Genomic DNA, 56156 nt, shown 5'->3' on the forward strand with positions numbered 1-56156 from the left:
TTGTCAGTCATGGCTTACAGCGATTCCACCTTCAATTTAACCGGACAGCAGTGACATTCAGTATTGGCACATTCTCGGCAGCCGGGATTGCCGTTGCCTTCATCCAGAAGGTCTATGAGGTTACAGCAGGGACTCCGGCAGATAAGTACTTGACCGCGCTGTCGGTTTGCCTTGGATTGTTTGTGATTGTTGTCAGCCTAATTGAATGGGGGGCAAGTGGCGCCGTGAAGGCTGAGGCGCTCTTTCAGAATGCTCAGAAGCTGAATGCCTTTCAGCGAAAGCTGGGGCAGCGTGTCGCTGAGGTTGCTGACGGAAAACCGTTTTCATCTGACGAGGCGACAGCGCTTCGCGAGGAGTATGAGCTAATAAAAATTGAGTGCACTCACAATCATGAGCCAGTCGATGATCAGCTCTTTCTTGCTCAGCGCCGACTTGACCCAGAATTCGCACGCCTCTTTCGGCGACCTAATCAAAGTTGGTTTGAGGCCAAGTGGGCATGGATAACGAGCCTGTTGAGCGTTGTTTGGTACTTTGGCTTTTTCTGGCTGGCGATTGGCGGGTTGATCTGGGCTATTCCTTGGAGCGGTAAATAGACCGAGCTATCGATGAAGTCTATCGAACCAGGTCTCTCGCCGGCTACTGAAACGGCGCGCCAGTCTGTGCGTGCCAAATCAGCGCCTAGTGCAAGCCGCTTTTTCGTCTGCGTTCCATGAGAGACAATAGCTTCATTGGAGGTGCCAAACCATGGCTATAGATCAGACAATTGAACTTGCCTCGTTACGCTTTGACGGTGAGCGCTTTGACGGACATGCGCTGGATGTGGAATGCACTCAGGAGCTGATCGCCTATCGCGACCTGGTGCTGGAATGCGCCAAATCACTTTGGCGCGGCAAGTATCCAGATCGGGCACGTCTGCCCAAGGGCTTCGGCGAGGGATTCCGACTCCAGTTCAATCGGCTCGAAGATGGCTCCGCCCTGGTGCCGCTGCAACGTGTCCGGGCGCCTCTCGAACAAGGCGAGTTGGAACTTAGCGACGAGTTCGATGAGGCTGTGGCCTTGATCGATCAGGCGATTGCCGCAGCCAATGCCGACGATCTGCTTCCCTCCGGGTTGCCATCGAACGTGATTCCACTCTTCCGCAACTTCGGCAAGACCTTGCGTGAAAGTGAAGTTCTATTTACCCGTGCCCGTGGCGCCGCCAACGAGGCGGCCTACACCGATAGAGCGCGGAAGCGGCTGGCGAATTGGGTGGAGGCCACCTACGAAGACGTTGTAGACGTGGTCGGCGAGGTGCGCATGGCCAATGTTGGTCCCGGCCGTTTTTCCGTTCAGGTGCAAAGCGGCGACGTGTCCGTACTGGTGGACGGAAAGTATTCCCCTGCCGACGAGGCAAAAGTTCTGGACGCCTTGCACGAACACCAGACTGCGCGTCTGAGGGTGCGTGGGGTCGGTGAGTTCTCCACTTCCGACCGAACGTTGAAACGATTCGCACGGGTGGACCATGTCGATCTGGCGCCCGCAGAAGAGCCGACCTATGACGAAACCGTTGCACCGATCTGGGAGCAATTGGGGGCCATCGGGCGTTCGGCGCCTGATGGAGCATGGGAAGCCGTGCCGAAAGACCTCTCGGTACGCATCGACGAAGTGGTCTACGGCAGTGCCGAGGGACGGCAATGAAGGTTGTCTTTGCCGACACCGGCTATTGGGTCGCCGTGCTGAATCCGAAGGATGACTGGAACGGCAGAGCGATCGATCTCTCTCGCGCCTTGGGCAAGTTCCGCATCGTGACTTCTGAAATGGTTCTCGATGAATTGCTGGCCGGATTGTCCAAACTTACGGTACGGGCTATGGCGATTCGCGGGGTCGAAGCCATTCGGGCCGACCCGAATATCGAGGTCGTGCCGCAGACATCGCTACAGTTTGGTGAAGCGTTCGGCATGTATCGACAGATGCTGGATAAGGAGTGGAGCCTGACGGACTGTGCATCTTTCGCGCTCATGAAGGAGCGCGGTATCGCCGATGCACTGGCTCATGACCGGCATTTCGAACAAGCTGGTTTCGTGGCGCTTCTGAGGTAATGAGTCATGGTCGTTCGAGTGGCCTGACGATGCTCCATGCCGCCAGATACGCGATTATTCGCTTCCTCCCGTATCCAGAGACGGAGGAGTTCGCCAATGTCGGTGTGGTGATGTTCGCGCCGACGGCGCGGTATTTCGATTTTCGCTTGTCCAACAAGTGGCGCCGGCTAGGCGCCTTCTTCGATACTCTGGACCGCCGGGTTTTTGTTCAAGGTGTGCGCGCTTTCAAGGAAGAGCTGGCGCGCACCCGCGACATGGCCGGCAAGCTGGCAGGCGGCGAGGAGCTTGGGCAAGCCTCCGCGCAGCGAATGTTCGAGGACCTGGCGCGGCCGCGCGAGGCGCTGTTCCGTTTTTCCACCGTTCGCGCGGTGATGACCGACGCTCCGGAAGCGAAGCTGGCGGCGTTGTTCGACTATTACGTCGAGCATGATTTCGCCACGCCTGAATATCACGAGGCGCTGATTGAGCGGGCGGTGCGCGGCGTTTTGCGCCGCGAGGGATTGGGCGAGCAATTTCGCCGCGCCAAGCTGGGCACCGGCGCACTGCAGTTTTCCGTGCCGTTCGCCGAAAAGGACGAAGCCGGTCACGTCCATCGCATCATCAAGCCGATGCACCTGGCCTACGACGATCCGGTGCGCATTCTCGATCACGGCAACCAGTGGTTGGGCCGCCTGCGTCACCTGGACCGGGTCAAGGCTCTGCCCGACGCCATGCTGCTGGCGGTCACCGAACCGCCAGCGGACACCGATCGGCATGCCGCATTCGACGAGGTTCGCCGCGACCTCGAGAACCTCGGCGCCACATTTGCAGCCTCCAACGACGAGCAAGCGGTGCTAGGGTTTGCGAAAGCCGCATAGCCGCCTATTGAGCTGCTCGCTGCCGGATATTGGTGGCGCAAGTGATCGAGTCACGGTGAAATAGGCCGATGGCACGCAGAAAACAAAGCACCGCCGAAGACCTGATCGACATCGTCGCCATGCTGCCCTGGTGGGCGGGGGTGGTTCTCGCGCTTGTGTCTTACGCGGGGTTGCACCAGTTCGCCGTGGCGCCAGCGCCAACTCCTGGGGCTGCGGGGCAGGTGGGAGCGTTTGCTGTCAGCCACTTCTACAAGGCCCTGGCGACGCTCGGCCAGTATCTCTTGCCCCTGATCTGCCTGATCGGTGCCGCGCTCTCGGCAATCGGCCGCGCCAAGCGCAGGCGACTTCTGGCGGGCGTAGCGCAGAACCCCACGGCAGGTGCGCTGAACCAGATGACCTGGAGCGAATTCGAGTTGCTGGTGGGCGAGGCCTTCCGCCGCCAGGGCTATGCAGTGATCGAGACCGGAGGCGGCGGAGCGGATGGTGGAGTCGATCTGGTGCTGACCAAGGACGGCGAGCGCCATTTCGTTCAATGCAAGCAGTGGAGGGCGTTCAAGGTCGGCGTCACCACAGTGCGCGAGCTGTATGGGGTGATGGCGGCGCACGGCGCAGCGGGCGGCTTTGTCGTCACTTCGGGTCAATTTACGGCCGCCGCGCAAGAATTTGCCGCCGGACGCAATATCAGCCTGATGGATGGCCCGGCCTTGCGCGCTTTGATCGACGAAGTGGAGGCAGCGCCGGCAATGAGGCAATCCGATATACCGGCCTGCCCGCAGTGCGGCAGCGCCATGGTTCGCCGTACCGCCAAACGCGGGGCGAACGCGGGCGGCAACTTCTGGTGTTGCTCGAAGTATCCGGCCTGTAGAGCTGTGTGGGAGATTTGAGGTCGAGGGCGAAGGAACAATCGCCGTCCCGCCAGCGCCAACTCTTGCGCCTCTGCATTGCAGGTTTAATACGAGTCACTTTTGCACACCTGATGTTTGCATATCCGGACAAAGATAAACTTGCCGAAGTTTGCATAGCCTGCTATTTTGCAAACGATGGGTCAACATAAATCATCGAAGATAAACCAACTCCAGGACTTGCTGGACGAAGGCCTGCTGGCGCCGACCTCCTGGCTGGAGGAGCAAGGCTATTCCCGCGCGCTATTGTCCAGGTACGTCGAGAGCGGGTGGCTGACCTCCCCGGCGCGCGGTGTTTATCGGCGGCCGGGGCCGCCGCTGAAGTGGCAGCATGTGGTGGCCAGCCTGCAGCTTCTGGCGGGCAGCTTCGCGCATGTCGGCGGCCGGACGGCGCTGGTCCACCGCGGCCTGGGCCACTACGTCCGCATGAGCGGGGCGGAAACGATCTTCCTCTATGGTCCCGACGTATTGCCGGCCTGGGTGAACAAGCTTGGATTGCAGGAGCACTATGTCGTTCGCAACGATGCCATGTTCGGCAACTTGCGCGCACGGCGCGACGAGCTGGGAAAGTTGGTCGATTTCCACGGCGAGCCGCTTCATTCCGGACAGCTGGCGGCTTTCGGCCTGCAGCAGATGACATGGGGCGCCTGGGATTGGGAACTGCTGTATGCCTCCGACGAACGCGCGATGTTCGAAGTGCTGCAGGATGTGCCGGCGAAAGAGTCTGTCTACGAGGCCGATGTGCTGATGCAGGGCATGGCACACCTGCGACCGGCCCGCGTGGCTGCACTACTTCAGGCTTGCGCCAGCGTAAAGGTGAAGCGGCTGTTTCTGGCGCTGGCGGAACGGCATCAACACCAGTGGCTGGCGCATCTGGACTTGAGGGAGGTGGACCTGGGCAAGGGCAAGCGCATGCTGGCGCCCGGCGGAAAACTGCATCCGAAGTATCTGATCACACTGCCGGCGGATCTCGATGATCATGCCCGCTAGCCCTTATTCCCAGCAAGTTCGCCTGCTGGTGAGCGTGTTGCCGATGGTGGGCAGGGAAACCTGTTTCGCGCTCAAGGGCGGAACGGCGATCAACCTGTTCATGCGCGACATGCCGCGCCTTTCGGTGGATATCGATCTCGCGTTTTTGCCGACGGGAGATCGCGCGGCAGCGCTGCAGGAGATCGATGCAGCCCTGGGCCGAATCTCGAATGGGCTGACGGGGCGCCCCTATGGCTATCGGGTGCGCGCCGGCAAGCACCAGGAGGGCCGGGCTTATGGCTTGCTGGTCTCGGATGGTGCCGCGGAGATCAAGATCGAAGTATCGCCGGTGTCGCGCGGTACGGTGTATCCGGAAGCCATGCGGCGCATTGTCGGCAGTGCGGAGGCAGAGTTTGGTTTTGCAGAAGTGCCTGTGGTTTCCTTTGCCGACCTCTACGGGGGAAAGATCGTCGCGGCCCTGGACCGTCAGCATCCGCGGGATTTGTTCGATGCGAAGTTGCTCCTGGCGAAGGAGGGGATAGACGATGAGTTGTTCCGTGCCTTTCTGGTGTATCTGATCAGTCACGACGGCTCCATCGCACGGGTGCTGAATCCGACGCTCAAACCCCTGAAAGACTTGTTCGAGCGTCAGTTTGTCGGGATGACCACGGAGCCTGTCACGCTTGAGGAACTGGAACAGGCTCGTGCCGAGCTGATTGGCGTTTTGCATGGCCGGCTGGGCGAGCGCGAAAGAGATTTTCTGGTTTCCTTCAAGCGGCGCGAACCGAAATGGGAACTGCTAGGCGTGGCGCATGCGCCCGATTTGCCGGCGATTCGCTGGAAGCTGCAAAACCTCGCACAGATGACGCCGGACAAGCATCGCGACGCGATCGGAAATCTGGAACGCGTATTGGAAGACATCTAGGAAAACATGAACGCGTCGGCGCACGATTTCGAGCATGACGAGGCGGATCGCCACATCACCGGGGAATGCCGCGCCAACTTTCGCAATTCGCGAAATGATAATTATCATATAAATATGTTGTTTTTCAATGCTGTAATCAGTATATTCGCCATTTGCAAATAGCGAATATGGTGTCGCCATGTACCGCTCCAAGTCGAATCCACAAGTCGTGCTCCGTCCCCAGGACCTGGTGGTTCTGATGCGGCTGTCGCTCGAACAGGGCCTGCCGCCGACCTATGCGGTGCTGGCCGGTGAACTTGGCTTGACGGCTTCCGAGGTGCATGCCGGTCTGGAGCGCGCCGCAATTGCCCAGCTAGCGCGCAAAGACAAAGCGGGCAAGGCGACGGTGGTGCGCGAGGCCTTGCGCATGTTCGTCCAGCACGGGGCGCGCTATTGCTTCCCCGCAACGCGGGGCGAAATGACGCGCGGCATGCCGACGAGTTATGCGGCGGCGCCGCTGAAGGACCTGATCATGCAGCCCAACGAACCGCCGCCGGTCTGGCCGCACAAGGCGGGCAGCGTGCGCGGCGCGGCTTTCTATCCCCTGTATCCGACGGTGCCGGACGCTGCGGCGCGCAATCCGGCGCTGTATGAACTGCTGGTGCTGTTCGATGCGGTGCGCGGCGGCAGTCCGCGCGAACGCGCCATCGCCCTGCAAGTGCTCGACGAACGCCTGGCGTCATGAACCCCAACGACCCCAATGTCGTGATGATGGAGCTGGTGGCCGAGCGGCTGGGCGACGGTTTGCGCGAAGAGCTGGTCTTCGTCGGCGGTGCTGTGACCGGTCTGCTGATCACCGATCCGGCGCAGCCGGCCATCCGCCCGACCGAGGATGTGGGCCTGATTGTCCAGGCGACAGTCTGCGCCGACTATGCGCATGTGGAAAAAGCCTTGCGCGCGCAGGGCTTCGTCAACGACATGAGCAAGGATGCGCCGATCTGTCGCTGGCGCGTCGGTGCGGTGACGGTCGATGTGATGCCGACCCTGAAGGAAATTCTGGGCTTTTCGAATCGCTGGTATCCCCTCGCGCTGGCGACCGCCCGCAAAACCCCCTTGCCGAGCGGCATGGTGATTCGGCTGATTACGGCGCCGGCGTTCGTTGCGACCAAATTCGAAGCTTTCGCCGACCGCGGAAATAACGACTATCTCTTCAGCCACGATCTGGGCGATCTGATATCCGTGATCGACGGGCGCGATGAACTCATGGCCGAGTGCCGTCAGCTTGATGATGGGCTGAAGAACTATCTGCGCGACTGGGTGGGCCGTCTGCTGGCGACCCCGGCATTTCTCGAAGCCCTGCCTAGACATTTGCCGGGCGACGCCGCCAGTCAGGCACGCCTGCCCGATCTTGAAGACAAACTGCGCCTGTTGGCAAACCTGAACTGACCATGAACGCTTCCACCCTCGTCCAGAAACTCTGGAACTACTGCAACGTGTTGCGCGACGAAGTGCTGGCCGACCTGCGGCTCGAGGCCTTTTAAGAGTTGGCGCTGGCGCTACGGCGGCTACCTGGCTTTCGAGGCCAGCTTGACGGTTTCGCCGGCAATCATGAAGGCGCCGCGGCCGCGATGGTGCAGGGTGCGCGGGTCCTTGCGGGCCGGGTCGAGCCAGGCTTTCTGCACCTCGAGCACGAAGAAGTTGTAGCGGTTCATGAAGCGCGTGTCGACCACCCGGCATTCGAGGTTGGCGTAGCACTCGGCGATCAGCGGCGCGGCGACGGTGGCCGCCGGCAGCGGCGTCAGGCCGAAGCGCTGGAACTTGTCGATGCGCGCGCCGGAGGTGTTGCCGCAGCCGACGACCGCGGCCTGCAGTTCCATGGTCGGGATGTTGAGCACGCATTGGCGCGTCGCGGTCAGCGCGACGAAACTGAAGTCGCGGCCGCTGACGACGCAGCCGACCAGCGGCGGCTCGAACTCCATCATGGTGTGCCAGGACATGGCCATGACATTCGATCGACCGCGATGGGCCGTGGTCAGCAGCAGCACCGGCCCCGGTTCGAGCAGACCGTAGACCTTCGACAGGGGATATGCGCGCTTGGCCATGCGCAGAGTTTAGCGGCATCGCCTGGCGCTTGCGCTAGTATCGAGCCCATTCCCTACGCCGAGACCCCTGACCATGACCGACTTGTTCAGCCCGCTCCAGCTTGGCGCGAGCACCGTGCCGAACCGCATATTCATGGCGCCGCTGACGCGCTGCCGGGCCGGCGCCGACCACCTGCCGAACGCCCTGATGGCCGAATACTATGCGCAGCGCGCGAGTGCCGGACTGATCATCGCCGAAGCCACCATGGCCATGGTGGGCAATTCGGCTTTCTGGCACGAGCCGGGCATCTACTCTGCCGCCCAGGTCGCCGCCTGGAAGCTGAGCACCGACGCCGTGCATGCCGCCGGAGGCCGCATCTTTCTGCAGCTCTGGCACGGCGGGCGCGCCTGCCATCCGCTGCTCAACGGCGGCGCGCAACCCGTGGCGCCCAGCGCGATCGCGATCACCGGCGACGAGGTGCACACGCCGCAGGGCAAGCAGCCCTATGTCATACCGCGCGAACTGCGCGACGATGAACTGCCGGCCATCGTCGCCGGCTTCGGGACGGCGGCCGAGAACGCCCTGGCCGCAGGCTTCGACGGGGTAGAGGTGCATGGCGCCAACGGCTATCTGCTCGACGAATTCCTGCGCGACGGCGCCAACCGGCGCGGCGGCCCTTACGGCGGCTCGCGCGAGAACCGGGCGCGGCTGATGTTCGAGGTGATCGAGGCCGTCAGCGCGGTCTGGGGCAGCGATCGGGTCGGCCTGCGCATTTCGCCGCTGAACAGCTACAACAGCATGATCGACAGCGACCCGATCGGGCTCGCGGCCTGGCTGGCCGGCCGCCTCAACGATTTCAAGCTGGCCTATGTGCACGCCATGCGCGGCGATTTCTTCGGCCAGCAACGCGGCGACGTGATGACGCCGATCCGGGCGAACTACCGCGGCGTGCTGGTGGCCAACATGGGCTACACGGCCGCCGAGGCAAGCCAGGCGGTCGCCGCGGGCAAGGTCGACGCGGTGGCCTTCGGCAGCGGCTTTCTCGCCAATCCCGACCTGCCGGCGCGGGTCCGGGCCGGCGCGGCGCAAAACAAGCCGATTGCGGCGAGCTTCTACAGCCCGGGGCCAGCCGGTTACACGGACTATCCGACCCTGGGCGCGGCGGAGCCATGCCATGAACATTGAACTGACGCTGCACGAAACCCGCGTCATCGGCTGCCTGATCGAGAAGGAGATCACCACGCCCGAGCAGTATCCGCTGTCGCTCAACGCGCTGACCAATGCCTGCAACCAGCGCAGCAATCGCGACCCGGTGCTCGACCTCGACGAGACCGAGGTGCAGCAGGTGGTCGACGGCCTGATCAGGAAGTTTTTCGTCAATGAGCAGGGCGGTTTCGGCAGCCGGGTACCGAAGTTCCAGCACCGCTTCTGCAATACCAATTACGGCACGCTGAAGTTCACGCCGCAGGAACTCGGCATCGTCTGCGAACTGTTCCTGCGCGGCCCGCAGACGCCGGGCGAACTGCGCAGCCACACGGCCCGGCTGTGCCGCTTCGGCGACGTGACGGAAGTCGAGGCGGTGCTGGACCAGCTCGCCCGACGCGAGGACGGCCCCTACGTGCAGCGCCTGGCGCGCGAACCGGGCAAGCGCGAATCGCGCTATGCCCACTTGTTCAGCGGCGAACTGCCTGAAGACATGGCGGGCGCCGAGGAGTCCGCGGCGCCCGGGTCGGCGGCGAGCGGCCGTTTCGGCCAGCTGGAACAGCGCGTCGCCGCACTCGAAGCCGAAGTGGCCGCGTTGCGGCAACTGATCGAGGACCTGACCGCGCCCTGAACCGAGGCCCGCCGTCGGCGATCAGCCGTCGCCGACGCGGCCGCGCAGGGCCTTCTGCTTGCCGCGCAGAACCTTGCTATCGACGCGGCGCCGCTGCGAACTGCGGGTCGGCTTGGTGGCGCGCCGCGGCGGCGGCACGAAGGCGGCGGCGGCGATCAGCTCGCGCAAGCGCGCCATGGCGGCGAAGCTGTTGCGCTCCAGGCTGCGGTACTGCTGCGCCTTGATCACCACCACGCCGTCGGCGCTGATGCGCTGATCCTTGAACTGCAGCAGGCGGGCCTTGATTTCCTCGGGCAGCGAGGAGGCGCGGATGTCGAAGCGCAGATGCACCGCGTTGGACACCTTGTTGACGTTCTGCCCGCCCGCACCCTGGGCGCGGATCGCGGTGATCTCGACCTCGTCCTCGCGCAGCGTGAATGCGGCATGCATGAGGGCAATTATGGCTTCGGCCTGGCCGCGGCGTCCACAGCCAGGGCGCGCCAGCCTTCGATCCCCAGCCTTTGCAGGGTTTCGATATTGCGCCGGTAGATGTCGGCGGCATCGGGAAAGGCCGCCGTGGCGCGGGCCAGGCTGGCTTCGCGAATCAGGTGCAGCGTCGGGTAGGGCGCGCGGTTGGTGTAGTTGGCAATGTCCTCGGCGGACGCGTCGGCAAAGACGTAGTCGGGATGAAAGCTGGCAATCTGCAGGGTGCCGGCCAGGCCCTGGTTACGCAGTACCACTTCGGCCAGATCGAGAAAATCGGTGAATGCCGCAAAATCGGTGAGGACGTCGGGCGTGATCAGCAAGCTCGTGTCGACGGCTTCCGGTGCCGCGCCAGCGAGAAAACTCAGCTCGCGTTCGAGATCGTCGAGCAGGGCCGTGTCCGTCTGCGCCGTGCTGACCACGTAACGCACCTGCCCCTTGACGTGCACCGCCTTGGCGAAGGGGCACAGATTGAGCCCGATGACCGCGCGCTCCAGCCAGTTGCGGGTGGCGGCGACGATCTCGGCCTGGCGATCGGCGGTACCGGTCATGACGTGAGGGCTCAGGAGTTGCCGCTGGCGCTACGGCGCTCAGGCGGCCTGCTGATACAGGCGCCGACGCTCTTCCGCCTGCAGCGCCAGCTTGACCTCTTCGAGCACGGCGTCGACGTCGGCGATGCGCTGCTCGACCTCGATGCGGCCCGTCAGTTCGCTATCCAGCGTCAGGCTGCCGGCTTCGTAGAGGCGCCAGATTTCCTTGCCGTATTGGCTGTCGAGCAGCTCGGGCGCGAAACGGCCGAAGTAGCCGGCGAGGTTGGCGACGTCGCGCTCCAGCATGGCGCCGGCATTGCTGTTGCCCGCGGCGTCGACGGCCTGCGGCAGGTCGATGATGACCGGGCCGTCGGCTCCGACCAGGATGTTGTATTCGGAGAGGTCGCCGTGGATGATCCCGGCGCAGAGCATGCGCACCACCTGGCCGAGCAGTCCGGCGTGGAATTCCAGCGCCTGCTCGACGGACAGTTCGATGTCATTGAGCCGCGGCGCCGGATGGCCGTCGGCATCGGTCACCAGGTCCATCAGCAGCACGCCCTCGTGGCAGAGGTAGGGCTGCGGGACCTTGACCCCGGCGGCGGCGAGGCGATACAGTGCATCGACCTCGGCGCTTTGCCAGGCTTCTTCCTGCATCTGGCGCCCGTAGCGCGAGCCCTTCGCCATGGCCCGCGCCTGGCGGCTGTTCTTGGTCTTGCGGCCCTCCTGGTAGGACACGCTCTTGCGAAAACTGCGCTGCTCGGCGTCCTTGTACACCTTGGCGCAGCGGATTTCCTCGCCGCAGCGTACGATATAGACGGTCGCCTCCTTGCCGCTCATCAACTGGCGCAGCACCTCGTCGACCAGGCCTTCGCTGACCAGCGGCAGGAGTCTTTTCGGGGTCTTCATGGCGGCGCGCTCAGTCCGCCCGATCCTGCAGCAGATGCACCTTGACCCGCTTGCCCTTGAGCGTGCCGGCCGACAGCTTGCGCACCGCCTCGCGCGCGACGCCGCGCGCGACGGCGACATAGGTGCTGGTATCGGTGACGTTGATCTTGCCGATCTGCTCCTTGCTGAAACCGGCTTCCCCGGTCAGGGCGCCCAGCACGTCGCCGGGGCGGATCTTTTCCTTGCGCCCGCCGAGGATCTGCAGGGTCGCCATCGGCGGCTGCAGCGGCTTGCCGGGCGCGGGCTGCAGCTCGCTCAGGGTATGCCATTCGATTTCGTGGCCGAGCGCTTTTTCGATATTGTCCACGCGCGCCATCTGGTTGCCGCTGACCAGGCTGAAGGCCCAGCCCGCCTGGTCCACGCGCCCGGTGCGGCCGATGCGATGGACATGCACCTCGGTGTCGGGCGTGACATCGACATTGATCACGGCTTCCAGTTGGTCGATGTCGAGGCCGCGCGCGGCGACGTCGGTGGCGACCAGCACCGAGCAGCTGCGGTTGGCAAACTGCACCAGCACCTGGTCGCGCTCGCGCTGCTCCAGTTCGCCGTGCAGGGCCAGGGCGACAAAGCCCTCGGCGCGCAGCACCTGCAGCAGTTCGCGGCACTGCTGGCGGGTATTGCAGAAAGCCAGGGTGCTGACCGGGCGGTAGTGCTTGAGCAGCAGACCGACGGCGGCCAACTTCTGCTCGGGCGCCACCTCGTAGAAGCGCTGGCGGATCTTGCCGGCCTCGTGCTGCTCGGTCAGCGTGATCTGCTGCGGCTGACGCAGGAACTGGCGGCTCAGGCTGGCGATGCCTTCGGGATAGGTGGCGGAGAATAACAGGGTCTGCCGCTCCTTGGGGCAGGCCTTGGCTACGGTGACGATGTCGTCGAAAAAGCCCATGTCGAGCATGCGATCGGCCTCGTCCAGCACCAGCGTGTCGAGCGCCGCGAGGTCGAGGCTGCCGCGCTGCAGGTGATCCATGATGCGCCCCGGCGTGCCGACCACGACGTGGGCGCCGTGCTCCAGGCTGGAGATCTGCGGCCGCATGGTGCTGCCGCCGCACAGGGTCAGGACCTTGATGTTGTCCTCGCCGCGCGCCAGGCGGCGGATTTCCTGGGTCACCTGGTCGGCCAGCTCGCGCGTCGGGCACAGCACCAGCGCCTGTACCGCGAATCGCCGCGGATTCAGCTTGGTCAGCAGGCAGAGGGCGAAAGCGGCGGTCTTGCCGCTGCCGGTCTTGGCCTGCGCGATCAGGTCCTGGCCGGCCAGGGCCAGGGGCAGGGCGGCGGCCTGGATCGGCGTCATGCGCAGATAACCCAGTTGCTGCAGGTTGAGCAGCGTGGCCGGGGCCAGCGGCAACTGGTCGAAGCCCAGCTTCGACGGCTGGGCTGCACCTTCAGGCGCGGACGTTGGGGAGAGGTTGGAGCTGGTTGGCAGGACTTGAGTCATGCGCGATTATAAAGGATGCGCCCACGACATCCTTGATCGCCGCGTCCGACCGACGGACCGGCGCTAGTTCAAATCACGCTGCATTTGCCTATGGCCAGGGCCGGTGTGTTGTCGCCCTCGCGGGATGGGCCGCCCTTGTCGCCGTCGCTCCAGTAGCCGATCGGATAGACATACAGGAAGCGCAGCTTGCGGCTGTTGAAGCGAAGATCGAATACGCCGCTGCAAAACAGGTTGCCGGCTTCATTGAAGTCCTGTTCGCAGGTCGCGCCGGGCCGGCTGTCGCCGACTTCCTTGACTTCCCAGGCATAGGGTTTCTGTTTGGCCTTGGCGACCACGAGTTTTTTTTCGGAGCGGAACATCGCGCTGCCCCATTTCTTCTTGGCGCTGTCGAAGGAAAAGCCGGTGGTGAGATCGGCGACGCAGAGGTAGGACTCACTTGCGCCGGCAGTGAGCGAAATCAGCGCACCGGTCAGAAACGATAGCAAAAAGCGGGTCATTGCGATTCTCCTCCGGTGCGTTCTGCCCAATAAGCTGAACCGATCAAATGATCGGTCAGCCATTATGGTGGCAGTCGATATTCCCGCGCAAGAGTCTGCCGCGAACGGCGGGGGCCCGTCGCCAGGCGGTCCGCAGCGGTGGAAGCCTGGCGGCCGGAAAGGGCTAGTGCTGGGCCTGGCCTTCGGCCACGATCGACGCGATGGCTTCACACTCCGCCAGCTGTTCGCGTGGCCGGCGCAACGGTATCTGCGCGGCGTCCGAAATGTGGGAGTTCAGCTGACGATCGACAAGGATCAGCTGGGCGAGCAGACGCCCCCTGTCGAACTCCAGCGCGTGGCCACGCAGCAATTCAAGCTGCGCCAGCACCGCATCGTGCAAGTTGCGATGCGCGATATCCGGTGTGGCGGTAAAGGCCTGCATCAGTGCTTCCTCGTCCCTGAAGCTGGCCCGGGTACAAGCGATAAGCCGGTCGAGCGACTCGAGCAGACGTTCCGTGGATTGCTTCTCCAGGTACATCCGCAATACCTCGACCTGGGCATCGACCAGCTCATGGCGGATGATCGACGCCCTGCCGTCGGAAGAGCGCCCGGTTGCGAAGTTTCTGGAATTCACCGAGGGCAGATCAACAACTCTGTTGGACGTTGACACCTTCTATCCCCTTTTGAAACACAGACCGAAGCATTCAACGACATTTAGTATAGCCATGTCTTGAGCATGGTCAAATCCCCGCCAAGTTGCGGTCGGGGTTCATGCGGCGGCCGCGCTCCAGTTGCCTCAGGTGCTTGCGGCGTCGCGGCGTCGCGCGGCCTGCTCAAGGCGCAGCTTTTCGGCGATCACCTTGTTGGCATAGGACTGCTCGATGTCGTCGCTCGCGCCGGCGTAGTACTGCAAGCCCTCCATCAGACCGCCTTGCCGGCGAATCGACTCCTGCAGAATGTGGGCACCCATCTTGACGTTGCTCACCGGGTCGAGGAAGGCGCTTCCCGCAGAAGTCTTTGGCACCTTGTCCTGATGGTAACGGGGAATGATCTGCATCAGTCCCTGCGCCCCCATGTTGCTCTGGGCGAAGGGGTTGAAGCCGGATTCGATCGCAATCACGGCAACGATCAGCAAGGGATCGATGCCGCGTTCGCTGGCGGCGGCCTGGGCTGCCTCGAAAACCGGCAGCAGCGGTTCGGGAGCGACACGGTAGCGCTGTGCGACGAAGCCGAGAACTGCGTCCATGGTCGGCGTCAGCGGCCGGTTTGCCGCTACCGCGGACCGCGCCGGTCCCGGCATTTCAGTCGATACGGAGATGTCGGGCAAGATCCCGGCTATCGATTGGCCAAACCCGAGGTTGTTGGCCAGACCGCCGATCAGGATAAAACTGAGTACGACAGCGGCTACCGTCAGATCGATATGCAAGTAGTTAAGGACCGCGCTGGTGCCACGGACGATCAAATATCGGTGGGCGATGCTTGTAGACAAGATTTCTCCTTTGCTGTTGCTGCTGCACACCCAGCAAATCCCTATGGCGGGCGACTGGCTGTTGCAGCGGCTCTTGAGCCCCACGGCGGCATCCTGCAGTTCCTGATTTGGAAGGGCAGGGGGCTTGTTGCCGGGCGGAAGAAACACCGGACGCTTTGCGCCGGCTTGAGGCCGGCCCGTCAGGGCCGGAAAGAATGTCGCAGGACTTCTTAAGCCGCCTGTTTGCGATTCCTGGCGGCGAGGGAGGCAGCAACGGCAAGATTGGCTTCCGCCAGATCGGCCGCCTGCCTGGCGGCCTTGCCCATGTTGTCGTAGGCCGAATTCGCCGCCGACAGCGCCGTCCGCATCGCGTTCAGCGCCAGATCGGAACCCGCCGGTGCCGTCTGTGCCGCCTTTTCGAAGGCCATACCGAGCTTCTCGTTGAGTTCCGCCACCCGGACTTCTACCGCTTTGGACAGGGTCGCCTGGGTTTGGCTGGCAATTTCATACACGCTGCGCGAATAGGTTGCGGTCGCATTCGGGCCAGGCTGGGCCAGCGTGCCTTGCAATGCGGCCAAAGCCTGCAAATCCTTGGCGGCGAGCAAGGCACGGGCATAGACCTGGCTGTCTTCCAGCAGGCTGCGGGCGGTATTGAGATTCAGTGTCGCCAGGCGTTCGAAGCCGGCGAATGTGGCATTGGCCATGGTCACGAAGGTTTCGACGCCGGCCTTGCTGCCGCTGGCGAGTTGCTCGGATACGTTGTACATGGTGATCTCCCGGAACATCATTCATGCGATCGACGGGTGCGCTGAACTTGTTGAATACTCCAAAAGTAGTATTGGTGCACCGCAATAATGGCGCATTCTATTGATTGAGCCGAACTTGTCAAGCTAAATTTATTGCGGCGCAACAATCGCTTGGCGTAATATCTCGGGCAAAAAAAACCCGATACCGTTGTATCGGGTGAATCCAATCCTTGCGGATCAGAGGAGGAGTGAATTGATCCTACTACTCCCCGTCTTCCGCATTTAGGTGCAGCCCACTAAACGTCGATGTTGCGGGCGTACAGTGCGTTCGACTCGATGAAGGCCCGGCGCGGTTCGACATCGTCGCCCATCAGCGTGGTGAAGATTTCATCCGCGGCAATAGCGTCGTCGATCTGTACGCGCAGCAGGCGACGCACGGTCGGGTCCATGGTGGTTTCCCAGAGCTGCGCGGGATTCATCTCGCCCAGGCCTTTGTAGCGCTGCTTGGCCAGGCCGCGTTCGACTTCGTTCAGCATCCACTTCATGGCATCGGCAAAACTGGTTACCACGAGCGATTTTTCGCCGCGACGAATCACTGCACCCTCGCCCATGAGCCCGGCAATCATCTGCGCGGTGCGGCGAATCTGGAGGTAGTCGCCCGAAAGCAGGAAATCCTCGTCGATGCGCCCAACCCGCAAGTTGCCGTGGCGCATGCGTATCACCGCCAGCATCCAGCGCTCGTGCTTCTCGTCGAAACGCGATTCGATACGGACCGCGCTGGAAAGATGGGCGCTGACGCGTTCCGCGCTGGCGCGCGTGGCGGCTTCGCTCGAGGTATCGACCTCGATGTCGTGGGCCAGCAGAGCGTGAAGGACTTCGCCGTCGATGAAATCCGTGACGCGGCGGATCACCGCTTCGGAAAGCAGGTAGGCACGCGCCAGCGCGCCCAGCGCCTCGCCTTCGACCACCGCGGCGTCGGCGCGCGGCGTCAGCTGCGTGCCTTCCAGCGCGAGCCGCAGCAGGTGCTGGTTGAGTTCGTGGTCGTCCTTGATGTAGGTCTCGCTCTTGCCGTGCTTGATCTTGTACAGCGGCGGCTGGGCGATGTAGATGTAGCCACGCTCCACCAGTTCGGGCATCTGCCGGTAGAAGAAGGTCAGCAGCAGGGTGCGGATGTGCGCGCCATCGACGTCGGCGTCGGTCATGATGATGATGCGGTGATAGCGCAGCTTGGCGATGTCGAAGTCTTCGGTGCCGATGCCGCAGCCGAGTGCGGTCACCAGGGTGACGATCTGCTCGCTGGATATCAGTTTGTCGTAGCGCGCCTTTTCGACGTTGAGCACCTTGCCGCGCAGCGGCAGGATGGCCTGGAATTTCCGGTCACGTCCTTGCTTGGCCGAGCCGCCGGCGGAATCGCCCTCGACGATGTACATCTCGCACAGTGCCGGATCCTTTTCCTGGCAGTCGGCCAGCTTGCCCGGCAGGCCGAGGCCGTCGAGCACGCCCTTGCGCCGCGTCATGTCGCGCGCCTTGCGCGCGGCTTCGCGTGCTCGGGCGGCCTCGACTATCTTTCCTGTGATGATTTTGGCATCGAGCGGCTTTTCGAGCAGGAAGTCGGCCAGCTTCTGGGCGACCACTTCCTCGATCGCCGGCCGGGCTTCGGACGAAACCAGCTTCATCTTGGTTTGCGACGCGAATTTCGGGTCGGGCATCTTTACCGAAAGCACGCAGGCCAGGCCTTCGCGCATGTCGTCGCCGGTAATCTCGACCTTGGCCTTCTTGGCGATTTCGTTTTCTTCGATGTACTTGTTGATGACCCGAGTCATCGCCGCGCGCAGGCCGGTCAGATGGGTGCCGCCATCGGATTGCGGAATATTGTTGGTGAAGCACAGCACCTGCTCGGCGTAGGAGTCGTTCCATTGCATGGCAACTTCGACATCGATGTTGACGCCGTTCTGCACCGAGACTCCGGAGGAATGGAAGACCGAGGGATGCAATACGGTCTTGGCGCGATTGATGTACTCGACGAAGCCCTTGACGCCTCCCGAGAAGGCAAAGTCTTCCTCTTTGACGTTGCGCTGGTCGATCAGCTTGATCTTGACGCCATTGTTGAGAAAGGACAGTTCGCGCAAGCGCTTGGCCAGGATGTCGTAATGAAATTCGACGTTTTCGAAGATTTCGTCATCAGCCATGAAATGGACTTCGGTGCCGCGCTTCTCCGTTTCACCGAGAACCTTGAGCGGCGACACCTCGACACCGTTTTGGATTTCCAGCAGCCGATCGACCGCGTGACCGCGGTTGAATTCCATCAGGTACTTCTTGCCGTCGCGACGAATGATCAGGCGCAGCCACTGCGACAGGGCATTGACGCAGGAAACGCCGACGCCATGCAGGCCGCCGGAAACCTTATACGAATTCTGATTGAACTTGCCGCCGGCATGGAGCACGCACATCACGATCTCGGCCGCCGAGCGCTTGGGTTCGTGCTTGTCGTCGAACTTGATCCCGGTCGGAATGCCGCGACCATTGTCGGTGACCGAAATCGAATTATCGGTGTGTATGGTGACCACGATATCGTCGCAGTGCCCCGCCAGCGCTTCGTCGATCGCATTGTCGACAACCTCGAACACCATGTGATGCAGACCGGTGCCATCGGAGGTGTCGCCGATGTACATGCCCGGGCGTTTGCGAACAGCCTCGAGGCCTTCAAGCTGCTGGATGCTCGATTCGTCGTAGGCGGGTGAGGTGTTGCTTGGTGTCATGGGGTTCTTTTCTGGTTTCGATGTCAGATGCGCATCGGCATCACGACGTACTTGAACGTCTCGTTGCCGGGCAGTACAAAAAGTGCGCTGGAGTTCGCGTCGGCAAGATGCAGTTCGATGGTTTCATTGCTGACGTTGTTCAACACGTCGAGCAGGTAGGTCACGTTGAAACCCACATCCAGGGCATCGCCGCTGTAGTCGATTTCGATTTCTTCCTGGGCTTCTTCCTGTTCCGCATTGCTGGAAATGATCTTGAGGCTGCCCTCGGCCAGAACCAGGCGCACGCCGCGGAACTTTTCATTGGTCAGGATGGCTGCGCGCAGCAGGGAATGCAGCAGCGCGTCGCGCGAGAGCTTGATCAGCTTGCTGTGGTGTTGCGGAATGACGCGCTCATAGTCCGGAAACTTGCCGTCGATGAGCTTGGAAACCAGCTCGATATTGCCAAAGCTGAAACGTGCCTGGGTCGAAGTCAGGGCTATTTCGAGCGGATCGTCGTTGTCTGCCAGTTGGCGCGACAGTTCGAGTATGGTCTTGCGCGGAAGGATGACTTCGATCGGCGCAGGTGTTTCGGCAAGTGTTTCTGCGGCATAGGCGAGCCGATGGCCGTCGGTGGCCACCATGCGCAATTCATTGCCCTTCGCCACCAGGAGCAAGCCGTTCAGGTAGTAACGGATGTCCTGTTGCGCCATGGCGTACTGAACCAGGGCAAGCAGGCGTTTCATCTGCTTTTGGGTGATCAACAGGCGTGTCGCCTGGCCCTCGGTCGTGGTCATGCGCGGAAAGTCTTCGGCAGGCAGCGTCTGCAGGTTGAAGCGGCTCTTGCCGGCCTTCAACTGCAAGCGTTTCTCGTCGAGCGCCAGGCTGACTTCCGCAGTCTCGGGCAGGGAGCGCAGGATATCTTGCAACTTTCGGGCACCGACGGTGATGCCTGCCTTGTCGGCACCGACTGTCGCGGTCTTGGTGGTGATCTGAATCTCGATATCCGTCGCCAGCAAAGTAAGCTTTTCGCCATCCTTTTCCATCAGAACGTTGGAAAGAATCGGCAGGGTATGGCGTTTTTCGACGATGCCGCAAACCGATTGCAACGGGGAAAGGAGTTGATCGCGTGGACCTTTAAATAGGAGCATATATAGATCTCTTATGATTAATAAGGGCAGCTCTTTGCTGTGGATAAGCGATTATTGTTCAATTAATACAGCCGATTATAACGTGGATAAACGCGTTGATAACTACACGATCTGCTTGTGCATGATTGTGGATGAATCTTGCCCTAGTCCTTCGCAGCAGGGTTTATCCACAATGTTTCATTGTCTTGTTCAGTGCACTTGCTCACAGCTCAACCCTTGATTGTCTGCATCAGGACATGCAGGTCGTTATTGAGTCTGCTGTCCTTCCCGCGCAAATCGATAATGGTGCGGCAGGCGTGCATTACCGTGGTGTGATCGCGTCCGCCGAAGGCTTCGCCAATCTCGGGGAGGCTGTGTGACGTCAGTTCGCGGGTGAGCCACATGGCGACCTGGCGGGGCCGGGCAATGGCTCGGGTGCGTTTCTGGGAGTACATGTCGGCGACTTTGATTTTATAAAAGTCGGAGACGGTTTTTTGAACCAGTTCCAACGATATCTGGCGATTGGTGGCGCCGATGATGTCGCGCAATGCCTCTTTCGCCACTTCCAGATTGATGTCGCGTCCGTGGAAACGGGCATAAGCCACCACGCGGTTGAGTGCGCCTTCGAGCTCCCTGACATTGGATCTCAGATTCTTGGCGATCAGGAAGGAAACCTCGTCCGAAATGCTTATGTGTTCCGCCTCAGCTTTTTTCTTGAGGATGGCAATCCGCATTTCGAGTTCGGGGGGTTCGATGGCGACGGTGAGGCCCCAGTCGAACCGCGACACCAGACGCTCTTCGAGTCCCTGAACATCCTTCGGGTAGGTGTCGCAGGTGATGATGATCTGTTTTTTTGCCTCGACCAGGGCGTTGAAGGCGTAGAAGAACTCCTCCTGGGTCCGGTCCTTGCGGTTGAAGAACTGGATATCGTCGATCAGCAACAAGTCCAGCGAACGATAGTAGCGCTTGAACGCTTCGCGCGAATTCTGTTGGAAGGCGCGCACCACGTCCGAGAAATAGTCCTCGGCATGGACGTAGCGGACTTCCATGGTCGGATTGGCGGCGTAGATCGAATTGCCGATGGCGTGAATCAGGTGGGTCTTGCCCAGACCGACACCGCCGTAGATGAACAGCGGGTTATAGGAAACCCCGGGATTCATCGCCACTTGTTGGGCGGCGGCACGGGCCAGATCGTTGGCGCGGCCGGTGACCAGCGTATCGAAGGTGAACTCGGCATTGAGCCGGGTCTTTTCATAGGCCGGGTCACCGCTTCGCGCCACGACGGCAGGAGCGACGGTTTCGCTCGACGGCAAAGCTTCGACATTGTCTGCGGCGACCGGGATATCGGCGACGGTTCCGGCGACGGCCAGATTGATGTTGATCGGAGCGGAATAGTGCTCGAGTCCCAGGGCTTCGATCTGGGATAGATAGCGCTCGCGCACCCACTGCATGACGAAACGGTTGGGGGCGATCAGGCGGAAATGTCCGGGGCCGGCTTCGTCGGCTTCCAGGCGCAAGCCCTTTATCCAGGTGTTGAACTGCTGCGCAGGAAGTTCCTGCTCGAAGCGGTTCAGACAGGTGGACCAGAATTCATTCATTGCGATCGGATAGGCTCGGGACGAGAAACGGCGGGATGAAATCGTAGGACTGCGATGTTTTTGTGGTGCCGCCCGTTTGTGTTGGCTGCAGACGCATTCTAGCCGTTTCGCCAATAGTTATCCACAGCCTTGGCAACTTGTTGCCCTTGACAAATCGGCCGCGAAAGGCTGTAATCCGCCGTTTTTCTTAATTCAGGGGATATTGCCATGAAACGCACCTACCAGCCTTCGGTTGTGCGCCGTAAGCGCACCCACGGCTTCCTAGTGCGCATGCGCACCCGCGGTGGCCGTGCTGTCATACGGGCGCGTCGTGCCAAGGGCCGTCATCGTCTCGGGGTCTGAACACCGGGCTTCGTTTTGCTCCAGGCAGCGCCTGCATCGGCCCGAAGAATTTTCGGCCGTGATGGCGGCGCGAGGGGTAGTGCGAGGCGAGTGTTTTGATTTGCACTATAGCCGCGCCGTCGAGCAGTTCGGCGCGCGCCTCGGATTGATTGTTCCGAAGCGCCTGGCGCGGGCCGCTTCATTGCGCAACGCGATCAAGCGCCAGGGACGTGAAGCTTTCCGCTTGATGGCGATTGAAATTCAGCCGCGCGACCTGGTTTTACGCCTGAGACGACCACTCGTGGGCGTAAGGGCCACAGACCATGCGCAGCGCAAAGCTTGGCGGGCGGAAATTGAAGTCCTGCTGAGGCGCCTTCCGGCGCTGTCGCCATGAGGTCCTTGCTGGTGCAGCCGCTGTTGTTGCTGATCCGCGCCTATCAGCTGGCGATCAGCCCGATGCTGGGCAATCGCTGCCGGTTTTACCCGAGTTGTTCGGAGTACTCCATGGAGGCGTTGCGTCGCCACGGATTATTCAGAGGCCTGTGGCTGTCTGTGCGACGAGTCGGGCGTTGCCACCCCTGGCATCCGGGCGGGTATGATCCGACTCCCTGATTTTCCAGTTGTGGCCGCTGTGCTTGTTGCCGATGGAAGCCGCGTTGGCCTCCGCCGAGGCTTCGTATTTCTGACCTGAATCACTGCCGAGACAGTAATGGATAACCGACGATTGATGCTGCTTTTGGTGTTCAGCTTCTCGCTGATCATGCTGTGGGACGCCTGGCAAAAACAGGGGCAGCCCAAATTGGCTACCGCGACGACGGCAGCGGTGGCGACGACGGGTGCGCCGGCCGGCGTGGTGCCAACGCCAACTTTGCCGCCTGGCGGCGCGGCGGCAGTGCCCGCATCGGTTCCGACCGCTGCCGTGGCGGTGGTTCCGGGAGCGGCAAGCGCAAAGATCAGGACCGATCTGTATCTGGCGGAAATTTCGTCGCAGGGCGGTGATATCACGCGCCTTGAACTGGTTCGTCATCCCGCGACGGAAGACAAGTCGCAGCATTTCGTGCTGTTCGACAATGGCGGCAAGCACATCTATCTGGCTCAATCCGGCGTGATCGGCGAGGGCTTGCCGAATCACAAGACCCAGTGGACGCTGGCGGCCGGGGAGCACGTGCTCAAGGACGGCGAGCAGCAGCTGGAACTTCGTCTGGAAGCGGCAGCGGCGAATGGCGGCAAGGTGGCGAAGACCTACGTCTTCCATCGTGGCAGCTACCAGATCGAGGTGCGCCATGAAGGTGCGGCGCCGGGTTCCCACGCCTATTACCAGATAACCCGCGACGGCAAGCCGGCCGAAGGGCAGGGCGGCAGTTCGCTGATGATGGGGGTGACGACTTTTACCGGACCGGCTGTCTATACGGAAACCGAAAAGTATCAGAAGGTCGAATTTGCCGACATCCTCAAGGGTAAGGCCAAGTTCGCACAGAAAGCCGACAGTGGCTGGCTGGCGATGGTCCAGCATTACTTCGTCGCGGCCTGGCTGCCGGCCGCCGGCACGCCGCGCGAGTTCTATATGCGCAAGATCGGGGAAGACCTGTACTCGGCGGGCGTGATTCTCCCGGTTGCCGCCGACGGCAAGAGCACGGTGTCGCTGTACGCCGGCCCGCAGGAGCAGGACAAACTCGAGAAAGTCGCTCCGGGCCTGGATCTGGTGGTCGATTATGGCTGGCTGACGGTCATTGCGGCACCGCTGTTCTGGATTCTGGCGGCGATTTACAAGCTGGTCGGCAACTGGGGTTGGTCCATCATCGGCCTCACCATGTTGCTCAAGCTGGCGTTCTTTCCGCTTTCCGCCGCCAGCTACAAGTCGATGGCGAAAATGCGCGTGCTGACGCCGAAGCTGGTCAAGCTCAAGGAAACCTATGGCGACGACAAGCAGCGCCTGAACCAGGAAATGATGGCGCTGTACAAGAAGGAGAAGGTCAACCCGCTGGGCGGCTGCCTGCCGGTGCTGGTGCAGATTCCGGTTTTCATCGCGCTGTACTGGGTGCTGCTGGGTACCGTCGAGATGCGCAACGCGCCCTGGCTGGGCTGGATCACCGACCTGTCGGTGAAGGATCCGTTCTATGTGCTGCCGCTGATCATGGGCGCCACCATGTTCATCCAGACCAAGCTCAATCCGACGCCGCCCGATCCGATCCAGGCCAAGGTCATGCTGTTCATGCCCATCGTGTTCACCGGCATGTTCCTGTTCTTCCCCGCCGGCCTGGTGCTGTACTGGACGGTGAACAACATTCTGTCGATCGCACAGCAGTGGCAGATCACCCGCCTGGTCGAGGCCGGGGCAAAGAAATAGGCCAGACTCCGGTCCTGCGGGACCGGAGAGTTTGTCGGCGCGCGTTGCGCTGACTCCAGGAGAGCCGGATGGGAAAGTCCCGCAGCGGAACCATCGCCGCCATCGCCACGGCCCCTGGCCGCGGCGGCATCGGTGTGGTAAGGGTGTCGGGGACCGATCTGCTGCGCTTTGCCGAGCTTCTGATCGGCAAAGCGCCAGCGCCGCGCCACGCCACGCTGGGCCACTTCCTGGGGGCCGACGGCATTGCCATCGACCAGGGCATCCTGCTGTATTTTCCGGCACCGCATTCCTTCACCGGCGAGGATGTCCTTGAGCTCCAGGCTCATGGCGGTCCGATAGTCCTGCAGATGTTGCTCGCGCGCTGTCTCGAGCTCGGAGCACGGGTCGCCGAGCCCGGCGAATTCTCGCAGCGCGCCTTCCTCAACGACAAGCTCGACCTGGTCCAGGCCGAAGCGGTAGCGGACCTGATCGAGGCCGGCACCGCAGCGGCGGCGCGTTCGGCCTTGCGTTCGCTGTCCGGCGAGTTTTCGCGCGAGGTGCGGGCACTGGTGGCGCGCCTGACGGAGTTGCGCATGCTGGTGGAAGCGACGCTGGACTTCCCCGAGGAGGAAATCGACATCCTGCGCGATACCGATGCCGCGCAACGCCTGGCTGCCTTCCGCGCCGACCTGGCGGCCTTGCTGGCGCGCGCACGCGCCGGGCGCCTGCTGCGCTCGGGCCTGCAGGTGGTGCTGGCCGGCATGCCGAATGTCGGCAAGTCCTCGCTGCTGAACCGGCTGGCCGGCGAGGAGCGCGCGATCGTCACCGAGGTCGCCGGCACCACGCGCGACGCGGTGCGCGAAACCATCCAGGTGGAAGGCATACCGCTGCACATCATCGACACGGCGGGGCTGCGCGACACCGACGACCCGGTGGAGCGGATCGGCATCGAGCGCGCCTGGCGCGAAATAGAGCGGGCCGACGTGGTGCTGCAATTACTGGATACGCGGGCGGGCGAAACGCCGGCCGATCACGCCATCGCGGTGCGCCTGCCGCCCGGCATCGAACGTATCGTGGTGGAGAACAAGTGCGATCTGGCGGATGAGGCGGCGCAGCGCTTTGTCGAGGGCGGTTGCGTGCATCTGCGCCTGTCGGCCAAGACCGGCGCGGGCATCGATCTGCTGCATGACGAGTTGTTGCGCGTGGCCGGCTGGAGCGGGCACGGCGAGGACGTGGTGCTGGCGCGCGAGCGGCACCTCGAAGCGCTTGGCGTTGCGGCCGAAAAGTTGGCGCTGGCGACACGGCAACTGGATCGGATCGAGCTCTGCGCCGAAGAGCTGCGGCTGGCGCAGGAAGCCCTGTCGCGCATTACCGGGGAATTTACCGCCGATGATTTGTTGGGAGAGATCTTCTCCCGCTTCTGCATAGGCAAATAGACCGGTCGGCATGGCTGAAGTCGACCTGATCCTGTTGCTGGCGGCCGCCCTGTTCGCCGGATTTGTCGATGCGGTGGCGGGCGGCGGCGGTTTGATACAGGTGCCGACCTTGCTCATGGCCCTGCCCGCCGAGTCGCCGGCCACGGTGTTCGGCACCAACAAGCTGGCGAGCATTTTCGGTACCGGCAACGCCGCGTTGCGTTACGCCCGGCGCATCGCCCTGCCGTGGGGTGTCGCCTTGCCGGCGGCGCTCGCGGCTTTTGCCTTTTCCTTTGCCGGGGCCGCCGCCGTGGCCTGGCTGCCGAAGGAAGTGGTGCGCCCGCTGGTGCTGGGCCTGTTGGTGCTGGTCATGGTCTACACCGCGGCCAGGCCGAATTTCGGCGTGGTATCCGGCGCGCGCTTGGCGCCCGGGCGGGAACGGCGTCTAGCCCTGCTGGCAGGCGCCGTATTGGGCTTCTACGATGGCTTCTTCGGCCCCGGTGCGGGCAGCTTCATGATTTTCGCTTTCGTGCGTTTCTTCAGGCTGGATTTCCTGCATGCGTCGAGCGCTGCCAAAGTGGTCAATTTTTCGACCAATGCGGCGGCGCTGGCCTATTTCATACCCAGCGGGCATGTTCTGTGGGTCACCGGCCTGGCGATGGCGGTGTTCAATATCGCCGGCGCATTGCTGGGGTCGCGTCTGGCCTTGCGCCACGGCAGCAGTTTCGTGCGTTGGGTGTTTATCGCGGTGGCGTCGATATTGATTGCTCGCCTCGGCTATGACACATTTGCCTGACAGCGAGGCGCGGCGGTAGATTCGGGTCTTGTGGCAAAAGCGCATAAGATCGTAATATTCGGCACTTTGTTTCTGGTTTGTCTATACTGACAAGTATTACAGTTCATATAGCCGGCTTTGGTTGGCGCCCCATGCGTTTGCAGGGGATAAATGGGGAGGAGCCCTTGCATGAAGCTCAGCAAAACTGCCGTTGCCATGACGGTGGCGTGTGCTGCATTTGCGGCCTATGCCGACATTACGGTTGGTGTCACGCTTTCGGCAACCGGTCCGGCCGCTTCGCTGGGCATTCCGGAGAAGAACACCATAGCCTTGTTGCCCACCAGCATGGGTGGCCAAAAGGTCAATTACATCGTGCTCGACGACGCCTCCGATACCACGACGGCGGTCAAGAACGTGCGCAAGCTGATAACGGAAAACCGGGTCGATGTGATCATCGGGTCGACGATTACGCCCAATTCGCTGGCCATGATCGACATCGTGGCCGAGGCGGAAACGCCGACCATATCCATGGCGGCTTCGGCGCGGATCGTCGATCCGGCCAATCCCAAGACCAAATGGGTGTTCAAGACACCGCAGAACGACCAGCAGATGGCAACCGCGATCGCGACGCACATGGCGGGCCAGGGCGTGAAAACCGTGGCCTTCATAGGCTTCAACGATGCCTACGGCGAAGGCTGGTACCAGGAGTTCGTCAAGTATGCCGACACCTACAAGCTCAAGGTCGTGGCCAACGAGCGTTACAGCCGTGCCGATACCTCGGTGACCGGCCAGGTGCTGAAGATCATGGCGGCCAAGCCGGACGCGGTGCTGGTCGCGGGTTCGGGTACTCCCGCCGCCTTGCCGCAGGTGACGCTCAAGGAGCGGGGTTATGCCGGCAAGTACTACCAGACTCATGGCATCGCCAACAATGACTTCCTGCGCGTCGGCGGCAAGCATGTCGAAGGGACTTTTCTGCCAGCCGGGCCGATGTTGGTCGCTGCGCAACTGCCGGACAGCAACCCGATCAAGAAGTCGTCCCTGACCTATATCGCCAAGTACGAGGCAGCCCACGGCAAGGGCAGCATCTCGACCTTTGGCGGCCACGCCTGGGATGCCGGTGCGCTGTTGCAGAATGCGGTGCCGACCGCCCTCAAGAAGGCCAAGCCGGGTACCAGGGAGTTCCGTGCCGCATTGCGCGACGCGCTGGAAGCGACCAAGGAACTGGTTGGTGTGCATGGCGTATTCAACATGTCACCCAGTGACCACCTCGGTTTCGACCAGCGCGCCCGTGTCATGGTGAGGATTGACAAGGGAGCCTGGAAGCTCGATAAGTAAGCGGCGCCATAACAGCCGAAGATGGTTAGAACGGCGGGCGGGGCGACGTACCCCGCCCCGGTCGCTCCCCGGGGGGAGTGGATTCAAGAACGGGTCTGCCGCGGCGGACCCGGCGCCTGGGGTGGTCCCGGAGGTAAGCAAGCACGGGGCCGCCGAACTTACTGAGAACGGACGAATGGATCTGCAAATTGCGCTCCTGCTTGGGCAGGACGGGATTACCAATGGCGCCATCTATGCGCTGTTGTCATTGGCACTGGTGCTGATTTTCGCAGTTACCCGGGTAATTTTCATTCCGCAGGGTGAGTTCGTCGCGTTTGGCGCCTTGACGCTGGCCAGCTTCCAGGCGGGCAAGACACCGGGCACACTCTGGCTGTTGATCGGCGCCGGGGTGGTGGTGGCCCTGATTGACCTCACCCTTGCGGTGCGCGCCGGCACGGTCCGCAAAATTCCCCGTATCGTCGGCTGGAATCTGATTTATCCGGCGGCGGCGGCGGCGGTGGTGTTCCTCTTGAAACCAAACGAGTTTCCGCTGCTGTTGCAGATCGTTCTGGCCTTGGCACTGGTGGTGCCGCTGGGACCCATGATCTATCGCCTCGCATTTCAGCCTGTGGCGGAAGCCAGTGTGCTGGTCTTGCTGATCGTTTCGGTGGCCGTGCACCTGGCCTTGGTCGGGTTGGGTCTGCTGTTCTTCGGCGCCGAGGGCTCGCGGACGCCGGCATTTTCCGAGGCCAGCTTCGACCTGGGGTTGGTCAGGGTGACCGGCCAGACGCTGTGGGTGATGGGCGCCAGCCTGCTGCTGATCGTGGTGCTGGCCCTGTTTTTCGAACGCACGATCTATGGCAAGGCGCTGCGTGCCACGGCAATGAATCGCACCGGGGCGCGTTTGATGGGCATTTCCACGGTGATGGCAGGCAAGCTGTCGTTTCTGCTGGCGGCCCTGATCGGGGCGTTTTCCGGCATCCTGATCGCGCCGATCACCACGGTTTATTACGATACGGGCTTCCTTATCGGCTTGAAGGGCTTCGTCGGCGCCATTGTCGGCGGCCTCGCGAGTTATCCGATCGCTGCGGCGGGGGCTGTCTTGGTCGGGCTGCTGGAGGCTTTTTCATCCTTCTGGGCTTCCGCCTTCAAGGAAGTCATCGTGTTCACCCTGATCATACCGGTGCTGGTTTGGCGCTCCTTGACCACGCGTCACGTCGAGGAGGACGAGTGATGGCGGCGCGTCTTCTGCTTGGCGCATTCCTTGGCCTGGTGCTGCTTGCTCCGCAAGTTGCATCCGAATTCCACGTCACGCTGCTGAATTACATCGGTCTTTACGCCATCGTTGCCCTCGGTCTGGTGCTGCTGACCGGAGTCGGCGGCCTGACCTCGTTCGGACAGGCCGCCTTCGTCGGTCTCGGCGCATATACCACGGCCTATTTGTCCACTGCAGAGAATCTTCCGCCCTGGCTCGCGGCATTCGGTGGATCGCCCTGGATGGGCCTGTTCGCGGGTCTGCTGCTCACCGCGGCGGTGGCCTTTGTGCTGGGCTTATTGACCCTTAGGCTATCAGGGCATTACCTGCCACTGGGAACCATCGCCTGGGGTATCAGCCTGTATTTCCTGTTCGGCAACCTGGAGTTTCTCGGCGGCCACACCGGCATGTCGGGGATTCCCGCGCTTTCCCTGTTCGGCGTCGAGCTGAGAGATGGCCGCATTTATTATTACGCGATCTGGGCGGTGCTGCTTGGGGCCGCCTGGCTAACCCGGAATCTCCTCGATTCCCGCGAGGGCAGGGCCATCCGCGCCCTCAAGGGGGGGGTCGTGATGGCCGAGGCGATGGGGGTGGATACGGCCCGATCGAAGGTGGTGATCTTTCTGGTGGCTGCCCTCTTTGCCTCCGTTTCAGGCTGGCTCTACGCGCACCTGCAGCGCTTCGTCAATCCGACGCCGTTTGGCCTGGCGATCGGCATCGAATACCTGTTCATGGCTGTGGTGGGAGGCGCCGCGCACGTCTGGGGAGCGCTGATCGGCGCCGGTTTGATCACCATACTGAAGCAGTGGCTGCAGGACTGGCTGCCGAAGTTACTGGGCGCTTCAGGCAACTTCGAGGTGATTTTCTTCGGCGTCATGATGATCTTCGTCCTGCAGCGCGCGCGCGACGGCCTGTGGCCGATCCTGACCCGCCTCATGCCGCTGCGCCAGGCGCAGCGCGCCGTGCCGCAGGGAGCGGCGCTGCCGAAGAAGCCGATTCCGGCCGCGGGTCAGGTCTTGCTCGAGGCGAAGAATGTCGTCAAGCGTTTTGGCGGCCTGGTGGCGAACAACAACATGAATCTCACGGTCAAGGCGGGTGAAGTGATGGCCTTGATCGGCCCCAATGGCGCCGGAAAATCGACCATGTTCAACTGCATCTCGGGTGTCGATTCGGCCACCGGGGGCGAGGTGCTGTTTTGCGGCCAGGCGGTGACCGGGCTCAATTCGCGGCAGATCGCCCGCTTGGGTATGAGCCGCACCTTCCAGCATGTGCGGTTGCTGTCGACCATGACGGTGCTGGAGAATGTGGCCATCGGCGGTCACTTGCGCGGCAGCAAGGGTGTCTTGCCGGCGATGCTGCATCTCGAGCGCGCCGAGGAGTTGCGCCTGCTGGCCGAGGCGGCACGCCAAGTGGAGCGGGTGGGCCTCAAGGATTCGATGTTCGAACTCGCGGGCAGCCTGGCGCTGGGTCAGCAGCGTACCCTGGAGATCGCGCGCGCGCTGTGCGCCGATCCCTGTTTGCTGTTGCTGGACGAGCCGGCGGCTGGTTTGCGTTATATGGAAAAGCAGGCCCTGGCCGATTTGCTGCGCAAATTGCGCAGCGAAGGCATGGGCATCCTGCTGGTGGAGCACGACATGGATTTTGTGATGGGTCTTGCCGATCGCGTGGTGGTCATGGAGTTCGGCGAAAAGATCGCCGAGGGTTTGCCCGATCAGGTGCAGCGCGATCCGGCGGTACTCGAGGCTTATCTCGGGGGAGTCGATTGATGAGCGAAGCCAGGACCATACTCGAAGTGGAAGACCTGTGCGTTGCCTACGGCAAGGTCGAGGCGCTGCATCACGCCGGCATCAAGGTCGGGGAGGGGCAGATCGTGACCGTAATCGGTCCCAACGGTGCTGGCAAGACCACCATGTTGTCGTCGATCATGGGCGTGCTGCCCCACACCAAAGGCAAGATCCGGTTTCTCGGACAGGAACTCGGCGACGCGGAAGTCGAGGACATGGTCGGGCTCGGCGTCAATCTGGTACCTGAGTCACGCGCCCTGTTCGGTGAAATGAGTGTCGGCGACAACTTGTTGCTGGGCGCGTTCATGCGGCACCGCAAGGGTCACCGCGACCATGAGCAGACCATGGACGAGGTGTTCCGAATCTTTCCGCGGCTCAAGGAGCGACGGGCGCAACATGCCGGGACCCTATCCGGCGGCGAGCGGCAAATGCTGGCCGTGGGGCGTGCCCTGATGGCCAAGCCCAAGCTGCTGATGCTGGACGAGCCAAGTCTTGGTTTGGCGCCGCTGATCGTGCGTGAGATTTTTCGCGTCATCGCCGACCTCAAAAGCACCGGGGTTTCAATCCTCCTGGTGGAACAGAACGCGCGCGCCGCGCTACAGGTGGCGGACTACGCCTATGTGCTGGAGACGGGCGAGATCGCGCTGGAAGGTCCCAGCGAAAAGCTGATCGACGACCCGAAGGTGGTGGAGTCCTATCTGGGGCTCGGCGGCAAGCATTAGGCTCTTGTTTCACGTGAAACAAGTTTCAGCCGGTTTCACGTGAAACAACGCGCCGGACTTGCTTCGAGTTGTGGTGCCGTCGAATGGGATCGCTGCGGGTCGGACGACACCGCCAACAACGCTGCGTTTTTGAGACGGGAGGCGTATGATTGCGCCTCTTTTCAGTTGCGGCCTGACTCGGTCGTCCCTGAAATTCGAATTTCCTAGGGTCTCCTGGCGTGGAATTTCCGGCTTCTTTCGATGTGATTGTGATTGGCGGCGGCCATGCGGGGACCGAGGCGGCGCTGGCTGCCGCGCGTTCCGGAGCGCGGACTCTGCTGCTTACGCACAACATCGAAACCTTGGGGGCGATGTCCTGCAATCCGTCAATTGGCGGCATAGGCAAGGGGCATTTGGTCAAGGAGGTCGATGCGCTCGGCGGGGCGATGGCATCGGCTACCGACGAGGCCGGCATCCAGTTTCGCATTCTGAATGCCTCAAAGGGACCGGCGGTACGGGCCACCCGCGCCCAGGCCGATCGCCAGTTGTACAAACAGGCGATCCGCAGTCGTCTCGAAAACCAGCCGAATCTGACCCTGTTCCAGCAGGCCGCCGACGACCTGATCCTCGCCGGCGACCGTGTCACCGGGGTGGTCACGCAGCTGGGCATCCGTTTCGAGGCGCCTGCGGTCGTGCTGACGGCAGGCACCTTCCTCAATGGGTTGGTGCATGTCGGACTCGCCAACTACCGCGCCGGACGCTTCGGCGATCCGGCGGCGATCTCGCTGGCCGAGCGCCTGAAGGAAATCCAGCTTCCCGTCGGCCGCTTGAAGACCGGCACGCCGCCTAGGCTCGACGGACGCAGCATCGATTTCTCGATGTTGCAGGAGCAGCCGGGCGACGATCCGGTGCCGGTGTTCTCCTTCGTCGGCAGGCGCGACCAGCATCCGCGCCAGGTGCCGTGCTGGATCACCCATACCAACAGTCGAACCCACGACATCATCCGTTCCGGACTGGATCGGTCGCCGATGTTTACCGGCGTCATCGCCGGCGTCGGGCCGCGCTACTGCCCGTCGATTGAGGACAAGATCCACCGCTTCGCCGGCAAGGACAGCCACCAGATCTTTCTCGAGCCGGAAGGCCTGGATACCCACGAGATCTACCCGCAGGGGGTCTCCACCAGCCTGCCCTTCGATATTCAGCTGGCCCTGGTGCGCTCCATCCGCGGCCTCGAACGGGCGCATATCATGCGTCCCGGCTACGCCATCGAATACGACTACTTCGATCCGCGCAACCTCAAGGACAGCCTGGAAACCAAGTCCATCGGCGGCCTGTTCTTTGCCGGCCAGATCAATGGCACGACCGGTTACGAGGAGGCCGCCGCCCAGGGTCTGCTGGCCGGGATCAACGCCGCGCGCCTGGCCAGGCAGCTGCCGCCATGGTCGCCGCGTCGCGATCAGGCCTACCTCGGCGTGCTGGTGGACGACCTGATCACGCGCGGCGTATCGGAACCCTATCGGATGTTTACCAGCCGAGCCGAATACCGCCTGTCCCTGCGCGAGGACAATGCCGACATGCGCCTGACCGAAATCGGTCGCGAGCTGGGCCTGGTCGACGATCTGCGCTGGGACGCCTTCAATCGCAAGCGCGACGCCGTGGCGCGCGAAGTCGAACGCCTGAAAGCCACCTGGGTCAATCCGCGCCAGTTGCCCGAGGCTGACGCCATGCGGGTGCTGGGGCAGCCGATGGAACGTGAATACCGGCTGTTCGATCTGCTGCGGCGGCCCCAGGTCAGCTACGCCAGCCTGCTGTCCCTGTCCGGGGCAGGCGAGGCGCAGGCAGCCGCCGAAGTCATCGAGCAGGTCGAGATCCAGGCCAAGTATCAGGGCTATATCGAGCGGCAACAGGACGAGATCGACAAGAGTCTTGCCCATGAATCCCTGGCGCTGCCCAACGACATCGATTATGCGGAGGTTCCGGGCCTGTCTTTCGAGGTGCGGCAAAAGCTGACCCAGATACGGCCGCAAACCCTGGGGCAGGCCTCGCGTCTGCAAGGCATGACTCCGGCGGCAATCTCCCTGTTGCTGGTCCATTTGAAGCGGCGCAAGGCGGCATGAGTCTGGCTGCAGCTTTGCACCAAGGCCTCGCAGGCCTGGGGCTGGATCTGCCTGCGGCAGTGCAGGCCAGGCTGCTGGCCTATGTCGCGCTGCTGAAAAAATGGAACGCGACCTACAACCTGACCGCAATCCGCGACGAGGGTGAAATGGTCACCCAGCACCTGCTCGACTCCCTGTCGGTGCTGCCGGCATTGCAAGAGTTGGCGCTGGTGGGACGGCGCTGGGCCGACATCGGCAGCGGTGCCGGACTGCCGGGCATCCCGCTGGCCATCGTGCGACCGGACCTGGACATGACGCTGGTCGAGACGGTGGCAAAGAAGTCCGCCTTCCAGCGCCAGGCCAAGATCGAGTTGGGCCTGGCGAACCTCACCGTGGTTAACCGGCGTGTCGAAGAACTGCCGGGCGGGGGCTTCGATGCCGTGATTTCCCGCGCCTTTGCCGAACTGGCGGATTTCGTACGCCTTGCCGGCCATTTGCCGACGCCGGATGGCCGCCTCTACGCCATGAAAGGGCTGCTGCCCGAAGACGAAATCAGCCGCTTGCCGCAAGCCTGGGCGGTAGCCGATTGCATCAGGCTGAGTGTGCCGGGACTGGACGCACAGCGTCACCTGATTATTCTTGAGAGAGCCTGAAGATGCACATATTTGCAATTGCCAACCAAAAAGGCGGGGTCGGCAAGACCACTACGGCCGTCAATCTGGCTGCCGCGCTGGCAGCCAACGGCCAGCGCACCTTGCTGGTGGACCTCGACCCCCAGGGCAATGCCACCATGGGCAGCGGCGTGGAAAAGCGCAGCCTCAAGTCATCCGTATACCAAGTGCTGCTGCAGCTCGCGACCCTTGAGCAGGCGCGGGTGATTTCCCCCGCCGGGAAGTTCGACGTGCTGCCGGCCAACCGCGACCTGGCCGGGGCCGAAGTCGAATTGGTCGATCTCGAAATGCGCGAAATGCGGCTCAAGACCGCCCTGGCCGGGCACAAGGGCGATTACGACTTCGTCCTGATCGACTGTCCGCCTTCGCTGTCGATGCTGACCTTGAACGGGCTCTGCGCCGCCCACGGCGTCATCATTCCGATGCAGTGCGAGTATTACGCGCTGGAAGGCCTGTCGGACCTGGTGAACACCATCAAGAAAGTCCACGCCAACCTGAATCGCGAGCTCAAGATCATCGGCCTGCTGCGCGTCATGTACGATCCGCGCAATACCCTGTCCACCCAGGTGTCGGCGCAGTTGGAAGAGCATTTCGGCGACAAGGTGTTCAAGACCCTGGTGCCGCGCAACGTGCGCCTCGCCGAAGCGCCGAGTTATGGCATACCCGGAGTGTTGTTCGACAAGGCGGCCAAGGGGGCGCAAGCCTACATGGCCTTCGCCGTCGAAATGATCGATCGCGTCAATTCCTGGAAGGAACCGCTTTGACCCTCATCCCCTTCGTCTCTTCTTCCCAGGCAAGGGGAGTGGTGATTGCCCGGCCGCTACGCGGCTTCTCGATTTTTGACTCGCCACCCCCTTGGGGCGGCCTTGCGGAGACAGCATGAATCCACCAAAACAAAAAGGCCTCGGACGTGGGCTGGATGCCCTTCTGGCCGCCAATAACACCCCCGAGACCCAGCGCCAGGACATGCTCGACGTGGGTACGCTACAACCGGGAAAGTACCAGCCGCGCACGCGCATGGACCCCGGTTCGCTCGAAGAGCTGGCGGCTTCAATCAAGGCCCAGGGCCTGATCCAGCCGATATCCGTGCGCCCGGTCGGAAGCGGCCGCTACGAAATCATCGCCGGCGAACGGCGCTGGCGGGCCGCCCAGATCGCCGGCCTGGGCGAGGTGCCGGTATTGATCCGCGACATTCCGGACGAAGCCGCGCTGGCCATGTCGCTGATAGAAAACATCCAGCGCGAGGATCTGAATCCGCTGGAGGAGGCGGCCGGTATCCAGCGCCTTATCGACGAATTCCAGATGACTCACCAGCAGGCAGCCGATGCGGTCGGCCGCTCGCGGTCGGCGGCGTCCAACCTGCTGCGCCTGCTGCAACTGGCCAAGCCGGCACAGGACATGCTGATGGCTGGCGATATCGAGATGGGCCACGCCAGGGCGCTGCTGCCTTTGTCCAAGAGCGAGCAGGGCCGTGTCGCGGCCCTGGTCGTGGACAAGGGATTTTCGGTGCGCGAGACCGAGCGCATGGTGGCGCGGGAGCTGAATCCGCCGGTCAAGAAAGGTGCCGAGAAAAAGCCGGATCGCGACCTGCTGCGTCTCGAAGAAGAACTGTCGGATCGCCTTGGGGCCACGGTCAAGATCAGCGCCAATCGCAAGGGCGGCGGCAGCCTGACGATTCGTTTCGGCAGCCTCGATCAACTGGATGGTTTGCTGGCCAGGCTCGATTGATTTTGTCTCCCGACGCGCGTCGAAGCGCCTCGGTACGGCAGGAAATTAATACCAAAGACATATTTTATTTGCGGCTGGTTTTCGAATGGCGCGTTGCAGCATAAAATATTTGACAACCCCCGATCAATGGCCTATATTCGCGGGCTTTTGGACGCGGCCTGGTCTTATAGATGTTTAGAGCCGTGTTTCATCAAGGCGTCGCAACCCTGATCGTTGCTGGGCTGGCGTGGTTTTGGGCAGGACCGCACGCGGCACTGTCGGCGGCACTGGGTGGTGCGGCGGTGTTCGTACCGAACCTGCTTTTCGCCACGAGTTTATGGGCGGCTGCACGCAGCGGCAGGGCTTCGGTGACGAGGTTTTTTGTAGGCGAATTCATCAAGGTCGTGGCAACGCTGGCGTTGCTGGCGATCGTGGCGGGGGCGTATCGAGACTTGCACTGGCTGGCACTGCTGGCCGGGCTGATCGTTGCGCTGAAAGCGAACCTGTTTGTGATATTGATTAAGGCCTGACTGACCATGGCAGCCGAGCACGCACCAAACGCATCGGAATACATCGTTCACCATCTGACGCACTTGAACAGCCTGGGCCACAAGCAGGCTGCTCTGGTCGACTGGACGGTTTACCATCTCGACACCCTGTTCTGGTCCGTTTCGCTCGGACTGCTGGCCGTGCTGATACTGGCGCGCGCTGCCGCCAAGGCGACCTCGGGCGTGCCGGGCCGCTTCCAGGCTGCAGTCGAAATCCTGGTGGAAATGGTCGAGTCGCAGTCCAAGTCGATCGTCCATGGCGATCGCAGTTTCATCGCCCCGATGGCGCTGACCGTATTCGTGTGGATCTTCTTCATGAACGCGATGGACCTGCTGCCGCTCGATGCCTTGCCCAATATCTGGGCATGGATCTTCGGCGTCGCCGGCCACGATTCCAGCCACGCCTACATGCGCGTTGTGCCCACCGCCGACCTCAATGCCACGCTGGGCATGTCGCTGGGCGTGTTGCTGCTCTGCCTTTATTACAACGTCAAGATCAAGGGCTTCGGCGGCTGGATGCACGAATTGTTTACGGCCCCCTTCGGCAGCCATCCCTTGCTCTATCCGGTCAATTTTGCGATGCAGATGATCGAGTTCGTCGCCAAGACCGTCTCGCACGGCATGCGACTGTTCGGCAACATGTATGCCGGCGAACTGATCTTCATGCTGATCGCACTGATGGGCGCAGCCTGGGCCGGTACTGCCGGCAGCGGCCTGCTGTGGTTGGGCGGTATTTTCGCCGGAACCGTCTGGGCCATCTTCCATATTCTGATCATCACGCTGCAGGCTTTCATCTTCATGATGTTGACGCTGGTCTATATCGGTCAGGCGCACGAAAGCCACTAATCCCCGTATCAATTGTCACAACCTTAAATCTGTTACTAAAGGAGTTGTCATGGAACAAATCGTTGGTTTTGTCGCTCTGGCTGCCGGTCTGATCATCGGTCTCGGCGCCGCTGGCGCGTGTATCGGCATCGGCATCATGGGCAGCCGCTTCCTCGAAGCTTCGGCGCGTCAGCCGGAACTGATGAACACGCTGCAAACCAAGATGTTCCTCCTGGTTGGTCTGATCGACGCCGCGTTCATTATCGGTACCGGTATTGCGCTGTGGTACACCACTGCCAACCCGTTCATTGCCGCCCTTCCGAAGTAATCGTCTTCCCCAACGCTTAAGGAGCGATTACCGTGAATCTGAACGCAACGCTGTTTGCCCAGCTGGTTGTGTTCCTCATTTTGGCGTGGTTCACGATGAAGTTCGTGTGGCCGCCCATCATGAAGGCACTCGATGAGCGTGCGGGCAAGATAGCTGACGGGCTTGCGGCTGCAGACAAGGCCAAGACCGACCTGGCGCACGCTGAAAAGAAGGCCGCCGAGGAATTGCGCAAGGCGCGCGAGTCGGCAGCAGAGTTCCGCAGCGGTGCCGAGAAGCAGGTGGCCCAGTTGATCGAAGAGGCGCGCGCCGAAGGCGCCCGCATCGTCAATGCGGCTCGCGAGGCTGCCGAAGCAGAGGCTGGCACCGCGTCGCAACGCGCCAAGGAGGCCTTGCGCGAGCACGTGGCCGCGCTTGCCGTCGCCGGCGCCGAACGCATCCTGCGCCGGGAAATCAACGCCCAGGCCCATGCCGAGCTGCTGACGCAACTCAAGTCGGAACTGTAATCCGCCATGGCCGAAAACGTCACCCTTGCGCGTCCCTATGCCGAGGCCGCGTTCCAGCTGGCCAAGAGCGGGAATGCGCTGGCCGCCTGGTCGGATGTGCTGTCCGGGCTTTCCGCCGTTGCCGGTCGTCCCGAGATGGAAGAGTGCATCGGCAATCCGCGCCTGAGCCCCGCGCAGTTGGCACAACTCTGCCTCGATGTGGCCGCCGCCGATACCAAGCTCAGCCTGACAGCCGATCAGCAGAACTTCGTCCGCGTGCTGGCCGACAACGACCGTCTCATCGTCCTGCCCGAGATCGCCGCGCTTTTCAGCGAACTCAAGCATGGTCAGGAGGGCGTCAAGGACGCCGAGATCACTTCGGCCTTTGCGCTCGATGAGGCAACGCTGAAAAATCTCGTGGCCGATCTCGAACGCAAGTTCGGGTGCAGGATCCAGGCGACCGTCAAGGTCGATGCCGAACTTATTGGTGGCGTCCGCATTGCCGTCGGCGATGAAGTAATCGATGCCTCGGTCCGCGGCAAGCTTGCTGCCATGGCCACCGCGCTAAAGAACTAGGAGTAATTCCATGAACCTCAATCCATCCGAAATCAGTGACCTGATCAAGAGCCGGATCCAAAACATGCAGTTGGCCGCCACCGCCCGTAACGAGGGTACCGTGGTTTCGGTCACCGACGGCATCTGCCGCATCCATGGTCTGACCGACGTGATGCAGGGCGAAATGCTGGAGTTCCCCGGCAACACCTTCGGCCTCGCCCTGAACCTTGAGCGCGACTCCGTCGGCGCCGTGGTCCTCGGCGACTACGAGCATATTTCCGAAGGCGACACCGTCAAATGTACCGGCCGCATTCTCGAAGTGCCGGTCGGTCCCGAACTGCTCGGCCGCGTGGTAAACGCCTTGGGCGAGCCGATCGACGGCAAGGGCCCGATCAACGCCAAGATGACCGACAAGATCGAAAAGGTCGCGCCGGGCGTGATCTGGCGCAAATCGGTGTCGCAGCCGGTGCAGACCGGCCTCAAGGCGATCGACTCGATGGTGCCGGTGGGCCGTGGCCAGCGCGAGCTGATCATCGGCGACCGCCAGACCGGCAAGACGGCTGTCGCGGTTGATGCCATCATCAACCAGAAGGGGCAGAACATGTTCTGCATCTACGTCGCGATCGGCCAGAAGGCTTCGACCGTCGCCAACGTGGTGCGCAAGCTGCAGGAGCACGGCGCGATGGAATACACCATCGTCGTCGCCGCCACCGCTTCCGACTCCGCCGCGACCCAGTTCATCGCACCCTACACCGGCTGTTCGATGGGCGAGTACTTCCGCGATCGCGGCATGGATGCATTGATCATTTATGACGATTTGACCAAGCAGGCCTGGGCTTACCGCCAGATCTCGCTGCTGCTGCGTCGTCCGCCCGGCCGCGAAGCCTACCCCGGCGACGTGTTCTACCTGCACTCGCGTCTGCTCGAGCGCGCCGCGCGCGTCTCCGAAGCCTGGGTCGAAAAGCTGACCAACGGCGAAGTCAAGGGCAAGACCGGTTCGCTGACGGCGCTGCCGATCATCGAAACCCAGGCCGGCGACGTTTCCGCCTTCGTGCCGACCAACGTGATTTCGATTACCGACGGCCAGATCTTCCTTGAAACCGACTTGTTCAACGCCGGTATCCGTCCTGCCATGAATGCCGGCGTTTCGGTGTCGCGCGTCGGCGGCGCGGCCCAGACCAAGGTGATCAAGAAGCTCGGCGGCGGCGTGCGTCTGGCTCTGGCCCAGTACCGCGAACTGGCGGCCTTCGCCCAGTTCGCTTCCGACCTCGACGAAGCCACGCGCAAGCAGCTGGAGCGCGGCCGCCGCGTGACGGAACTGATGAAGCAGCTGCAGTACGCGCCGCTGTCGGTCGCCGAAATGGGCGTCACGCTGTATGCGTCCAACGAAGGCTTCATGGATGACATAGATGTCACGCGCATCCTGCCCTACGAAACCGAACTGCATCAGTACATGCATCACAAGCATGCAGACCTGATGAACAAGATCGAGACCACCAAGGATCTGGACAAGGACGCCGAGGCCCAACTCAAGGCCGCGGTCACCGAGTTCACGAAGTCCTGGTCCTGATCGCGCAGCGCTAACGAGGGGCGATCATGGCAGGCAGCAAAGAGATCCGCACCAAGATCAAGAGCGTTCAGAACACGCGCAAGATCACCAAGGCCATGGAGATGGTGGCCGCATCCAAGATGCGCAAGGCGCAGGAACGGATGCGCGCGGCCCGTCCCTACAGCGAAAAGATCCGTCGCCTGGCGGCCAATCTTTCGCAGGCCAACGTGACCGAATACCGCCATGCCTTCCTGGGCAAGACCAAGGCGGCGGTGGCGAAGCGTATCGGCCTGATCGTGGTGACGACCGACAAGGGCCTCTGCGGCGGCCTCAACACCAACATCCTGCGCCAGGCGCTGAACCACATGCGCCAGTGGGAAACCGACGGTGCAACCGACATTCGCGTCACCTGCATCGGCAACAAGGGCCTCGGCTTCATGCAGCGCATGGGTGCCAACGTCATATCCCAGATCACCCATCTGGGCGACACGCCGCATCTGGAAAAGCTGATCGGGCCGATGAAGGTCATGATCGACGCGTTCCAGGCCGGCGAGCTGGATGCCGTGCACATCGCCTACACCCGCTTCGTCAACACCATGAAGCAGGAGCCGGTGATCGAGCCGCTGCTGCCGCTGTCCGGCGAGCGCATGGGCACGCCGGAGCGCAGCTGGGACTACCTCTACGAACCCGACGCGCAGACCGTGATCGACGAACTGCTGGTGCGCTACGTCGAGGCCCTGATCTATCAGGGCGTGGCCGAGAACATGGCTTCCGAGCAGTCGGCGCGCATGGTGGCGATGAAGGCCGCAACCGACAACGCCGGCAGCGTGATCAAGGAATTGCAGCTGGTCTACAACAAGGCGCGTCAGGCGGCGATCACCAAGGAGATCTCGGAGATCGTTGGTGGTGCGGCGGCCATTGCAGGCTGAGCGACGTGTTGACTGAATTTGGCGGAATTACATTAAGGAAACAACCATGAGCAACGGAAACATCGTCCAGTGCATCGGCGCTGTGGTGGACATCAAGTTCCCCCGCGAAGCGATGCCCAAAGTGTACGAAGCGCTGACTCTCGACGAGGCCGATTCCGGCAATGCCGAAAGCGGCCTGACCTTCGAGGTACAGCAGCAGCTCGGCGACGGCATCGTGCGCACCATTGCGCTCGGTTCCTCCGACGGCCTGCGCCGCGGCATGTCGGTCAAGCCGACGGGCGCCGCGATTTCGGTGCCGGTTGGTTCCGGCACCCTGGGCCGCATCATGGACGTGCTCGGTCGCCCGATCGACGAAGCCGGCCCGGTTCCCTACGACGAACTGCGCCCGATTCACGCCAAGGCGCCGAAGTTCGACGAACTGTCGCCTTCGACGGAACTGCTGCCCACCGGCATCAAGGTTATCGACCTGATGTGCCCGTTCGCCAAGGGCGGCAAGGTCGGCCTGTTCGGCGGCGCCGGCGTCGGCAAGACCGTGAACATGATGGAACTGATCAACAACATCGCCAAGTCCTACGGCGGCTACTCGGTGTTCGCCGGTGTCGGCGAGCGCACCCGCGAGGGCAACGACTTCTACCACGAGATGGAAGAGTCGAAGGTTCTCGACAAGGTCGCGATGGTGTTCGGCCAGATGAACGAGCCCCCCGGCAACCGTCTGCGCGTGGCGCTGACCGGCCTCACCATGGCCGAGAAGTTCCGCGACGAAGGCAAGGACATCCTGCTGTTCATCGACAACATCTACCGCTACACGCTGGCCGGAACCGAAGTCTCCGCGCTGCTCGGCCGCATGCCGTCCGCCGTGGGCTACCAGCCGACGCTGGCCGACGAAATGGGCCGCCTGCAGGAGCGCATCACCTCGACCAAGGTCGGTTCGATCACCTCGATCCAGGCCGTGTATGTGCCAGCGGACGACTTGACCGATCCGTCGCCGGCGACGACCTTCCTCCACCTCGACGCCACCGTCGTGCTGTCGCGTGACATCGCCTCGCTGGGTATCTACCCGGCCGTCGATCCGCTCGACTCCACCTCGCGTCAGCTCGATCCGCTGGTCGTTGGCGAAGAGCACTACAGCGTCGCCCGCCGTGTCCAGTCGAACCTGCAGCGTTACAAGGAATTGCGCGACATCATCGCGATTCTGGGCATGGACGAACTGGCTCCGGAAGACAAGCTGGCCGTGACCCGCGCCCGCAAGATTCAGCGCTTCCTGTCGCAGCCCTTCAACGTCGCCGAAGTGTTCACCGGCACGCCGGGCAAGATCGTGCCGCTGGCCGACACCATCAAGGGCTTCAAGATGATCGTCGACGGCGAATGCGACACGATTCCCGAGCAGGCCTTCTACATGGTCGGCGCGATCGAGGAAGTGTTCGAGAAGGCAAAAACGCTCCAATAAGCGCCGCAGCAAGCGAATGGAAAGCCGGGAGCGGGCGAGTCGTCGCCCGAACCGCGGCTAGCCACTCTCGATACAGATTGAGGTAAATTATGGCCATGACTATTCATGTGGACGTCGTTAGCGCCGAGGAACTGATTTTCTCCGGTCTGGCGGAATTCGTCGTTCTGCCGGGCGAAGCGGGCGAACTGGGCATACTGCCCGGCCATATGCCGCTGATGACCCGGATCAAGCCGGGCGCGGTGCGGGTCCAGCAAGCCGGCGGCAAGGAAGAACTGATTTTCGTCGCTGGTGGCTTGCTCGAAGTGCAGCCGGGTTTGGTGACCGTGCTGGCGGATACCGCCATCCGCGGCGCCGACCTGGATCAGGCGAAGGCGCTGGAAGCCAAGAAACTGGCCGAAGAAGCCATGGTCAATCGCGGTTCCGAGATCGACTACGCGCGGGCCCAGGCGGAACTCGCCGAAGCCATTGCGCAACTCGCCGCCATCGATCGTTTGCGCAAGCAGCGTCACTGACGCAGGCGCGCAAAGCGCGTTTCTCGATGCACTCGAAAAGGCAGCTTCGGCTGCCTTTTTGTTTAGGTGTGAAGCTTGGCAAGAGATCGAATTCAATGTAGACTGGACTGTCCAGTCTAGCCTGGGTGCTCCTTCCCGTGACCCTGCTCGTTCATCACGATTCCTCCTGCCGCTCGCGCCTGATCCAGGCCGCGACCGAGATCTTCATCGAGGAAGGCTACCGGGCCAGTGTCGAGCGGGTTGCACTGCGCGCCGGCGTCGCCCGGCAAACCCTTTACAACCACTTCCCGTCGAAGGCCGAACTGTTTGGCGAAGTCATCAAGCAGGTCACTGCCGCCTTGCTGGTCACCCTGGACGACGAGGCGATAGGCCTGCGTGAGCGCTTGCTTCGTTTCGGTATCGCCTTCCGCGCAAAGGCGCTGAGCGCGCAGGGACTGGGTTTCTACCGGGCCCTGATCGCCGAGACGACGCGCTTTCCGGAACTTGCCGCGAGCTTCTATCGCAACGGTCCGGCCCAGACCGCCGCACGCCTGCACACGATCCTGCAGCGGGCCATGGACCGCGGCGACTTGCGCCAGGTCGATGCCGAGTTCGCCACCACCACCTTACTGTCGATGCTGGTCGGCGCCGAGCGCAGCCATTTTCTGCTCTCCGGCGAACAGCCACCGGAACCGGATCCGGCCCGCGTCGCTCAAATCGTCGATTGCTACCTGCGCGCCTTTGCCCCCGAGGCCTCCCTTCCCCATCCCGTCCCCCAACGGAGCACCCCATGAGAAAACACATTCCCCTGCTGTTGCTTGCACTCCTGGCCGCTTGCGGTGATGGCGGGCAAAAGGGTCCGCCCGGCGCCGCGCCCGGTGCCGCCATGCCGCCGCCCGAGGTCGACGTGGTCACCGTCGCCGCAGCCGGCGCGACGATCACGCAGGATTTGCCAGGCCGCCTGCAGGCAGTGCGTTCCGCGCAAGTGAGGGCTCGCGTCGAAGGCGTCGTGGAGAAACGTCTGTTCACCGAAGGCACGGATGTCGTGGCGGGCACGCCGCTGTTCCGCATCGACGCTCGCACCTATCAGGCGCAGGCCGCGGCGGCGGCAGCCGACTTGGCGGCCGCGAAGGCGGTGTTTGCGCGTTACACGCCGCTGCTCGACATCAAGGCGGTCAGCCAGCAGGAGTTCGATGCCGCTGACGCGCGCGTCAAGCAGGCCGAGGCCGCCGCCGCAAAGGCGCGCCTGGACCTCGAAAACGCCGTGCCGCCAGCGCCAATTTCCGGCCGTGTCGGCCGCGCGATGGTCACCGAGGGAGCCCTGGTCGGCAAGGGCGAGGCGACGCATCTAGTCACGATCGAACAGCTCGACCCGATTCGCGTCGAGTTTTCGCAGTCCTACTCCGACCTGTTGCGCCTGCAGCAGGCAGTCAGGAACGGCAAACAGAAAAAAGCCGATGCGGCGAAAGTCGAGCTGGTGCTCGAAGACGGTTCGCTCTATGCGGAGAAGGGCCGCCTCCAGTTCACCGACCTCGCCGTCGATCCGAACAGCGGTGCCGTGCTCCTGCGCGCCGAGTTCCCCAATCCGCGTCGCGAGCTGCTGCCCGGCACCTTCGTGCGCGTGCGTTTTCCGCAAGCCCAGCTCGACCACGCGATCCGCGTGCCGCAGCGCGCGGTGCAGGGCGGCGCCCAGGGCCAGTTCGTGATGGTGGTCGATGCCGCAGGCAAGGTGACGCCGCGGCCGATCAAGACCAGCACCATGTCCGGCGGCGACTTCATCGTCGACGACGGGCTGAAAGGCGGCGAGCAGGTGATCGTCAATGGCCTGCAGAAGGCCCGACCGGGCGCCGTGGTCAAGCCCCTGCCGTGGACTCCGGGCGCGCCGCTGATGGCGGCGCCGACGGTGGCAAACCCGGCGGCGCCGGCCGCCAAGCCCAATGAAGAAAAGAAGTAAGCCATGATCCCAAAATTCTTCATTGACCGGCCGATCTTCGCCTGGGTCATCGCCATCATCATCGTGCTCGGCGGCTTGCTCGCCCTGCGCCAGTTGCCGGTGGCAAGCTATCCGGCGGTGGCGCCGCCGGCGCTGGCGATCACGGTCAACTACCCCGGCGCCTCGGCCAAGGTGGTCGAGGAAACCGCAGTCGCGCTGATCGAGCAGGAGCTCAACGGCATCGAGAACCTGCTATACATGGAGTCCGCCTCCGAGCAGAACATCGGCACCATTACCCTGACCTTCCAGGCCGGCACCAATCTCGATCTGGCCTCGGTGGAAACCCAGAACCGCATCAAGCGCGCCGAGCCGCGCCTGCCCGAAGAGGCGCGGCGCCTGGGCATCACCGTGGTCAAGTCGGCGCGCAACTACCTGATGTTCCTTTCCCTGTTTTCGCCGGACAAGTCCCTCGACAACGTGGCGCTCGGCAGTTACGCCGCGGCCAATGTGCTGGAAAGCATCCGCCGCACGCCGGGCGTGGGCGAGGCGATCCTGTTCGGCACCGAGTATTCGATGCGGCTGTGGCTGAAGCCCGAGCGCCTGACGGCCTTCGGCCTGACCCCGGCCGACGTGGCGAAGGCGGTGCGCGCGCAGAACGCCCAGATCGCCACCGGCGAGCTCGGCCAGGTGCCGGCCGCGCCCGGCCAGGAATATGCAGCCACCATCATCACCCAGGGCCGCCTGGCGACTCCCGAGGAATTCGGCAACGTCATCATCCGCAGCGACGCCCGCGGCGCCACGGTACGCGTCAAGGACGTCGCCCGCGTCGAACTCGGCGCCCAGGATTATTCGATTGCCGCCCGGGTCGATGGCCAGCCCACGGCCGCGATTGCCGTGCGCATGGCGCCGGGCGCCAATGCGCTCAACACCGCCAAGGCGGTCAATGACCGGATGACCGAGCTGGCGAAATACTTTCCGCCGAGCATCTCCTGGATGGTGCCCTACGACACCTCGACCTTCGTCGACATCTCGATCCGCGAAGTAGTCATGACGCTGATCGAGGCGATGATCCTGGTGGTGCTGGTGATGTACCTGTTCCTCGAAAACGTGCGCGCCACCTTCATCCCGGCCGTGGTCGTGCCGGTGTCGCTGTTCGGCGCCCTGATCGGCCTCTACCTGCTCGGCTATTCGATCAACGTGCTGACGCTGTTCGCCATGGTGCTGGCCATCGCCATCGTCGTGGACGATGCCATCGTCGTGATCGAGAACGTCGAGCGCATCATGAGCGAGGAAGGCCTCAGCCCGCGCGACGCGACGCGCAAGGCGATGGGCCAGATCATCAATGCCATCATCGCCATCACCGTGGTGCTGACCGCGGTGTTCGTGCCCCTGCTGTTCTTCGGCGGCGCGGTTGGTGCGATCTACCGCCAGTTCGCGGTGACGCTGATCCTGACCATGGGCTTTTCGGCCATGATGGCGCTGACGCTGACGCCGGCGCTGTGCGCGACCCTGCTCAAGCACGAGTCGGGGAAGGACGACGTGATGCCGCACAGCGGCTTCTTTGGCTGGTGGAACCGCTTCTTCGCCGCCACCGTGAGCCGCTACATCGGCGCCACGCGCCGCATCCTCGGCAGGCCGGGGCGCTGGCTGATCGTCTATGCCACGATCCTGGCCGCCACCGGCTGGTTCTTCACCAAGCTGCCGGGCAGCTTCCTGCCCGGCGAAGACCAGGGTTATTTCCTCAGCATCGTCCAGCTGCCCCCGGGTGCGACGCGCGAGCGCGCCCTCGAAGTGCTGGGCACCGTCGAGCAGCACTACCTGGCGCAGAAGGAAGTCGCCCACGTCATCGGCGTCGCCGGATTCTCCTTCTTCGGCCGCGGCCAGAACGCCGCGATCACCTTCGTCCGGCTCAAGAGCTGGGACGAGCGGCCGAACAAGGACAACAGCGCCGACTCGGTGGTGCAACGCGCCAACATGGCCTTCTTCCGCATCAAGCAGGCCATGGTCTTCGCCATCAACGTGCCGCCGATTCCCGAGCTGGCGGCCGTCGGCGGCTTCGATTTCCGCCTGCAGGACCGCGGCGGCCTGGGCCGCGACAAGCTGCTCGAAGCGCGCAACATGGCGCTCGGCCTGGCGGGCCAGAACCCCGCGCTGGTCGGCGTGCGGCCCGAAGGCCAGGAGGCCGGTCCGCAGGTTTTCCTCAGCGTGGACCGCATCAAGGCTCGCGCGCTGGGCATCGACCTCGGCGAGCTCAACGACACGCTGCAGGCCACCCTCGGCACCGCCTACATCAACGATTTCGTGCGCGAAGGCCGCATCCTGCGCGTGCAGATGCAGGCCGAAGCCGACACCCGGCGCACGCCGGAAGACCTGCTGCGGCTGCCGGTCAAGAACGCGCGCGGCGACATGATCCCGCTCGCCGAAATCGCCACGGCGCAGTGGATCGTCGGCAGTCCCAAGCTCGACCGCTACAACGGCCTGCCCTCGATGAAGATCGCCGGCAATGCGGCGCCCGGCCGCTCGACCGGCGAAGCCCTGCTGGCCATGGAGGACGTCGCCGCCAAGCTGCCGGCCGGCGTCGGCTACGAATGGTCGGGCAGTTCCTTCGAGGAGCGCCTGTCCGGCACCCAGGCGCCCTTCCTCTTCGCCGTCTCGCTGATCGTGGTTTTCCTCTGCCTCGCGGCGCTCTACGAGAGCTGGTCGGTTCCCTTCGCGGTGATGCTGGTGGTGCCGCTGGGCATCTTCGGCGCGGTGCTGGCCGTGACTTTCCGCGGCCTGCCCAACGACGTCTATTTCAAGGTCGGCCTGATCGCCATCATCGGCCTCTCGGCGAAGAACGCGATCCTGATCATCGAATTCGCGCGCGAGCTGCAGGAACAGGGCAAGGACCTGATCGAAGCCACGCTCGAAGCCTGCCGCCTGCGTTTCCGGCCGATCCTGATGACCTCGATCGCCTTCATGTTCGGCGTGCTGCCGCTGGCGGTGTCCACCGGCGCCGGCGCCAACAGCCGCATCGCCATCGGCACCGGCGTGATCGGCGGCATGTTCGCCGCCACCGCGCTGGCGGTCTTCCTGGTCCCGGTATTTTTCGTCGTGGTGCGGCGCATCTTCCCGGGCGGGGTTAGGCATACTCGCCGTCACCACGAGGAGAAGCATGATGCGTAAATTTCTCCCTCTCGCCGTCGCCCTCGCCGTTGCGGGCTGCTCATTCACGCCGGATTACCAGCGCCCCGCGGCGCCGGTGCCCGAGGCCTGGCCGGCAAGAGTTGGCGCTGGCGATACGGCGCCAGGCGCGGCGATCACCGCGGACTGGCGCGCATTCTTCACCGATCCGCGCCTGCAGGCCCTGATCGCCGCGGCGCTGGAACACAACCGCGATCTGCGCATATCAGTCGCGCGCGTCGATGAGGCCCGCGCGCTGGCCGGCATTGCCCGCGCCGACCGCCTGCCGACCGTCGATCTGGCGGCCCAGCGCGCCGCCTCGCTGACGCCGGCCGATGTTTCCGGCAGCGGTCGCCAGCTCAACAGCCAGCGCTACGACGTCAATCTGGCCGTCGCCGCCTTCGAGCTGGACTTCTGGGGCCGGGTCAAGAGCCTCGACGACGCCGGGCGCGCCAACTTCCTCGCCAGCGACTACGCGCGCCAGGCCTTCAGCCTGTCGCTGATCGCCGATGTCGCCAACGCCTGGTTGAGCCTGCTGGAACTCGGCGAGCGCCGCGCACTGGCCGTCGAGACACAGAAGAGCCGCGAAGAAACCCGCAACCTGGTCGGCCGCCGCCGCGACGTCGGCCTTGCCGGCGATCTCGATTACCTGCAGGCCGACGGCGCCTACCAGAATGCACGAGCCGAAGTCGCCAGCCTCGCGCGCAGTCACGCCGCGGCGGAAAACGCCTTGCGCCTGCTGGTCGGCGCAGCGCCCGCGGAGACGGCCGGCGGCAGACTGGCGCAGAGCGGACTGGTGGCCGAAGTCGCAGTGGGTTTGCCAAGTGAGGTGTTGCTGCAGCGACCCGACGTCATGGCCGCCGAACAGAAGCTGATCGCCGCCAATGCCAACATCGGCGCCGCGCGCGCCGCCTTCCTGCCCAAGATCGTGCTGACCGCCGCGCTGGGCACCGCCAGTCGCGGCCTCTCGGGTCTGTTCGAAGCCGGCAGCGGCGCCTGGAACTTTGTCCCGGCCTTGCGCCTGCCGCTGTTCGACAGCGGACGTACGGCTGAAAACGTCGACCTCGCCAGCGCGCGCAAGCTCATCGCCGTCGCCGAATACGAAAAAACCATCCAGCAGGCCTTCCGCGAAATCGCTGATCTGCTCGATGCGCGGCGGCAACTGGCCGAACAGTTGCAGGCCCAGGAAGCCGGCGTTGCCGCCCAGGGCCGGCGCCTGACGATCGTCGATGCACGCTACAGGGCCGGCGTCTCCAGCCACCTCGAACTGCTCGATGCCCAGCGCGAACACTTCGCCGCGCAACAGTCGGCGCTGGCGGTACGGCGCCAGCTGCTGTCTACGGCGGCGAGTTTCTACAAGGCGCTGGGCGGCGGCGTGGCCGCCCGGTAAGACGGCTCAAAGTGCCTTGCGCACGCTGATCACGCCGCGGATCTGGCCTTCCGCATAGCCGGTGGCGCGGTCATTGGGGTAGTTCTGGCCGATTGCGGCCTTGATGGCGGGGCTGAGCTGATCGACCGGGCCGTGGCAGCTCAGGCATAGCGCCTGCACCGGCAGCGCCTTGACGAAGCGGTACTCGTTGCCGATCTTTTCGCCCTTCTCCAGCTTGGCCGGCGACTCGCCGGCCGCCGCACGCTTGTCGAAATCCTCCAGCGCGGCCTTTTCCCAGGCGTCGGGAATGGCCCGCGCGTCGTTCCTGGCCTTGAGGCTGACACGCTTGATCTTCCAGCCGGTCTGCTGCGAGATTTCGCCGGCCATTTTGGGCGCCATGTCCTTGCACACCGGGATCGCGCCTTCGGGTCCGGATTTCTTGATCTCGTCCTGCAGCGCGACGATCAGCTTGGGCGGCAGCGTGGTCGCCACCTTGCGCGCCTCGGTGAGCAGGGCTTCGTCGCTGGCAAGGGCCGTGGCAAACGGCGTGATCAGCGTTGCCGCGGCAAGCAGAAATGTCTTCATGGGTTTTCCTCCCGGTGATTGAGGAGGGGGATTGTCCGCAGCCTGTCGCGGCTACGCCAATAGAATTATTTCAGCCGGCGATCAAGCCAGTCGTTGCAGTCGCTTTTCGAGCCGCGCCACGTCGTCGCGCAGCCGGTCGATATCCTCGGCAAACGCCGCGATATCCGCCTGGCGCGCAATCAGCGGCTGTTCTTCGGTGAAGTATTCGGCCAGATTGGCGGCCAAGTTCTGCGCCGCCTGCCGTTGCCAGGCGGCGAATTCGCGCGTGCCGCCGACGATGCGGTGCGCCGCGATGTCGCCGACGAGATTCGAGAGGTCTTCCTCGGCATCCCAGCGCAGGTTGCGGATCACGAAGCCCAGCGCCGCGGCGAATTCGGCCGAACCTTCGATGCGCGCCGCGCGCATCACGGCATCCTTGCCCTGCAGCGCGAGCAGCGGCGTCGTCGCCGGCAGCGCGATGCTGACTTCGAGCACGGCATCCGCCGCCGGGGCGGAAATGCTGCCGTCCGCGCCGATCAAAAAAGCCGCCTCGAAAGGCGGCAGTTTGATCTGGGCGGCGTGCCCGGCGAAGGGTGCGAGCTTTTCCCGCGCCCATGCCGCCTGCCCGAGCAGGTGATTGATGGCGGCTTGCAGCGGCGCGGGCAGGGCTTGCATGCCAGGAAAACCTAGACCTGCTGGATGCCGGCGACATTCCAGCCGCGGCTGTCGTCGGTCGGCTTGACCAGGTGCCAGATCTCGGTGAAGGCTTGCGGTGCGGCGCTGGCTTCCTCGCGCAGCTGGCCGGAGAAGCGCACGCTGGCGATGTGGTGCTTGTCTTCGGTGACGACTTCGAGCAGCTCGGCGTCGAGCTGCATGACGTCGGTTTCCTGGCTTGCGCTGCCGCGTTCCTTATACTGCATCTGGATCTCGGCGAAGATTTCCGGCGCGGTGAATTGGCGGATGTCGTCCATGTCGCCGCGGTCGTTGGCGGCCTGCAGGCGCACGAAGTTGAGCTTGGCCTGGCGCAGGAAGCCGGTCACGTCGAAATCGGCGGGAATGCTGCCGCCGACCGCATTGGCCGCCGTACCGCCAGCACCAACTCCTGTGGCTTCGAACTGGGCGGGCTTGAGGTCCGCGGCATTGCCGGGACCGGCAGCGGCGTACTGCATGCCGGACTGGGGTGTGCGCTTGCTCATCAGCCAGCGCACGACAAAGACTGCGGCCATGACCAGCGCCAGGATCAGCAGCATGTTGGCCATGCCTTCGCCGAGACCGAAATGCGACAGCAGCGCCGCGATGCCGAGACCGGCGGCGAGGCCGGCCAGGGGGCCGAGGAAGCGGCTCATGCCGGCCGGCTTGGGCGCGGCAGTCGGAGCGGCTGCGGTCGGCGCAGCGGCGGGCTTGCCGGCCGTGGTCGGTGCAGGCGCCGGGCTTGCCTGACGCTTCATGCCGAAGGACTTGCCGCCGCCAAGGCGTGCGGCTTCGGCATCGGGAACCATCAAACCCAGACCCACCACGGCCGCAAAGGCCGCAATCACTAATCGCTTCATTGATTCTTACTCCTCGTTAGAACTTGTAACCACGATGCAGCGCGACGACGCCGGCTGTCAGATTGAATACTTCGACCCGTTCCAGCCCGGCTTGTTCCATCATGGCCTTGAGCGTGGCCTGGTCCGGGTGCATGCGGATCGATTCGGCGAGATAACGATAGGACTCGGCATCCCCCGCGATCTTCTCGCCCAGCCAGGGCAGCAGCTTGAACGAGTAGGCATCGTAGGCCTTTTCCAGCGGTTTCCACACTTTGGAAAATTCGAGCACCAGCAGGCGTCCGCCGGGCCGCAGCACGCGGCGCATTTCGGCCAGCGCCCGGTCCTTGTGCGTCATGTTGCGCAGGCCGAAGGCCACGGTAACGATGTCGAAATGGTTGTCGGGGAAAGGCAGCTTTTCCGCGTCGCACTGCGCCACCGGCGCCAGCACGCCCTCGTCGAGCAGGCGGTCGCGACCGACGCCGAGCATGGCATTGTTGATGTCGGTCAGCCAGACTTCGCCGCCGGTCTGGTCGAAGGCGCCGACGCGTTTGGCGAAGGCCGACGACAAGTCGGCGGTGCCGCCGGCCACGTCGAGCACGCGCTCGCCGGGACGCGGTGCGGCGATCTCGATGGTGAATTTCTTCCACAGACGGTGCAGCCCGGCCGACATGAGGTCGTTCATCACGTCGTATTTCTGCGCGACCGACGAAAAGACACCGGCGACGCGGCGGGCCTTTTCCTTCTCGTCTACCGTCTCGAAGCCGAAATGCGTTTCCGCCATATCAGTGTTTGCCGCAGCCGCCGGCGGCCTTGGGTGGCAAGGTGGTCGAATCTATATCGCGGCTGGCATCGGCTTTTTCAAGACGCTCCAGGTAGTCGGCCCAGAGCTCCTCATGGTTGGCGCCCAGGTGGTAGAGCAGGTCCCAGGAATAGATGCCGGTGTTGTGGCCGTCGGAGAAGGTCGGTTGCACCGCGTAGTTGCCGACCGGCTCCAAGTCAGTGATCTCGACGTTGCGCTTGCCGGTTTGCAGCGTCTCCTGGCCCGGGCCGTGGCCGCGGACTTCCGCGGATGGGCTGTAGACCCGCAGGAATTCGGCGGGCAACTGGCAGTGGCTGCCGTCGTCGAAGCTCAGTTCGAGCATGCGCGACTTCTTGTGCAGGGTGATCTCGGTGGGGATCGGGGTCTTGGCGTCGAGACCGGACATGGTGGCAACTCCTTTACTGGGCCGGCTATGATAGCGCACACCGTCGGTCGAATCGATGTCACGGAACCGTCATCAATCGGCAATAGACTGGCGTTTGTCCCCTTCCTAGGTCAGGTCATGCCCGCAACGATACTGGTGGTTGAAGACGAACCGGCGATCCAGTCCCTGATCGAAGTCAATCTGCGCCGGGTCGGGCACGTCGTGCAGCTTGCCGCCGATGCCGAAACAGCGCGTCGGCTGGTGCAAGAGGCATTGCCCGATCTGGTGCTGCTCGACTGGATGTTGCCGGGCATGAGCGGCGTGGATTTTGCGCGCCTGTTGCGCAGCGAGGCGCGCACCCGGCGCCTGCCCATCATCATGCTTACCGCGCGCGCCGAGGAGCGCGACAAGATCGAAGGCCTCGAACTCGGCGCCGACGACTACGTGACCAAGCCCTTCAGTCCGCGCGAACTGGTGGCGCGCATCAAGGCGGTGCTGCGCCGCCATGCGCCGCAGGCCACCGAGGACATGGTGGAACTCGGCGGCTTGCGGCTCGATCCGGCCACTCATCGCATCACGGCCGGCAGCATCGAGGTGAATCTCGGCCCGACGGAATTCCGCCTGCTGCACTTTCTGATGACCCATCCTGAGCGGGTGCATGCCCGCGCACAATTGCTCGACCAGGTCTGGGGCGATCACGTGTTTGTCGAAGAGCGCACCGTCGACGTGCATATCCGCCGCCTGCGCGCGGCGCTCGAGGCCAGCGGACACGACGGCCTGATCCAGACCGTGCGCGGTAGCGGCTACCGGATTTCGGCGACGTGAATGCGGTCCTGTCGGAACTGCTGACGGCAATCGTACTGGCGGCGCTGGCGGCGCTGGCCGGCTGGTTCGCGGCGGGCGAGCTTGGGGCGGAGTTGATGACGCTGGCCACGGTCGCTTTCTTCTTCCTGCGCCAACTGTGGATGGTGCTGCGGCTGATCCGCTGGGCCGGCTGCCCGCTGGGAACGCCGACGCCGAGCGCCAGCGGCGCCTGGGGGGCGGTGTTCGAGGCCTTGCACCGGCGTGCCCGGCTGGCCCGCGCCGAGCGCGAGCAGGCGACCGAGGAACTGGCGCGCTTTCGCCGTGCCGCCGAAGCCCTGCCTGACGGCGTGATGATTCTCGACGGTCGCCGCAGCATCGAGTGGATGAATCTGCACGCCGAAGTCTGTCTCGGCCTCAAGGCATCGGTCGATACCGGCAGCCGTATCACCCACCTGCTGCGCGAGCCGGAATTTCGCGACTACCTCGACAACCCCGATCATCGCGGCGTGCCGCTGGAACTGCACACCCAGCGCAATCCGGGCCGCAATCTGCAGATCCAGGCCGCGCCCTTTGCCGCCGGACGCACCTTGTTGCTGGTGCGCGACGTGACGCAATTGCAGAAGCTGGCGACGATGCGGCGCGATTTCGTCGCCAATGTCTCGCATGAACTGAAGACGCCGCTGACCGTCACGCTCGGCTTTGTCGAAACGGCGCTGGATGCCTTGCACGACACACCCTCGCAGGAGCTCGCACAGTATCTGCAGACCGCAGCCGAACAGGCGCGGCGCATGCAGCAATTGATCGACGATCTGCTGACCTTGTCGGCGCTGGAAACCGATTCGCCGCCGCCGCTGGACGATCCGATCGAAGCGGCCGCCCTGCTGGCCGATGTGTTCCAGGAGATCCAGGTGCTTTCGGCCGGGCGGCATCGCCTCACGCTTGAGAACCAGGGGCCGCGCGGCCTCTTGGGCAGCGCGCGCGAACTGCGCTCGGCCTTTGCCAACCTGGCCGGGAATGCCGTGCGCTACACCCCCGAAGGCGGCGAGATCGTGTTGCGCTGGAGCGCGGAGGGCGAGGCCGGCGGGCGGTTTTCAGTACGCGACAGCGGCATCGGCATCGCCCGCCAACATCTGCCGCGCCTGACCGAGCGCTTCTACCGCGTGGACCGTGGCCGCTCGCGCGAGGCCGGTGGCACCGGGCTTGGCCTCGCCATCGTCAAGCACGTGCTGGAGCGGCATCAGGCGGTGCTGCAGATCGACAGCGAAGCGGGGCGCGGCTCCACCTTCAGCGCGGTGTTCCCGCCGCACCGGGTTCAGTCGTAGAAATTGCAGCGCTCGAATTCGGTGCCCCGATCGAGCACGCGGAACAGCTTGAGCACCTGCAGTTTCTGATCGACCATGACTTCGACGCTGCGGTCGATGCGAAATGTGCCGGCGGCAAGGATCACGCTGGCCGGCTCCTTGAGTGCGTCGATCGCCGGCAAGAGGAATCCCTGACGCCAGCTGCCGCGGACTCCGCCCGCGTCGATGGCGCGCACCGCCACCGGGCGGGGTTCGCCCGGGAACAGCTGGATGCCGGCCACCAGCCAGTCGTCGCCTTCGCGTAGCGCCCAGCGCACATTGCCGAGGGCGAAATGGCGGGCGTCGGCGGTCTTCGCGGCAACCATCATCCCGGCGCCGATGCGCACGCCATTTTTGAGCGTTCGCGTCAGGCGCAGGCCGACCGCCGATTCATCGTTTACACGCCAGTTCTCGAGCTGCGCATCGCTTTTCTCCTCCACGGCTGCGGTGCGATGACTGCGCTCGCCGAAGGTCTCGAATTCCTCGCGTTCGCGGCGTAGCGTCGTGTCGTCGCGGGAGGGCGCACGGAAGGCCTGGCCGCCGGAGAGGTGGAAGTGCACGGTGTCGAAACCGGCAATGAGGCTGCAGTCGGTGTTGGCGCTATGCCGCTCATGGCGGCGTTCGGCGCCGCCCTTGCACCAGCGCTGCAGCACGTGCAGCAGCAACTGGCCGGCCGCCGGCTGGGTGACGTCGTCGCCGAGTTGCAGGTCGGCCGGGGCCCGGCCTTGCTCCAGCAGCGTGATGCGGGCCACCAGGCTCTTCCTGAGTTCGGTGGTTTCCAGCCAGCGACCGCCCTCGGCCGGGTGCGGCACGTAGCTCGCCGGCAGATCCGATTCAAGGTCGACCCACAGCGGTGCGGCACGGTTGCGAATGTCCTCGGGCGGGACCTTGAGCAGCACCAGTTTGCCGCCCCAGCGGCGGGCCCAGCGCGCCACCCAGCTCAAGTGGCGGGTGGCCAGTTCATAGACATTGGCGGTGCTCAGCAGGTTGCATTCGGCATAGGCGGCCAGTGCACTGGTATGGGTTTTGCCATGACGCACCGAATCTCTCACGCTGTGGCCGGCGACGCCGAGGGTTTCCGCGGCAAAGAATATATGGTGCAGTTGCTTCCAGTAGGCGGCATTCGGCAGCTGCCCACTGCGACAGAGATCGAGCTGCCAGTCGCCGAATACCGAAAGCGTGCGCTGGGCCAGGGTGGCAGCCAGCGCCGCCTGATCGGGGTTGGCGGCGCACAGTGCGCGCAGTTCGAGCAAGGCCGGCATCGAGAAGGCGCCGGCACTGTCCGAACAGAAGGCATCGAAGCAGCGTAGGTAGCCCAGCGACAACATGTGCCAGACGTTCAGCGTGGTATCCAGCGCAGCCTGTTCGTGCGGTGCGAAGGGCAGGGGTTTGGCGGCGAACTTTGCCGCCGCATCCTCCTGCACCTCGCTCAGCGGGCCGCGCAAGGCATCGAGTATGGCGAAGCGTTCGCTGGCCGGCAGGCTGTAGCGATGCAGCAGGCTGAGCTGGCGCAGGAACATCGATTGCGCTTGCACGGCATTGGCCGGCACCTTGAGCAGCCAATCCTTGCAGCCGGCCGCATTGAGAAAGGCTGGGCTCTGTTC

Annotated in this window: 59 protein-coding genes (1 of these 59 running past the window's edge); 41 read left to right on the plus strand and 18 right to left on the minus strand. The window is 63.4% G+C overall.

Annotated features, from left to right (window positions below):
• The 9 genes from RMO95_RS21150 to RMO95_RS21190 form a co-directional block, all read left to right on the plus strand.
• On the plus strand, positions 1-593 hold a 593-nt coding region (locus RMO95_RS21150), incomplete at its 5' end, for an SLATT domain-containing protein (protein WP_310452666.1).
• A 151-nt stretch (positions 594-744) separates the two neighbouring features.
• On the plus strand, positions 745-1677 hold the full coding sequence (locus tag RMO95_RS21155) for a hypothetical protein (protein ID WP_310452667.1): 933 nt from the start codon (positions 745-747) through the stop codon (positions 1675-1677).
• Positions 1674-2078, plus strand: a complete 405-nt coding sequence (locus RMO95_RS21160) for a type II toxin-antitoxin system VapC family toxin (RefSeq protein ID WP_310452668.1) — start codon at positions 1674-1676, stop codon at positions 2076-2078. The genes RMO95_RS21155 and RMO95_RS21160 overlap by 4 nt, the downstream gene beginning before the upstream one ends.
• Before the next feature lie 29 nt (positions 2079-2107).
• On the plus strand, positions 2108-2935 hold the full coding sequence (locus RMO95_RS21165) for a DUF3037 domain-containing protein (protein ID WP_310452669.1): 828 nt from the start codon (positions 2108-2110) through the stop codon (positions 2933-2935).
• 68 nt (positions 2936-3003) lie between these two features.
• Positions 3004-3819 (plus strand): restriction endonuclease, encoded by an 816-nt coding sequence (locus RMO95_RS21170; RefSeq protein WP_310452670.1) that lies wholly within the window; start codon positions 3004-3006, stop codon positions 3817-3819.
• A gap of 156 nt (positions 3820-3975) precedes the next feature.
• Positions 3976-4827, plus strand: a complete 852-nt coding sequence (locus tag RMO95_RS21175) for a type IV toxin-antitoxin system AbiEi family antitoxin domain-containing protein (RefSeq protein ID WP_310452671.1) — start codon at positions 3976-3978, stop codon at positions 4825-4827.
• Positions 4811-5731, plus strand: a complete 921-nt coding sequence (locus tag RMO95_RS21180) for a nucleotidyl transferase AbiEii/AbiGii toxin family protein (RefSeq protein WP_310452672.1) — start codon at positions 4811-4813, stop codon at positions 5729-5731. Before RMO95_RS21175 ends, RMO95_RS21180 begins: the two co-directional genes overlap by 17 nt.
• A gap of 208 nt (positions 5732-5939) precedes the next feature.
• On the plus strand, positions 5940-6455 hold the full coding sequence (locus RMO95_RS21185; RefSeq protein WP_310452673.1) for a hypothetical protein: 516 nt from the start codon (positions 5940-5942) through the stop codon (positions 6453-6455).
• Positions 6452-7156, plus strand: a complete 705-nt coding sequence (locus RMO95_RS21190; protein WP_310452674.1) for a hypothetical protein — start codon at positions 6452-6454, stop codon at positions 7154-7156. The genes RMO95_RS21185 and RMO95_RS21190 overlap by 4 nt, the downstream gene beginning before the upstream one ends.
• A gap of 119 nt (positions 7157-7275) precedes the next feature.
• Here the strand turns inward: RMO95_RS21190 and RMO95_RS21195 are convergent, their stop codons facing one another.
• Positions 7276-7812, minus strand: a complete 537-nt coding sequence (locus RMO95_RS21195) for a flavin reductase family protein (RefSeq protein WP_310452675.1) — start codon at positions 7810-7812, stop codon at positions 7276-7278.
• Positions 7813-7885: 73 nt separating this feature from the next.
• Between RMO95_RS21195 and RMO95_RS21200 the strand changes: the two genes are divergently transcribed.
• The gene (locus tag RMO95_RS21200; protein ID WP_310452676.1) at positions 7886-8977 is read left to right on the plus strand and encodes an alkene reductase; all 1092 of its coding nucleotides are present in this window, start codon (positions 7886-7888) and stop codon (positions 8975-8977) included.
• Positions 8967-9626 carry a YceH family protein gene (locus RMO95_RS21205; RefSeq protein ID WP_310452677.1) on the plus strand — a complete coding sequence of 220 codons (660 nt, stop codon included), beginning with the start codon at positions 8967-8969 and terminating at the stop codon, positions 9624-9626. The genes RMO95_RS21200 and RMO95_RS21205 overlap by 11 nt, the downstream gene beginning before the upstream one ends.
• A gap of 21 nt (positions 9627-9647) precedes the next feature.
• On the opposite strand, the gene arfB is transcribed toward RMO95_RS21205, so the two are convergent.
• From arfB to RMO95_RS21240, 7 genes are all read right to left on the minus strand, one after another.
• Complete coding sequence (gene arfB / locus RMO95_RS21210) at positions 9648-10055, minus strand: alternative ribosome rescue aminoacyl-tRNA hydrolase ArfB (RefSeq protein WP_310452678.1); 408 nt, start codon at positions 10053-10055, stop codon at positions 9648-9650.
• 8 nt (positions 10056-10063) lie between these two features.
• A complete protein-coding gene (locus RMO95_RS21215; RefSeq protein WP_310452679.1) occupies positions 10064-10639 on the minus strand; it encodes a DUF1415 domain-containing protein in 576 nt (191 codons plus the stop codon).
• A 39-nt stretch (positions 10640-10678) separates the two neighbouring features.
• On the minus strand, positions 10679-11524 hold the full coding sequence (locus tag RMO95_RS21220) for a PA4780 family RIO1-like protein kinase (RefSeq protein ID WP_310452680.1): 846 nt from the start codon (positions 11522-11524) through the stop codon (positions 10679-10681).
• Positions 11525-11534: 10 nt separating this feature from the next.
• Complete coding sequence (gene dbpA / locus RMO95_RS21225) at positions 11535-12995, minus strand: ATP-dependent RNA helicase DbpA (RefSeq protein ID WP_310452681.1); 1461 nt, start codon at positions 12993-12995, stop codon at positions 11535-11537.
• A 68-nt stretch (positions 12996-13063) separates the two neighbouring features.
• Entirely contained in the window at positions 13064-13492 is a 429-nt protein-coding gene (locus RMO95_RS21230) for a hypothetical protein (RefSeq protein ID WP_310452682.1), read from the minus strand.
• Between the two features lie 163 nt (positions 13493-13655).
• Positions 13656-14105, minus strand: coding sequence for a hypothetical protein (locus tag RMO95_RS21235; protein WP_310452683.1), 450 nt, complete (start codon positions 14103-14105; stop codon positions 13656-13658).
• A 162-nt stretch (positions 14106-14267) separates the two neighbouring features.
• A complete protein-coding gene (locus RMO95_RS21240) occupies positions 14268-14717 on the minus strand; it encodes a transglycosylase SLT domain-containing protein (protein WP_310452684.1) in 450 nt (149 codons plus the stop codon).
• Between the two features lie 96 nt (positions 14718-14813).
• Between RMO95_RS21240 and RMO95_RS21245 the strand changes: the two genes are divergently transcribed.
• Positions 14814-15173 carry a hypothetical protein gene (locus tag RMO95_RS21245; RefSeq protein ID WP_310452685.1) on the plus strand — a complete coding sequence of 120 codons (360 nt, stop codon included), beginning with the start codon at positions 14814-14816 and terminating at the stop codon, positions 15171-15173.
• Here the strand turns inward: RMO95_RS21245 and phaP are convergent.
• The 4 genes from phaP to dnaA form a co-directional block, all read right to left on the minus strand.
• Positions 15170-15706: a TIGR01841 family phasin gene (phaP, locus tag RMO95_RS21250; RefSeq protein WP_310452686.1), complete on the minus strand. Its 537-nt coding sequence runs from the start codon at positions 15704-15706 to the stop codon at positions 15170-15172. The two genes, RMO95_RS21245 and phaP, sit on opposite strands and share 4 nt — an antisense overlap.
• 275 nt (positions 15707-15981) lie before the next feature.
• Positions 15982-18444, minus strand: coding sequence for a DNA topoisomerase (ATP-hydrolyzing) subunit B (gene gyrB / locus RMO95_RS21255; protein WP_310452687.1), 2463 nt, complete (start codon positions 18442-18444; stop codon positions 15982-15984).
• 23 nt (positions 18445-18467) lie between these two features.
• A complete protein-coding gene (gene dnaN / locus RMO95_RS21260) occupies positions 18468-19571 on the minus strand; it encodes a DNA polymerase III subunit beta (protein ID WP_310452688.1) in 1104 nt (367 codons plus the stop codon).
• 209 nt (positions 19572-19780) lie between these two features.
• Complete coding sequence (gene dnaA / locus RMO95_RS21265) at positions 19781-21148, minus strand: chromosomal replication initiator protein DnaA (protein ID WP_310452689.1); 1368 nt, start codon at positions 21146-21148, stop codon at positions 19781-19783.
• 207 nt (positions 21149-21355) lie between these two features.
• Here dnaA and rpmH point away from each other — a divergent pair, with 207 nt between their 5' ends.
• The 27 genes from rpmH to RMO95_RS21400 all read left to right on the plus strand — a co-directional run bounded on the left by rpmH (position 21356) and on the right by RMO95_RS21400 (position 49152).
• A complete protein-coding gene (gene rpmH, locus RMO95_RS21270; protein WP_294993032.1) occupies positions 21356-21490 on the plus strand; it encodes a 50S ribosomal protein L34 in 135 nt (44 codons plus the stop codon).
• Positions 21459-21863, plus strand: coding sequence for a ribonuclease P protein component (locus RMO95_RS21275; RefSeq protein ID WP_310452690.1), 405 nt, complete (start codon positions 21459-21461; stop codon positions 21861-21863). Before rpmH ends, RMO95_RS21275 begins: the two co-directional genes overlap by 32 nt.
• Positions 21860-22081 (plus strand): membrane protein insertion efficiency factor YidD, encoded by a 222-nt coding sequence (yidD, locus tag RMO95_RS21280; protein WP_310452691.1) that lies wholly within the window; start codon positions 21860-21862, stop codon positions 22079-22081. Before RMO95_RS21275 ends, yidD begins: the two co-directional genes overlap by 4 nt.
• Positions 22082-22178: 97 nt before the next feature.
• Positions 22179-23816, plus strand: coding sequence for a membrane protein insertase YidC (yidC, locus tag RMO95_RS21285; protein ID WP_310452692.1), 1638 nt, complete (start codon positions 22179-22181; stop codon positions 23814-23816).
• Positions 23817-23884: 68 nt separating this feature from the next.
• Positions 23885-25231 (plus strand): tRNA uridine-5-carboxymethylaminomethyl(34) synthesis GTPase MnmE, encoded by a 1347-nt coding sequence (gene mnmE / locus RMO95_RS21290; RefSeq protein WP_310452693.1) that lies wholly within the window; start codon positions 23885-23887, stop codon positions 25229-25231.
• A 10-nt stretch (positions 25232-25241) separates the two neighbouring features.
• Complete coding sequence (locus RMO95_RS21295) at positions 25242-26006, plus strand: TSUP family transporter (RefSeq protein WP_310452694.1); 765 nt, start codon at positions 25242-25244, stop codon at positions 26004-26006.
• 168 nt (positions 26007-26174) lie between these two features.
• Positions 26175-27320: an ABC transporter substrate-binding protein gene (locus RMO95_RS21300; RefSeq protein ID WP_310452695.1), complete on the plus strand. Its 1146-nt coding sequence runs from the start codon at positions 26175-26177 to the stop codon at positions 27318-27320.
• 175 nt (positions 27321-27495) lie between these two features.
• Positions 27496-28533: a branched-chain amino acid ABC transporter permease gene (locus RMO95_RS21305; RefSeq protein ID WP_310452696.1), complete on the plus strand. Its 1038-nt coding sequence runs from the start codon at positions 27496-27498 to the stop codon at positions 28531-28533.
• Positions 28533-30320 (plus strand): branched-chain amino acid ABC transporter ATP-binding protein/permease, encoded by a 1788-nt coding sequence (locus RMO95_RS21310; RefSeq protein WP_310452697.1) that lies wholly within the window; start codon positions 28533-28535, stop codon positions 30318-30320. The genes RMO95_RS21305 and RMO95_RS21310 overlap by 1 nt, the downstream gene beginning before the upstream one ends.
• Positions 30320-31060, plus strand: coding sequence for an ABC transporter ATP-binding protein (locus RMO95_RS21315; RefSeq protein ID WP_310452698.1), 741 nt, complete (start codon positions 30320-30322; stop codon positions 31058-31060). The genes RMO95_RS21310 and RMO95_RS21315 overlap by 1 nt, the downstream gene beginning before the upstream one ends.
• A 218-nt stretch (positions 31061-31278) precedes the next feature.
• Entirely contained in the window at positions 31279-33156 is a 1878-nt protein-coding gene (gene mnmG / locus RMO95_RS21320; RefSeq protein ID WP_310452699.1) for a tRNA uridine-5-carboxymethylaminomethyl(34) synthesis enzyme MnmG, read from the plus strand.
• Entirely contained in the window at positions 33153-33788 is a 636-nt protein-coding gene (rsmG, locus tag RMO95_RS21325; protein WP_310452700.1) for a 16S rRNA (guanine(527)-N(7))-methyltransferase RsmG, read from the plus strand. Before mnmG ends, rsmG begins: the two co-directional genes overlap by 4 nt.
• Before the next feature lie 2 nt (positions 33789-33790).
• Positions 33791-34570 (plus strand): AAA family ATPase, encoded by a 780-nt coding sequence (locus RMO95_RS21330; protein ID WP_310452701.1) that lies wholly within the window; start codon positions 33791-33793, stop codon positions 34568-34570.
• A 115-nt stretch (positions 34571-34685) separates the two neighbouring features.
• Entirely contained in the window at positions 34686-35534 is an 849-nt protein-coding gene (locus RMO95_RS21335; RefSeq protein WP_310452702.1) for a ParB/RepB/Spo0J family partition protein, read from the plus strand.
• A 170-nt stretch (positions 35535-35704) separates the two neighbouring features.
• Positions 35705-36043, plus strand: coding sequence for an ATP synthase subunit I (locus tag RMO95_RS21340; RefSeq protein WP_310452703.1), 339 nt, complete (start codon positions 35705-35707; stop codon positions 36041-36043).
• Between the two features lie 6 nt (positions 36044-36049).
• The gene (gene atpB, locus RMO95_RS21345) at positions 36050-36907 is read left to right on the plus strand and encodes a F0F1 ATP synthase subunit A (protein ID WP_310452704.1); all 858 of its coding nucleotides are present in this window, start codon (positions 36050-36052) and stop codon (positions 36905-36907) included.
• A gap of 49 nt (positions 36908-36956) precedes the next feature.
• Positions 36957-37214 (plus strand): F0F1 ATP synthase subunit C, encoded by a 258-nt coding sequence (gene atpE / locus RMO95_RS21350; protein ID WP_310452705.1) that lies wholly within the window; start codon positions 36957-36959, stop codon positions 37212-37214.
• 32 nt (positions 37215-37246) lie between these two features.
• A complete protein-coding gene (locus tag RMO95_RS21355; RefSeq protein ID WP_310452706.1) occupies positions 37247-37717 on the plus strand; it encodes a F0F1 ATP synthase subunit B in 471 nt (156 codons plus the stop codon).
• 6 nt (positions 37718-37723) lie between these two features.
• Positions 37724-38272, plus strand: coding sequence for a F0F1 ATP synthase subunit delta (locus RMO95_RS21360; RefSeq protein ID WP_310452707.1), 549 nt, complete (start codon positions 37724-37726; stop codon positions 38270-38272).
• A 10-nt stretch (positions 38273-38282) separates the two neighbouring features.
• On the plus strand, positions 38283-39821 hold the full coding sequence (gene atpA / locus RMO95_RS21365; RefSeq protein WP_310452708.1) for a F0F1 ATP synthase subunit alpha: 1539 nt from the start codon (positions 38283-38285) through the stop codon (positions 39819-39821).
• Positions 39822-39847: 26 nt separating this feature from the next.
• Positions 39848-40729 (plus strand): F0F1 ATP synthase subunit gamma, encoded by an 882-nt coding sequence (gene atpG / locus RMO95_RS21370; protein ID WP_310452709.1) that lies wholly within the window; start codon positions 39848-39850, stop codon positions 40727-40729.
• Between the two features lie 46 nt (positions 40730-40775).
• Positions 40776-42176 carry a F0F1 ATP synthase subunit beta gene (atpD, locus tag RMO95_RS21375; RefSeq protein ID WP_310452710.1) on the plus strand — a complete coding sequence of 467 codons (1401 nt, stop codon included), beginning with the start codon at positions 40776-40778 and terminating at the stop codon, positions 42174-42176.
• A gap of 95 nt (positions 42177-42271) precedes the next feature.
• Positions 42272-42688 (plus strand): F0F1 ATP synthase subunit epsilon, encoded by a 417-nt coding sequence (locus tag RMO95_RS21380; RefSeq protein WP_310452711.1) that lies wholly within the window; start codon positions 42272-42274, stop codon positions 42686-42688.
• 137 nt (positions 42689-42825) lie between these two features.
• Positions 42826-43461, plus strand: a complete 636-nt coding sequence (locus tag RMO95_RS21385) for a TetR/AcrR family transcriptional regulator (RefSeq protein WP_310452712.1) — start codon at positions 42826-42828, stop codon at positions 43459-43461.
• On the plus strand, positions 43458-44621 hold the full coding sequence (locus RMO95_RS21390; protein WP_310452713.1) for an efflux RND transporter periplasmic adaptor subunit: 1164 nt from the start codon (positions 43458-43460) through the stop codon (positions 44619-44621). The genes RMO95_RS21385 and RMO95_RS21390 overlap by 4 nt, the downstream gene beginning before the upstream one ends.
• Positions 44622-44624: 3 nt before the next feature.
• Positions 44625-47765: an efflux RND transporter permease subunit gene (locus RMO95_RS21395; RefSeq protein WP_310452714.1), complete on the plus strand. Its 3141-nt coding sequence runs from the start codon at positions 44625-44627 to the stop codon at positions 47763-47765.
• Entirely contained in the window at positions 47755-49152 is a 1398-nt protein-coding gene (locus RMO95_RS21400; protein WP_310452715.1) for an efflux transporter outer membrane subunit, read from the plus strand. Before RMO95_RS21395 ends, RMO95_RS21400 begins: the two co-directional genes overlap by 11 nt.
• Before the next feature lie 6 nt (positions 49153-49158).
• Here RMO95_RS21400 and RMO95_RS21405 read toward each other — a convergent pair whose 3' ends face one another.
• The 5 genes from RMO95_RS21405 to RMO95_RS21425 all read right to left on the minus strand — a co-directional run bounded on the left by RMO95_RS21405 (position 49159) and on the right by RMO95_RS21425 (position 52429).
• Positions 49159-49716 carry a DUF3365 domain-containing protein gene (locus RMO95_RS21405; protein ID WP_310452716.1) on the minus strand — a complete coding sequence of 186 codons (558 nt, stop codon included), beginning with the start codon at positions 49714-49716 and terminating at the stop codon, positions 49159-49161.
• Between the two features lie 81 nt (positions 49717-49797).
• Positions 49798-50370 (minus strand): hypothetical protein, encoded by a 573-nt coding sequence (locus tag RMO95_RS21410; RefSeq protein WP_310452717.1) that lies wholly within the window; start codon positions 50368-50370, stop codon positions 49798-49800.
• An 11-nt stretch (positions 50371-50381) separates the two neighbouring features.
• A complete protein-coding gene (locus RMO95_RS21415; RefSeq protein WP_310452718.1) occupies positions 50382-51245 on the minus strand; it encodes a TIM44-like domain-containing protein in 864 nt (287 codons plus the stop codon).
• A gap of 16 nt (positions 51246-51261) precedes the next feature.
• Positions 51262-52005 (minus strand): bifunctional demethylmenaquinone methyltransferase/2-methoxy-6-polyprenyl-1,4-benzoquinol methylase UbiE, encoded by a 744-nt coding sequence (gene ubiE / locus RMO95_RS21420; RefSeq protein WP_310452719.1) that lies wholly within the window; start codon positions 52003-52005, stop codon positions 51262-51264.
• A 1-nt stretch (position 52006) separates the two neighbouring features.
• A complete protein-coding gene (locus tag RMO95_RS21425; RefSeq protein WP_310452720.1) occupies positions 52007-52429 on the minus strand; it encodes a DUF971 domain-containing protein in 423 nt (140 codons plus the stop codon).
• A 117-nt stretch (positions 52430-52546) separates the two neighbouring features.
• Between RMO95_RS21425 and phoB the strand changes: the two genes are divergently transcribed.
• A complete protein-coding gene (gene phoB / locus RMO95_RS21430) occupies positions 52547-53233 on the plus strand; it encodes a phosphate regulon transcriptional regulator PhoB (RefSeq protein WP_310452721.1) in 687 nt (228 codons plus the stop codon).
• Complete coding sequence (gene phoR / locus RMO95_RS21435) at positions 53230-54534, plus strand: phosphate regulon sensor histidine kinase PhoR (protein ID WP_310452722.1); 1305 nt, start codon at positions 53230-53232, stop codon at positions 54532-54534. Before phoB ends, phoR begins: the two co-directional genes overlap by 4 nt.
• On the opposite strand, the gene RMO95_RS21440 is transcribed toward phoR, so the two are convergent.
• On the minus strand, positions 54525-56156 hold the 3' portion of the coding sequence (locus RMO95_RS21440; RefSeq protein ID WP_310452723.1) for a hypothetical protein. The gene runs 30 nt beyond the window's last position; the window shows 1632 of its 1662 coding nt (coding positions 31-1662); its start codon lies beyond the right edge, outside the window; the stop codon is at positions 54525-54527. The two genes, phoR and RMO95_RS21440, sit on opposite strands and share 10 nt — an antisense overlap.

This window comes from Sulfuritalea sp. (genome assembly GCF_031426875.1).
Taxonomy (GTDB): domain Bacteria; phylum Pseudomonadota; class Gammaproteobacteria; order Burkholderiales; family Rhodocyclaceae; genus Sulfuritalea.

Bases quoted from the DNA above. Each gene is read 5' to 3' on its own strand.
- RMO95_RS21240 (WP_310452684.1), bottom strand. From the start codon at position 14,717: ATGGACGCAGTTCTCGGCTTCGTCGCACAGCGCTACCGTGTCGCTCCC.
- RMO95_RS21180 (WP_310452672.1), top strand. From the start codon at position 4,811: ATGATCATGCCCGCTAGCCCTTATTCCCAGCAAGTTCGCCTGCTGGTG.
- RMO95_RS21205 (WP_310452677.1), top strand. From the start codon at position 8,967: ATGAACATTGAACTGACGCTGCACGAAACCCGCGTCATCGGCTGCCTG.
- atpE (WP_310452705.1), top strand. From the start codon at position 36,957: ATGGAACAAATCGTTGGTTTTGTCGCTCTGGCTGCCGGTCTGATCATC.
- RMO95_RS21390 (WP_310452713.1), top strand. From the start codon at position 43,458: ATGAGAAAACACATTCCCCTGCTGTTGCTTGCACTCCTGGCCGCTTGC.
- dnaA (WP_310452689.1), bottom strand. From the start codon at position 21,148: ATGAATGAATTCTGGTCCACCTGTCTGAACCGCTTCGAGCAGGAACTT.
- mnmE (WP_310452693.1), top strand. From the start codon at position 23,885: ATGGGAAAGTCCCGCAGCGGAACCATCGCCGCCATCGCCACGGCCCCT.
- RMO95_RS21315 (WP_310452698.1), top strand. From the start codon at position 30,320: ATGAGCGAAGCCAGGACCATACTCGAAGTGGAAGACCTGTGCGTTGCC.
- arfB (WP_310452678.1), bottom strand. From the start codon at position 10,055: ATGCATGCCGCATTCACGCTGCGCGAGGACGAGGTCGAGATCACCGCG.
- RMO95_RS21230 (WP_310452682.1), bottom strand. From the start codon at position 13,492: ATGACCCGCTTTTTGCTATCGTTTCTGACCGGTGCGCTGATTTCGCTC.
- atpB (WP_310452704.1), top strand. From the start codon at position 36,050: ATGGCAGCCGAGCACGCACCAAACGCATCGGAATACATCGTTCACCAT.
- RMO95_RS21175 (WP_310452671.1), top strand. From the start codon at position 3,976: ATGGGTCAACATAAATCATCGAAGATAAACCAACTCCAGGACTTGCTG.
- RMO95_RS21195 (WP_310452675.1), bottom strand. From the start codon at position 7,812: ATGGCCAAGCGCGCATATCCCCTGTCGAAGGTCTACGGTCTGCTCGAA.
- phaP (WP_310452686.1), bottom strand. From the start codon at position 15,706: ATGTACAACGTATCCGAGCAACTCGCCAGCGGCAGCAAGGCCGGCGTC.
- rsmG (WP_310452700.1), top strand. From the start codon at position 33,153: ATGAGTCTGGCTGCAGCTTTGCACCAAGGCCTCGCAGGCCTGGGGCTG.
- RMO95_RS21415 (WP_310452718.1), bottom strand. From the start codon at position 51,245: ATGAAGCGATTAGTGATTGCGGCCTTTGCGGCCGTGGTGGGTCTGGGT.
- RMO95_RS21310 (WP_310452697.1), top strand. From the start codon at position 28,533: ATGGCGGCGCGTCTTCTGCTTGGCGCATTCCTTGGCCTGGTGCTGCTT.
- dnaN (WP_310452688.1), bottom strand. From the start codon at position 19,571: ATGCTCCTATTTAAAGGTCCACGCGATCAACTCCTTTCCCCGTTGCAA.
- RMO95_RS21405 (WP_310452716.1), bottom strand. From the start codon at position 49,716: ATGAAGACATTTCTGCTTGCCGCGGCAACGCTGATCACGCCGTTTGCC.
- RMO95_RS21165 (WP_310452669.1), top strand. From the start codon at position 2,108: ATGCTCCATGCCGCCAGATACGCGATTATTCGCTTCCTCCCGTATCCA.
- RMO95_RS21300 (WP_310452695.1), top strand. From the start codon at position 26,175: ATGAAGCTCAGCAAAACTGCCGTTGCCATGACGGTGGCGTGTGCTGCA.
- atpD (WP_310452710.1), top strand. From the start codon at position 40,776: ATGAGCAACGGAAACATCGTCCAGTGCATCGGCGCTGTGGTGGACATC.
- RMO95_RS21200 (WP_310452676.1), top strand. From the start codon at position 7,886: ATGACCGACTTGTTCAGCCCGCTCCAGCTTGGCGCGAGCACCGTGCCG.
- RMO95_RS21360 (WP_310452707.1), top strand. From the start codon at position 37,724: ATGGCCGAAAACGTCACCCTTGCGCGTCCCTATGCCGAGGCCGCGTTC.
- RMO95_RS21305 (WP_310452696.1), top strand. From the start codon at position 27,496: ATGGATCTGCAAATTGCGCTCCTGCTTGGGCAGGACGGGATTACCAAT.
- RMO95_RS21335 (WP_310452702.1), top strand. From the start codon at position 34,686: ATGAATCCACCAAAACAAAAAGGCCTCGGACGTGGGCTGGATGCCCTT.
- RMO95_RS21190 (WP_310452674.1), top strand. From the start codon at position 6,452: ATGAACCCCAACGACCCCAATGTCGTGATGATGGAGCTGGTGGCCGAG.
- dbpA (WP_310452681.1), bottom strand. From the start codon at position 12,995: ATGACTCAAGTCCTGCCAACCAGCTCCAACCTCTCCCCAACGTCCGCG.
- rpmH (WP_294993032.1), top strand. From the start codon at position 21,356: ATGAAACGCACCTACCAGCCTTCGGTTGTGCGCCGTAAGCGCACCCAC.
- ubiE (WP_310452719.1), bottom strand. From the start codon at position 52,005: ATGGCGGAAACGCATTTCGGCTTCGAGACGGTAGACGAGAAGGAAAAG.
- phoB (WP_310452721.1), top strand. From the start codon at position 52,547: ATGCCCGCAACGATACTGGTGGTTGAAGACGAACCGGCGATCCAGTCC.
- atpG (WP_310452709.1), top strand. From the start codon at position 39,848: ATGGCAGGCAGCAAAGAGATCCGCACCAAGATCAAGAGCGTTCAGAAC.
- yidC (WP_310452692.1), top strand. From the start codon at position 22,179: ATGGATAACCGACGATTGATGCTGCTTTTGGTGTTCAGCTTCTCGCTG.
- RMO95_RS21410 (WP_310452717.1), bottom strand. From the start codon at position 50,370: ATGCAAGCCCTGCCCGCGCCGCTGCAAGCCGCCATCAATCACCTGCTC.
- RMO95_RS21340 (WP_310452703.1), top strand. From the start codon at position 35,705: ATGTTTAGAGCCGTGTTTCATCAAGGCGTCGCAACCCTGATCGTTGCT.
- RMO95_RS21220 (WP_310452680.1), bottom strand. From the start codon at position 11,524: ATGAAGACCCCGAAAAGACTCCTGCCGCTGGTCAGCGAAGGCCTGGTC.
- RMO95_RS21295 (WP_310452694.1), top strand. From the start codon at position 25,242: ATGGCTGAAGTCGACCTGATCCTGTTGCTGGCGGCCGCCCTGTTCGCC.
- RMO95_RS21330 (WP_310452701.1), top strand. From the start codon at position 33,791: ATGCACATATTTGCAATTGCCAACCAAAAAGGCGGGGTCGGCAAGACC.
- RMO95_RS21160 (WP_310452668.1), top strand. From the start codon at position 1,674: ATGAAGGTTGTCTTTGCCGACACCGGCTATTGGGTCGCCGTGCTGAAT.
- RMO95_RS21380 (WP_310452711.1), top strand. From the start codon at position 42,272: ATGACTATTCATGTGGACGTCGTTAGCGCCGAGGAACTGATTTTCTCC.
- atpA (WP_310452708.1), top strand. From the start codon at position 38,283: ATGAACCTCAATCCATCCGAAATCAGTGACCTGATCAAGAGCCGGATC.
- RMO95_RS21400 (WP_310452715.1), top strand. From the start codon at position 47,755: ATGATGCGTAAATTTCTCCCTCTCGCCGTCGCCCTCGCCGTTGCGGGC.
- yidD (WP_310452691.1), top strand. From the start codon at position 21,860: ATGAGGTCCTTGCTGGTGCAGCCGCTGTTGTTGCTGATCCGCGCCTAT.
- RMO95_RS21215 (WP_310452679.1), bottom strand. From the start codon at position 10,639: ATGACCGGTACCGCCGATCGCCAGGCCGAGATCGTCGCCGCCACCCGC.
- gyrB (WP_310452687.1), bottom strand. From the start codon at position 18,444: ATGACACCAAGCAACACCTCACCCGCCTACGACGAATCGAGCATCCAG.
- RMO95_RS21155 (WP_310452667.1), top strand. From the start codon at position 745: ATGGCTATAGATCAGACAATTGAACTTGCCTCGTTACGCTTTGACGGT.
- RMO95_RS21425 (WP_310452720.1), bottom strand. From the start codon at position 52,429: ATGTCCGGTCTCGACGCCAAGACCCCGATCCCCACCGAGATCACCCTG.
- RMO95_RS21395 (WP_310452714.1), top strand. From the start codon at position 44,625: ATGATCCCAAAATTCTTCATTGACCGGCCGATCTTCGCCTGGGTCATC.
- RMO95_RS21170 (WP_310452670.1), top strand. From the start codon at position 3,004: ATGGCACGCAGAAAACAAAGCACCGCCGAAGACCTGATCGACATCGTC.